Raw genomic sequence first — 56225 nt, forward strand, 5'->3', positions numbered from 1 at the left:
AGATCAGGGTGAGGATCGCCGGCGCGAGGATGGCCAGCTCGAGCGTGCTGACACCTCGCTCCGACCGTCTCCGCCGAACGCCCTTCCGCTCCGGCCGACTCAGCCGCCCCAGCCGCATGGATCTGTCCGTCAGCCCTTGTCGATGTCGGCGGTGTGCTTGTCGATGACCTTCTTCACCACGGCACCGATCGCGAGCGCGGCGACGACCAGGATCCCCGAGATGATCGCCCATTCGAGCGCGGACGCGCCCAGCTCGGTGTGGCCCTGCTTGGCACGGGCCCGCTGGGCCTGCGCCCGGGCAACTGCATAGCCGGCCATCGTGCGCCAGAACATCAACTCCGAGGTCATTCGCATGCCTTCCAGATCGTGAGGCCGAAGCAGGCCTCAGTATGCCGGGTTCGACGGACCATTCCGTCCAACGGATCCCTTGCCGCCCGCATTGTCCGGATCAACTTCCGAGGATCGCCGCGCCGGCCGGGAAGCCCAGGAACAGGAAGAACGCCGCGATCATGACGAGCTGCGCGACCAGCATCGACTGGGAGCGCTCACCCGCCTTGCCTTCCACGTCGGCCAGCTCCTTGCGCCGCAGCGACGCCGCCCGGGCGAGCAGCGAGGAGCGGATCTTCGCGCCCTCGTCACCGGCCAGGGCGAGCGCCGAGGCCAGGTCGCGCAGTTCCTCGACGCCGAGGTCCTCGCCCAGCCGGGCCATCGCGTCCCACGGCGTGATGCCGATCAGCCGCGCGTTCGCCAGGGCCTGCCGGATCCGGGCCATCGCCCAGTGTTCGCCGATCGTCGACGCGGTCATCAGCGCCTCGGGCAGACCGCGGCCGCCGGCGAGGTTCATCGCGACCAGGTCCAGGAAGCTGCCGACCACGTGCCGGAAGTCCCGGCGCCGCTTCTCCGCCTCCTGCCGCAGTGCCAGGTCGGGCAGGAAGAAGGCCAGCGCCATGAACGCCAGCGTCACGATCGCCGGCGCCGGGCCGGGCGCCGTGATCCCGATCGCGGAGAACAGGAACAGCACGATCGGGATGAAGATCATCGCGCCGAGTGCGAAGAACACCTTGGTGGCGAGCATCGCGGCGAACGGCCGGTTCATCACCGCGAGGTCGCTGCGCAGTCTGCCGAACGCCCAGCCGCGCGCGTTGGCCTCCGCCTCCAGCCGACGGCCCAGGGTCTCCCGCGCCCGGTCGACCCCGCCGAGCCGCCGCTCGCCGGCGGCGCTGGTGGTGGCACCGCTCATGTAGCCACCGCGGCCCGCGTCGATCCGCGCGATCGTGGACAGCACGTTGGCCCGTGGCTTGATGAACATCCGGACCAGCACGTACACACCGAGGCCGGCGATACCGCCGGTGATGAAGGCCCAGGTCATCCGCTCACCGTTTCCATCCGCTCGCTCCCCGGCCGGTTCGACCGGTCGTCGACGACGCCGATCAGGAACCGCTCCGGCACCTCGATCTTCGCCAGCCGCCGCAGCCACAGCAGGCCGAGCGCGTAGAGCCCGATCACCACCGTCAGCACGACCTGGCCGATGAAGCTCGTGTACGGCGCCATGTACGCCGAATTGAACAGCACCTGGCTGGCAGCCATCACCAGCGTGATCGCGACCACCACTTGGACGCTGCGCCGGGTGGACCGGCGCTCCGCCGCCACCTTCCGCCGTACGTCGAGCTCCTCGCGGGCCGAGTCCGCCAGCGCGCCGAGCACCTCCCGCAGACCGGGACCGCGCAGCCTGGCGTTCAGCACCAGGGCGGCGACGATCAGGTCGGCGGACGGGTCGTCAAGGTCGTCGGCGAACCGCATCAGGGCTGAAGGCAACGGTTCGCGGATCCGCAGCCGGTCGACGAGCAGGTTCAGGCTGGGCTTGATCGCGGGCGCCGCGTTCACCGCGGTGGCCGGGATCGCCTGTTCCAGGCCGACCGCGCCGGCGATGGTGTCGCGCAGCGCCTCGGTCCAGCTGGCGAGCGCGTCCAGGCGGTCGATCGCCCGGCGTTCCTCACCGGTGCCGCCGAAGAACCGGTCCGCCATCCCGGCCAGCAGGCCGAGGGCGACCGCGAGCACGAGCCAGCGGGTCACCACCAGCACGAGCAGGCCGACCGCGAGCGCGGCGCCGAGCCGGATCATGTTCTTGCGGTGGTCGGCGCCGCGGTTGCGGAACAGCGACGGGGTCTCGTCCTTCGGCTCGGTGCCGCGGAGCGCGACGATCAGCAGCATCACCGCGCCGCCGACCACCGCGCCGCACAACAGCGCCCCCAGAGTCCTGTCGCTCATCGGCGTCCTCGCTTCGCTCCGGGCGCCGACGAGGCACGAATCGGACTGTGCTTGATGGTGACCTCGCTCCGCTCGCTCACTGCCTCACGCCCACGTTCCGTGGACGAGCGGCTGGTACCCGAAGTGCTCGAGCTCGTCCATGCAGGCGATCGGCGCGTGCGCCGCGGCGCGGCCGTCCGGTCCCGGGGCGAACACCTCGCCGGACAGCACCCGGCCGTCCCATCCGGTGACCTCCCGGATGCTCTCGACGTACCGGCTGAGGCCGCCGCCGCGCGAGTAGTCGTTGTGCTTGCGGACGAACACGACGAAGTCGAGCGCGCCGGCGATCAGCATCTGCGTGGCGTCCATCGGCAGCCGCTCCATCGCCTGGATCGCGTACGTGCTGATCCGGTTGAACACCTCCATCGAGCTGTTCGAGTGGATCGTCGACAGCGAGCCGTCGTTGCCCTGGCTCATCGCGTTCAGCATCGTGACGATCTCGTCGCCGAGCACCTCACCGACGATGACGCGCGACGGGTTCATGCGCAGCGAGCGGCGGACCAGGTCGGCCATGCTCACCAGGCCGACGCCCTCGGAGTTCGGCAGCCGCTCCTCGAACGCGACCACGTTCGGGTGCAAGTCCTTGAACTCGCCGAGGCCGAGCTCGAGCGAGCGCTCGACGGTGATCAGCCGCTCGTGCGGCTGGATCTCGTTGGCCAGCGCGCGCAGCAGCGTCGTCTTCCCGGAGTTCGTCGCGCCGGCGATCATGATGTTCTTGCGCGCCGCGACCGCCGCGCGCAGGAACGAGCCGACGTCGTCGGTCAGCGTGCCGTTGGCGACCAGGTCCTTCAGGAACACTTTGCCGAGCCGGGCCCGCCGGATCGAGACCGCGGGCCGCGACGTCACGCCCATCACCGCCGACAGGCGGGACCCGTCCGGCAGCCGCAGGTCCAGCTGCGGGTTCGCCGAGTCGAACGGGCGGCTGGTCAGGCCGGCGTGCGCCGCCAGCACCTGGATCAGCTCGACCAGTTCGTCGTCGCTCTCGGCCACCGGCCCCGGGGTCTCCTCGCGGCCGTCGCCGTACTGCACGAAGATCTGGTCGCAGCCGTTGATGTCGATGTTCTCGACCTCGGGGTCGTCGATCAGCGGCTGCAGCCGGCCGACGCCGAACAGCGCCGAGTGGATCGCGCCGGCGATCTGCGCGTCGTCGTCCGGGGTCGGCGGCGTCCGGCCCTCGGCCAGCTCGTACCGCGCGTAGTCCTCGAGCACCTGCACGATCAGCGACCGCGCGTACTCCCGCTCGTCCTCCGCGCTCATCGGAGGTACGCCGTTCACCTGGTCGCGGCGGCGCTGCTCGTTCAGCCGCTCCGCGACCTGGACGCGCAGTTTGCGGACCAGCTCCTGATCAGCGCTCACCGGTAATCACCCGGCGGGAACGCGGCGTTGGCCATGTCGAAGTCCTGCGGCGGCGGCGCGGACACCAGCGACGCCATCTCGGCGGTGATCGCGGTCGCGGACCGGATCAGCTGGGTCTTGTCGAGCCGGCCGTGGCCGCGCCCGTCGAAGAACGCCGCACCGGCCGGGTCGTACGCCAGGTGCCAGCGGTGCCGGACCGGCAGGGACATCGCATCCAGCACGGACCAGACCTGCTTCACGCCGTCGCGCTGCTTCGGGTCGGCCACGACGACCACGCCGAGCTGTGCGTCGACGTGGTGCACCAGCGTCGACAGCCGCTCCCGCAGGTGCGCCACCGACGAGCCGGTCGCCGTACACACCAGGACGACGAGGCGGGCGGACTGGATGACCGGCAGCTGCGGCGAGGACGCACCGATCCGCCCGCAGTCGGCCAGCACGTCGCCGTGCTGCATCTGGTTGAAGGAGATGCCGAGCGGGTGCCAGAGGCCGCCCATGCCACCCACCTGCTCCGGCGAGCGCACGCCGAGCAGTACGTCGAGACCGCCGTCGAGCTGCTGGCTGTGCGCGAGGATGACCTCGTCCCCCAGGCCCTTGCGGCTCGCCGCGGCCAGACTGACCAGGCCGCGGTCGGAGTTCAGCGCGGCGCCGGCCGGGCCGGTCATCCGGATCGCCACGTCACTGCCGGCCGGGTCGCACTCGGCCAGCAGCACCTGCCGCGGCCAGAGCGCGCCGAAGACCAGACTTGCCGTGGTCACGCCGGGCGAGCCCTTTGCGCTCGCCAGTGCCACCAGTGCCATCAGTTGGCCCCGCTACGTTCGACGTCCGGCGTGGTGCCCGGCGCCAGCTTCACCAGGACCAGGGTCTTGGCGGCTGCCGCGGCCGCGACCGTCGTGATGTCGTCCGCCGGGATCATGATCGTCACGTTGAGCGAGCTGTTCGCACTCGTCTTGCTGTCGGTGATCGCACCGACCGTCGAGGTCACCTTGGCCGCGCTGACCAGCGGGACCGCGGCACCTTCCTGGTTGGCCGAAGGCACCCGGATGACCTTGACGACGTCGCCGACGAGGAGTCCGTCCGACGGCGCGCGCCCGGCCTCGAGGGTGACACCGACGAGCGCACCGCCGGCCGGGATCGGCTGCTCACCCTCCTTGGTGAGGCTGTCCGGGGTGACGAACTGGTCCTTGTACAGCCAGGTTTTGGTGTAGCGGCCGAGGTACTTGTTCGCCTCCGACCACGGGATCAGCCCGCCGGTGGCGCCGGCCAGGTCACCGCGGGAGAAGTCCTTGGACTCCAGCTTGTGGCCGGGCGGGAGCGTGTCGGCGACCGCGACGAAGTCGGAGCGGTTGCCGCTGTTCAACGCGATCAAGGCGGACCCGGCAGCGCCGAGCAGGATCAGGATCACCGCGAGCGCGGCCAGGGCGGGGCGCCGTTCCCGGCTGCCCGGGAGGCGGGTCGCCGCGCCACCCGTCGATCGGCCCGCTGCGCGGGCGCCTGGGGAAGAGGTACGCGTGGAGGACGAGAGACTCACGCGCCTACCGTAATGGCAGCGAGGTGCCATCCGCGCCAGCCGGCCACTGCCGTTACCGCGCCGCGACCCGCTCCAGCTCGTCGGGCCGGAGCAGCTGGTTGAAGGTGCCCGGCCCGCCGTACAACTGGTCTAGATAGGCATACATGGCGCGCAGGCACAGCCCGACCTGACGCTCCCAGCCCGGCCGTCCTTCCAGCCACACCACGAGGTCCCGTCCCTCGGCCAGCGTGACGGCCGCGTTGACCGGCTGGACGAGCCGGTCCGTGTCGGGGTCCGGCTCGATCCGCGGTCCGCGGGCCTCCTGGACCGCCGCGGCCAGCGCCGCTTGCTCGGCACCGGTGCGGAAGTAGTCGAACCCGTGCTTGCCGTGCAGCAGGTCGAGGTACTCGCAGAGCGCGAGGAACAGCTCGATGCCGTCGTACTCCCGGCCGTCACCGGCGTGGTGCCGCAGCTGCGCGACCGTGCTACGAGCCTGAGGGATGTTCCAATCGGAATCTCCCAGCTTCTCCCACATGGACTCGATCCTAGGCGGACCCCCCGGCGTAAATCGTTAACAGTTCGGGTGGTTCGAGTTGCTGGCGAGTAACCGTTTGTTTGCTAAATTCCGGAACCAGAGGGTCCTGGTGACAACTGGTGAGCACCAGGCCTCTCACGGGAGAGGTGATTCGGCTGACTACACCGACGTTGTCCGCCGCAGATCCGACGACTCGCGCCCAATGGGCCGTCGGAAACGCGCTCGGGATCCTGTACCCCTCGGCGGTACCGCTGCGGGACGGGCGGGTCCGGTTGACCACCCGCGACGATCTGCTGACCGCGCGCGCGATGCGCGCGATCGAGGAACTGCTCGCCCAACGGGCCGCGGACCGGATCAGCGAGGACCGGCTGCTGGCGGAGGCCGTGACAGCGGTGGGTGCCGAGGTGGCTGTGGCGCGCGGCGAACTGCCGGCGCGCGGCGCCGCCGACGCCCTCGACCGGTACCTGCAGGTCCCGGGGCTGGCCCAGTCCCGCCGCGCCGAGGCGGATGCGCTGCTGCGCGTCGCCCTCAGCGGCGCGGCACCGGACGACCCGGCGTCGGCCGCCCGGCTGGCCCGGCTGACCGCGCCGAACAGCCACGCGACGTCGACGATCGTCTCCGCCTCGGCCGCGATCAACCGCGACGCCGAACTCCTCGGCGTCGGTACGCCGTCCGTAGCGCTCCGCCGCGGACGCCGTCGCGCCCAGGTCGGCAGCCGCCACCGCAGCGCGGAAGGCCGGCGGGTCTGGACCGCGCAGATCCGCGGCACCGGTCTGGCCATCGGCAATCGTCCGAGCTCGCAGCCGCAGCTCACCGAGACGCACGCGCTGAACGTGCTCGCGGCGATGGACCGCCGGTCCCTGGCCGCATCGGTCACCGATCGGCCGGCCGTCGACCACGGCTCCGGCCAGGCCGTCCTGCAGACGACGACGTCCGACGTACCGCACCGGCTCCGGATCGAGATCGGCGACACCGTCCTGGGCGCGATGGGCCAGGGCGTCATCCGGGCCGGCACCGAGAACGACCCGAGCGTCCTGCGGATCCCGGCCGGGCTCAGCGACGAGCAGGTTCGCTACGTCTACACGCACCAACTGGCGCTGATGACCCAGGAGATCGCCGCCGCGGAGGCCGGGCCGTCCCGTGGTCTCCTGGGCAAGCTGCGGTCCGTCTTCAGCCACGAGCGCCGCGACCGCCGGTTGCACGCGGACGAGGCGGCCTTCGAGGGGCTGGTCCGGGATTGGCACGAAGCCCGCGCCGAGACCTTGGCGAACGGGCAGCCGAGCGGGCCGCGGAGCGTCGCCGATCTCCAACGCGACATCGAGGCTCTCGGCCGGACGATTCGCCGGCACGGTGGCGCCGAGCCGGCGCTTCCCTGGACCGCCGGTGTGGTCGTCACGCCCGACGCGGCCGCCGTCGGGCGGGCCGCCGCGCGGGCCGAGGCCGCGGCGAAGCCCGCCCGGAACACGCCCGCGCACCTGCGCGGTCAGGTCGTCACCCAGATCGAGACGCTCCAGGCCGCGGTCGCGGATCTCGACGCGAAGGCGCAGCGCAAACGCGGTACCTCCAGAACCGCGACCCGCGAGGCCGCGAAGAAGGAGAAGGACGCCACTGCGGAGGACAAGGCCCGCGACCGCGGTGCGCCGGAGCGCGCGCGGCAGCTGCGCAAAGACGCCGAGAAGGCGCAGAACCGGGCCGGCCGGCACACCGAGATCGCCGGGGCCTACGACCAGGCCGCCGCCGACGCCCGGGCCGCCCTGGCCGGGTACGAGGCGCTGCTCACCGAGATCGACGCGAACGGCCCGCAGGCCAGGCTCGCCGATCTGTCTGCCGCCGCGAAGCAGCAGGTGGCGGTGTACGAGCGCAGTCTCGGCCAGGCGATGCCGACCAAGGACCTGCTGATGACCGGCGTCCCGGAGGGCGACCAGCTCCGGCTCCCGGTCGACGACATCAACCGGGTGCTGGCCAGGGAAGGCATCACCGCACGGATTCCGGACCGCTCCCCGGTGCCGATGCCCGCGGCGGAGTACCGGCGGCTGATGTCGCGTGACGGGATGCAGCTCCCGATCCCCGACGACGCCGGCACGCCGGCCGCGGAGCTGGCCGAGTTCCGGGTGGTGGCGATCGCCGAGGACATCACCGAACTCGACCAGATCGACTTCCGGATGGCCGAGCAGATGTCCGGCACGCTCGGCGAGGGCGGGACCGGCTTCGGCACCACCGACACCCATTCGACGAACGTCAATGTCGGCGTCAACATCGGCCCGTTCCTGGCGATGGCCGCACCCGGTACGCCGGTGCACGCCGCCTCGCAGCTCGTGTCGCCCCGCGTCGAGGTGTCGCGCGGCCGTTCGCTCGCCGAGAGCAGCGGCGCGACGGCGCACCACCAGTCCGGCTGGGTCGATGACAACCGCGGCGAGTCGATCCTTTACGAGTGGTCCGGCAAGTTCGAGATCCAGGTACGCCGCTCCCCCACCGAGCCCTGGTCCGCGGTCGAGACCGTCGACGCCGGCCGGCAGCAGACGTGGGTGTCCAGCGCGTATACGGTGCAGGCCCCGACGGACACCGTCACGCTCGCGGGGATCGGCCACGGGAAGGACGTCACCGGCGAGTTCCCGCGGCACGCGGTCACCAGCATCACCGGACTGCACGACGTCACCGACCGCCTGTTCCGCAGGACCCAGCAGCAGTACGGCGACCTGGACCGGGCCTCGTACGACCACATCGCCGGCCTGATGGTCAACGACTCGCACCGGCTGTTGCGCGAGATGAGTCAGCCGGGCGGCATCACCCGGCGGATCCCCGCCCGCGGCGGGACGGAGTACGAACTCACCTGGGAGGTCGAACCCGTCTGGGGCAAGGCCGAACTCGTCGGTGAGTCCAGCCCGGAGATGTGGCAGGAAGAGGTCCTCGTCGACTTCGCCGGCGTCAACGCGAGCCAGACGTACACCGCGTCGGTCACCGGCACCGGCTCGGTCGGGTTCCCCGGCACGCCCTCGAAGGTGAGCCCGGTGGCCGCGGCGAGTGCGCTGAACAACGTGTTCGGCACCCCGATCAGCGTCGGGCCGAGTGTGTCGGCCGGACGCAACGTGTCCCGCTCCGGCGGCCAGGCCGTCAGCATGACCGCGATCACCCCGGTCGTGCACCGCAACCAGGGCCCGACCCAGGGCGTGCTGCTGGGTCTGAACGTCCGCGCGACGCTGCGCAAGGTCGGCGACAAGTTGGCCGAATCGATCGTCGAGACCGGCGAGGCCAAGGCGCTGGTCCGGGTCGCGGAGAACGACCTGCTCCGTGCGGGCGGTCGCGCGGACCGCAACGCCGTGCTGTGGGAGGACGACGGCAAGACGCCGAAGCTGGATCCGCAAGGGCGGGTGCTGCTCCGGGGCGACGCGGCGCCGTCGACGGCGCCGCAGAAGATGCCGCCGTGGATGGGCCGCGGCGAGAACCAGCTCCGCGGTGTCGGCAAGGCCCTGGCGCAGAACCTGCAGGGCGCCGATCAGGCACAGCTGCAGGCGCTGACGCAGCTCGCCGAGATGGGCCTGGTGGCGCGACCGGGTGAGCCGGCGACCGCGCAGCAGCTCGCCAACTACGAGCGGGTCCGGCAGAACATCAGCGCGCCGCGGATCGAGGCCGGCATCAACCAGGCCTGTCAGGGCGGCCTGATCGTGATGCTCGAGGACCACGGCGTCGCCGGTACGCCGCGCTGGCGGCCGTTCCGGCTGTCGGTCACCCAGGAGACGGACGCGAACGACCAGTTCCCGGTCGAGGGCCGCGGGACGAGCACGAACGAGAACGCCGTGATTCTCGGCATCAGCTCCCGGGCCACCGGGCGGACGTCCAGCCGGTCCCGCGGCGTGCCGCTGTCCGCCGGGGCCGGCGCCTCCGACGGCCCCGACGAAGGACGCCGTGGCTGGGCGGGGCGGCTCGGGTTCAAGTTCAGCCGGAACGCGATCGGCCGCAGCTTCAGCTGGACCGCCGGGCGACGCGTCAACCGCGTCACGCTCAGCGAGAGCACCGAGCCGATGGACCGGATCAAGCAGAACCTCCGGATCACGTTCGCGGAGATCACCGACAAGGGTGACGCCGAGCCGATCGCCGACGTCCAGGGCAGCATGGAGGTCGCGTACGACAGCGCGATGACGCGGGCCGACACCCCGGTGTACGAGAAGGACCCCGAGCCGCCGCACCACCAGGCGGTCGAGCAGGCCTTCCCGGTCGCGGTCGACGCCGGGAACGCGGCGGACGTGCTGTGCAAGGCGATCCCGGCGATCCGGTCCGATTCGACGGCGCTGGCCTCGCTGCACGAGGACCTGTCGCCGGCCAGCCTGGTCGCGAACCGCGAGTGGCTGAACGGCAAGTACCGGCTGCCGTTCACCGTGGTGCGCGCGCCCGGGAGTCCGGCGCATGCGCTCGAGGACGGGACGCTGCTGCCGCAGGAGTACGAGATCGTGATCCGGGGTGAGGCGGTCAGCCTCACGCACGTGGCGATGAGCCAGCAGAACACCCTGGACATCAACTTCACGATGACCGACGTCGGGTCCACTTCCGGCCGGTCCGCGGGCGGCGGCGTCAGCGGCGACGCCCGGCTCGGCGTGACCGAGGCCGGCGGCGCCGCGACGTCCGGTGGGCTCTCGGTCGGCCGCACCGGCGGTCGCTCGGAGTCCGTCACGACCAGCGAGACGTCCGGCGACGAGCGACTGCTGGTCAACACGGGCACACACCACGAGTTCATCGAGCGGCACAAGATGACCGCAGACATCGTCCACAACGGTCAGGTGGTTCGGTCGATCGAGCTGCCGGACGCGGTGGTGCAGAAGGCGATGGCCGAGCGGCGGGCGCTGGAGCTCTACGGCGCCGGGAAGCTGGATCTGCCGGTGTGGGTGGCCGCCGACGCCGCCGAGCGGTACCTGAACGACAAGCTGCCGATCAGCCAGCGGGTCGCGAGTCGCTTCCTCGTCCGCTACGCGAAGGAGAAGGAGGGTGTCACCACCGGTTTGGCGGCCGAGCACACCACCGAGCTCCTGACAGCCAAGCTTCGCAAGCACGGACGGGTCCGGGCTTCCCGCTCCTCGACCGAGCCCAAGCGCTTCGAGTCAACGGCGAGACGTGTCGAGGCGCAGGCGGACCAGCGCCGCGACGCGCATGCGTCCGAGGCCTACGAGGACAGCCTCGGCGCGGCCCAGATCGAGTCGATCACCGTCGAGGGCACCGACCGCCGGGTCGACCTGCGCGAGCTGGTCGAACCGCAGGTCGACGAGCTGGCCCCGGGCCTGCGGAATGCGAGCCGGCTGCTGCAGAACGCGCTGGACGTCGACCTCAGCGAGGACGGCTTCCAGGGCAATCTCGACGACATGCTCGGCGCCGGCGGGCTCGAAGCGCCGATCGAGGTTCCGATCCAGGGCCAGGAACGCCCGGACGTGTTCTTCGTCCAGACGGCGGCCTGGTACGAGGGCGGGTTCACCACCGACGGCGTACCGGTCAAGAAGGACGGCACTCCCCTGTACCCGAAGCCGGAGACCTACGGCATCGGGCAGAACTACGACTACAAGCAGCTCGACCGGTCGGCGAGCCACACCGTCACCATCTCGGCCGGTGTCGACGGCAAGACCCCCGGCGCGCTCGGGGACGGCTCACTGGGCGTCTCGACGGACCAGAGCAAGACGCAGTCGGGCGGCGGCGGCGAGCAGAACGCCACGATCGACCGGCACGGCCACGAACTGGTCGAGGTGCAGCGGACCATCGTGTTCGAGACCCGGGTCGTACGGGTCCGCAATGCCGGTGCGGCCGCGATGGCCAGCGCCCGCTGGAAGCTCGGCCGGATCGACCCGGACGACGTCACCAGCGTGTCCGAACCCCGGCAGGTGCGGGCCGTCGTGAAGATGCTGGTGCCGCGCGGCGACCTGATGGACGGCCCGCGTCCGCAGACCCAGCCGGAGCTCGAGGAACGGGCGGAGCACCGCCCGATCGAACTCCCGGAAGGCGCGGTCCCGATCCGCGCCGCGCTGCACGCCCGCGGCGGCGCCCGGCGCAACGAGCTCGCCGAGAACCTGACCGACGAATTGCGCAAGCGCTACGGGCCGAGGTTCGTCGCGGAGTACCGCCACCTGATCCGGTCGAACCTCAAGCCGACCGCGCTGAAGGCGAAGGCGGGCCGGTTGCTCGGTGGCGGGATCGCCCTGCAGCCGATGGCGGAGCCGGGCAACGGGCGTACGACGGTCAGCGTCGAGATCAACGCGACCGCGGTCGGCTGGGAGCTGCACGGGCCGGTGGTCGACGGTCAGGTGGGCCGCGTCTGGCGCCGCCAGGAGGCGTACCGCTCGGCGACCAGCAGCAATCGGCTGACCCCGCTCACGGGGTCCGGGGGTGTCGACGGCGGACTCGTGTCGGTCGGCGGTTCGATCGGTGAACAGGTCAAGGAACAGTCCTCGGACCAGAACGGCACCCGCCTGGAGACCAGCAGGTTCACCGAGGGCCAGCTGGTCACGGTCCGGATCCCGGTGGTGTACGGCGCCACGGTCCGGGAGACGACCGACAGCGGCCGTGGCGAACCCGTCGTACGGAACTCCACCAACCTGCCGAACCTGGCGCGCGGTGAGATGTTCGTCCGGATGCTCCGCCACCAGTACCTCGAGGGACTCCGGCAGATGGAGGCCGGCGCGACGCTCGACTCGGTACTGGCCAACGCACGGCTGGAGGCCCGGCCGGCGGATTTCGGACGGCCGGACATCACCGCGACCGAGTACGGGCAGGGCAAGGACGGCGCCGTCTACCAGCCGTACCGCCCGCTGCTCGCCGCCCTCGATCGGGCCCGGACCGAAGGCAGGCCCGTGGTGCTGCTGGTCCAGCAGGCCGACGGCACCGAGCGGAAGTACAAGGCCACTCCCGCCGACCCCGAACGGAACATCCCGGCGCGTCTCCTCGGCGACCGCGACGGCGGTTTCGCGTCGGCGTTCGCGACCCTGCACCCGAACCTGGCGCTGATGGCCGAGGGACGGGTCGACCTGCGCGAGCTGTACAACACGTCCGGACCGGACGGCAGCTTCAGCGCGAAGGTGGCCGGCGAACTGGAGGCCGCCGGCGTCCCGCGGGACGTGCTGAAGGCGCTCGACTACACGACGGCGGCGCGGTCGCTGCCGCCGGTCACCGGGCCGGGCGCGCGGTCCTCGGCGGTTTCGGGCCGGACGATCGCCTCTCCCGGCCAGGGACCGTCGATGTCCGGGCCGTGAGGCCGATGACGGCAACTTCGGTGTCAGTACTCCGAGAACGAGAGGGGCTTCATGGCCTTCGCGGTGGCCCGCACCTGGGACGAGGCACAGCTGTACCTCGAGCTGCATCCGTGCCCGGACTGCGGTTCGGTCGAGGCGCCCTGGGAGCAGACGCTGGTCCAGATCGACGGTGGGCCCGCCTGCAGCTACGCGGCGGTCTGCCCGGGGTGCCGCGCCGAGCGTGAGTACTTGTTCGGGCTGCCCGCGCAGGAGACCGCGGTGCAGGGCTGGCCGACGTTCGGCGGCCCGGAGCCGTCCGAGATCATCGACGCGGGCCAGTGGCTGGACGTGGCCGACACCGCGGCGGCCGCCGTCCCCACAGCTCCAGACGAGGCCGGTAGGGTGCTGGCCGTCGCGCGCGCCGCGGTCGTCGAGGTGATCAAGTTCGTCCCGGCCGGCGCGGACGCCGTACCGGAGGACGAGTTCTGGACACCGGAAGGACAGGCGGTGCGGGCGGCCGAGCCCGGGCGCTTCCGGCTGGACCGGTTGCTGGTGACTCGGGACGCGTACGGCGAACTGGCCAGTCAGATCAGGGAAACAGGAGCGAGATAACCGATGCTGACCGCGAGGACTCTGATGGAGGCCGACATCTACGTGGCCCTGACCCGCGCGCAGGAGGGAGCGGAGCCCGGCGTGGAGCTCACACCGGCGCCGGGTTTCGAGCCCGGCGTCAACCTGACCGAGGGCCCGGACGCCTGGACCTACGCGTCGCCGGTCGGCGATATCACGATCCCGTATGCCTCGGAGAAGTCGGCCACGCTGATCGGGGCGCACTGGGGCCTCGGCAGGTCGCGGCTGATCGACGCTGCGGAGTGGACCGCGGTCGGACGGCTGTACTGGGAGCGCGGCGTCGAGGCGGACATGGCCTACAACGGCGAGCCCGGTAAGGAGCGCGACCTCGTCGCGCTGAACTTCGAGCTCGCCGCGGAGGCGATCGCCGAGGCGATCAAGTTCCTGCCCGAGGGGGTGCACGAGGTTCCGGACTCGGAGATCTGGACCGCGTACGGCGCCGACATCAAGGCGGACGACCCGCACGTCGTGACCAGGGCGCGGCTCGAGGAGGACCTGGAGACCTACAGCGGCGCGCTCGCGGACTTCCGGGCTTTGTACAGCGATTCCTGATGTGACGAACCCCACCGGCGATTGTTAACCATTGTGGTGGGATTTACGGCGAGTAATCTCCCGGTCCGGGGATCCGAACGGGGAGATTGGCGTTGATGGCTGCTGCCGGCACGGAGGACAGCCCACGAGTTCGCGCGCGCCAGGCGCTCGGGCTCGCGATCGGTCTGATCGCCCCCGAGGCGATCGCTCTTCGGGACGGCACGCTGCGGTTGCGGCATTCCCGTGAGCGGCCGGCCCGCACAGCGCTGCGGCGGCTCGAACGCCGGCTGGAACGGCGCGCGGCCGCGGTCGGCGATGACCGGCTGGTCGCCGAGGCGGTGGCGTTCGTCGGGGCCGAGCTCGATCGCGCACGCGGCGGGAACCCGTCCGACGGCGCAACCGCCGCCCTGGACGCCCTCCTGGATCTCCCCGCCCTGCCCGAGCCACAGGTGCGCGAGGCCCAAGCTCTCCTGCAACACGTCCTGGACGGCAATCACCTGGAGTCGGAGTCCGACCTCCGCCGGCTGAGCAGCACACGAGCACGCCGGACGGGCCGCAACCGCCCGTTCGCAGAAGACCTGGTCGCCAACACCCGCGCCCTCGTCCGAGACGCCGAACGCCTGACAGCCCGAGCCCCAGCCCCCACCACACTGCGCGCACCCGGCCGGCCGCGCCGCCCCGTCGGCGGCGTGCACGAATCCGCCGCACCTGCGCGGGCGGTCGGGTTCTTCGGAGCGATCCGTCGGCTGGTGGGCGGAATTCGGGAGGAAGCGCGCAGTCTCCGAGCGGAGCGGGACCGGCGGGCGGAGGCGCAGTACGAGGAGTTCCGCCGGCTCGGGGTGGAGTGGCGGGAGACGCGGGACGGGCTGGGGCTTCGGCCGCTCGCCGACGTCGAGGCGGAGCTGAGGAACCTGTCGGGGGCGATCCGTCAGGGTGGGCATCCTGCTCCGAGCTTCCCATGGGCCGCTGTGCACGTCGTCGTACACGACGCGGAGCCGACGCCGGTGACGACTCCGGAGGAGCGCTTCCAAGCACGCGTAGGTCGACAGCTCGCCGGACTCGAGTCCGCGGCAGCGGATCACGCGCACCGCGCCGCGGTGCGGACCGCGAGCGCGGAAGCCGCCCGCGGGCAGGCGGCCGAACTGTTCGAGGCCGCCGGCACCGAGGCGGCCCTGCAGGACGCGTCCGCGAACGAGCGCGCCCGGCGGCTCCGCGTCCGCGGCGTCGCACGCCTCCGCGTCGCCGAACGCCACACCCAGATCGCCGCCGCCTGCACCGCCGCCGCCGACCAGGCCCGCGCCGCGGCAGAGGTGTGCCGCACGCTGGCGGCGGGCGGAGACGCCGAGGCTGCGGTCCGGGAGGTTCGGGCGTACGAGCAGGCGACTGCCGCGACCCTTCCGGACAAGGAGGTCCAGCACAACGGTCTGCCGTCGGGACGGCTCCCCCACTTGACCAAGTTGTGCGAGGAGCTGAACGCGGCGCTGCGTGAACCGGACCGCTTCACGCCGGACGTTCTGCACCGGACGCTGCGCGGTGAGAGCCGCCGGATTCTCTCGCCCGACGGCTTCGTGCTGACGATCGACGACGAAGCCGGCAGCGTCCGCCAGATCCTTCTTCAGCTCGATCCCGGCGAGCTCCACGAGGTACTTGACAGCCCGCTGACCATCGACGAGGCCCAGGTGGGGCAGGTGGTCCAGGGCGGCTTCAGCGTCGCCACCGCCGCGGCGCAGAACTCCAGTGCGACGGCCAGCGCGAGCCTCCGGTCCGTGACCGAGGCGCTGCCGGACTCGAGCAAGCTGCGCGCCGCCGCCACGTTCGTCTCCCCCGGGGTCGACCTGGCCCGGGGCCGCGGCCGGACGGTCAGCGGCGGCGCGACCGAGTTCGCCCAGACCGGCGCGGTCGAGGCGCTCCGCGGAGAGTTCCTGCGGTACCGGGCGGACCGGCCGCGCTGGATCTGGCGGATCCGCGACTCGGCGACCGCGGAATGGTCGGAGCCCGGCGTCGTCGACGCCGGCGCGGACCGCGACGCGACCACACTCGACCTCGGGTTCATCCACACCTACACCGTTCCGCCGCCGACCGAGACGACCAGTCTCGAGACGCTCGGCCTGGCCGCGGAACGCAGTCCGTCGATGCCCGAGCACATGGCCACCCGCGTCGACGGTCTCAACGACCTGTGCGATCGGACGATGGCGGAGCTCCAGCAGCACCTCGGCGCGGTCGACCGCGTCGGTCACGACCGGGTCCGCAGCCTGATCGCCGAGGACGGGACGATCCGGCTGGACGAGACCACCAGGCCCGGCGGGGTCTGGCGGCTGATCACGAACGGCGGCCGGCCGGTGGCCTGGGCCCAACTGGAGACGACTGTCGATCTGGAGTCCGCCGAGCTGACCAGCGACAGCTCGCCGGACCACAAGCTCGAACACTGGCGCGTCGGCAACACGGGCGCGTCCGGCAGCCAGGCTTTCAGCTCGTCGCGCACCGTCGGTCTGACGGCCAGTACGGCGATCTCCGACCTGGGCTCGACCACCGCAGACCTCGGTCCAGGACTGCGCGCGGGCCGGAACACCAGTCAGGAGGAGACCGCGTCGACCGCCGACCTGGGCAGCCGGTGGAGCACCCAGCGAGTGGCGCCGACCGTCGGTGTGAAGGTGCGTCTGCGGCACAAGGTCACGGTCCACCGCCTCGATCGCGCCGGATCGTTCACGGTCAACGGCAATGGCGACGCCTGCCTGCGGATCGCGGAGCGGGACGCGTTCCGCTACGGCCTCCCGGTTCCGACGGCAGCCCTGGTGCGAGACGAGAACGGCACCGTACGACGTGGTGCCGACGGCCGGCTGCTGCTGCGCGGGGACCCGGTGCCGACCGACACCGCGCTGCAGCTCCCGACCTGGCTCGGCAACGGCCCGGGGCAGTTGCGCGGCGCCGGGCCGGCGATGATCCGCGAGCTCGCCGGCGCCGATCGGGCGCTGCACGGGTTCCTCGCGCACCTGTCGCAGCAGGGCATGATCCCGCCGCTCGACGAGCATGGCCGGCCGCTGCCCGACGGCCTCGCGAACGAGGACCCCGCCGTCGTACTCAGCCGCGCGGAGAACTGGGAACGCGCGTGCCAGCAGATCGCCAAGCACCGCCTGGAGACCGGCTACGACCACGCCGCGCAGGACCGGCTGACGTTCCAGCTCACCGAGCACCGCACGGGTCGTCCGCCGCGGGTCAGGTCCTACCAGATCACCCTCGAGCAGCACTTCGACCGCGTGACGCCGATCGGTGTCGCGGACAACGACATGGTCGTCAACGTCGACATCGGCGTCAGTACGTCGGGACGCACCGGGACCCGGGCGCAGAGCCTGCCGTGGTCGGCCCGGCTGGGTCTGAGCAACGCGCCGGCCACCGGCGAGGCCGGCACCACTCCGAAAGCCGGTGCCTCGGTCGGCCGGACGTCGCAGGGCCGCTCGCTCAGTTGGACGTCCAGCAGGGGCGCGTACCGGATGACGGTGGCCGAGTCGGCCTCGCAGGTCGCGGTGTTCGACGTACCGCACACGATCACGGTCAGCGAGATCACCTCCGACGGGCCGGTAGCGGTGGCCTCGTCCGAGGGCAGTGCGCGGGTCTGGCTCGACGGCGAGTTCTGCCGCGGCTCCGAGCAGACCGCGGTCGCCGTCCGCGGCAAGGTCGAGCCCAACCTGTTGCAGACGGCAACCATTCATCACGTCGACGCCCGCGACCCGATCACCCGGCTGACCGACGCCGTACCGGCGCTCGGCCGCCCCGACAGCGCGGCCCTGCACCACCTCAGCGCGTTCCTCGCCCCACGGAACCTGATCGCCCGCCCGGAGTTGCTCACCACCGAGTACCGCACCAGCCTCGCGGTCGGTTCGCTGCCGGAGGACCCGCTCGACGCGATCCGGCAACGCGGCCTCACCCCGCGGCCGAGGACCCTCACCCTCACCACACGGATCGAGAACCTGCGGTACGTCGGTTCCGGTCAGCCCATCCTCGCCGAGTTGAACGTGACGCTCGCGACCACAGGAAGTACGGCGGGCGCCTCCACGGCCACGACTGCCGGGATCAGCGGCGGTAGCGGGGCCGTGTCGGCCGACGGGCAGTCGTACGGCGCAGCGCTCGGGCTGACCCGCACGACCAGCGTCTCGTCGAGCCGGTCCGAATCGGCCACCACCGGCGTCGAGCGCACGCTGATGCGCGACGGGCAGCACTACCAGTTCTGCGGTGATCTCGTCCTCGAGGCCCAGCTGCGGTCCGGCGGCGCCACGCCGCAGAGCATCCCGCTCGACAACGGCGCCGTACTCCTGACCCTTCCCGAGCGCGACGCTCTCCTGTCGTACGGGCGCGGCGACCTGGACCTCCCGCTGCACCAGGTGGCCGACGCGGTCGAGCGGGTGATCAACGGCAACCTCGTCCTCCCCCGCCGCACTGCGACCGCGCTGATGCGCCGCTACCGGATCGACAGGCGGGGCGCGACCGACGGCCTCGCCGTTGGGCACACCAACGAGGTGCTGGCGAAAGCGCTGCGGACGGCGGCCGGTCTCCCGGAGCAGCCCGATCAGCGCCTCGACGCCGTACTGCGCAGTGCCGAGGATCTCGCCCGGCTACGGGTCTCGGCGCCTCTCCCCCGCCACTACGCCCGGACGATGGGCGGCGCACAGGTCGCCCAGGCCTCGCTGCAGGACCAGGACGGCAACGACACCGACCCGTTCCGGGAGGTCTTCGCGGCGGTGGCGACGCACGCCGAGCGGGCGCTGGACGACCCGGTGCTGGTCAACGCACTGCGCGGCGACCTCGCGGGCACGCGCTGGCGGAGCCAGCTCGACGACATGCTCGACCCACGCGGCTTCGTCCGCGAGCTCCCGTTCCGGCACGGCGCGAGCACGCGCAACCTGCGGGTTCGTCTCCGGCTGAGGTTCGTCGGCGAGCCGACCACGGAAGTCGGCGGGACACAGGGCCAGAGCGGCACCGGCTTCGGCCTCCTGCAGCTCTGGAAGCTCAGCGACCGAAGCCGCAGCGTCACCGAGGGCACGGCGTACGGCGCCTCGCTCGACGGCTCCGGCTCCGACGAGTTGCCGGCGACCGCCGGTGTCGGTGCGGAGCTGAGCACCTCGACCACCGCGTCGACCAGCGTGGCGGGCACCGGTATCAACACCGGCCTGACGCTCGACATGGCCCGCGTCGAGCGGGACTACCAGCTCTTCGTCGAGGTCGAAGACTCGGCGGAGCCGGGCGGGACGTCCGACGTCACCACGACCCGGGTTGCGAGCGGCCGGATGAACCTCGCCGTCCCCGCGTCGGTACTCGACTCCGCTCCGCCCCAGCTCGGGCCACAGGACCACCGCTCCGTCGTACTGCCTGACCGTTACCTCCCCGAAGGCACGCTGCCGTACCTGACCGGCGAGGCTGAGGACAACACGTTGTTCGAGGTCGCCTGCGCACGTCTCGGCGGCGCGGATCTGCTGACGCCGGAGGGCGTCCGGATGCACGCGACGACGCTGGAGTCCCGGCTCGGCGCCGCGAACCGGATGGTCGAGTTCCAGGAGATGGCCGGCGCGTCGGGGCACGAACTCGTACCGCTCGCCGTCCCCGGGGAGACCGCGCGCGTCGTCACGGTCCGGGTCCGTGCCGAGGTCTCGGGCCTGGAACTGGTGTCGGATCCGGACGAGGATCTGACGTCCCAGCTCGGTGAGAACACCCGCGGGCTCAAGGTCAGCCAGTTGACCGCGCGCAGCAGCCAATTGTTGCCCGGCTCCAGGACGATCGGTGGCGGTACGCCGGGCGGCGAAGTGAGCGCGAGCGTGTCCAGCAGCGGCAGGGTCAGCCAGCAGGACACCGGCACCGTCGGGGCGCGGCATGAGACCGGGGTGTACGAGTCCGGTCAGGTCGTCACGGTGAAGGTGCGCGTCGACTACCACCTGGACTTCAAGCGCCTGCGCCTCCGCGCGGGGAAGGCGCCGAAGGTCGAGCGCTCCGACACGCTGCGGCGCGCGGCGTCCGGCGAGGCGTACCTGACCATGTACCGGCACGAGTACGACGCGATGCGGGAGCGGATGGAGGCCGGTCAGACCGCCGACGCCGGACCGGGCCGGGTCCCGACCGTCCAGGTGACCGTGGACGCCGACGAGCAGCACCCGTACCGGCCGTTGGTCGACGCCCTGGACCAGGCCCGGCGCGACGACGTCAACGTCCGGCTCGCGATCCGGGAGACCAACGGCCGGCGGACCATGTACGTCGCCCATCCCGACGGCAGCATGACCGGCCGGGGCGACGGCGGGTTCGCAGCCGCATTCGCGACGCTGCACCCGCGGCTGGCGCTGCTCGCCGAGGGCCGGGTCGACCTCAAGGCCCTGCATCAGCACGGTCCGCCGCGGCGGTTCACCAGCGCGGTCGTCGACGCACTGCAACAGTGCGGCATCCCGGCAGCGGCCCTCGCCGAGACCGACTCGCGGAAGAGCCGTTCCCGGGCCGCCGGCGCATCGATGCGCCGCAGTCACACCACCAACCCTGCGAGCGGGATGACGATCGAGTGAACGACTACGACCCGCCGTACGCGATCGCCCGGACGACCGCCGAGGCGATGCTCTACCTCGACCTCACTGCGTGCCCGGACTGCGGCTCGGACGACGCCGTCTGGCAGCGCGCGATCGACGACGGAGCGCTGCGGTACGTCGGCGCGTGTGCGAACTGCGGCGCCGAGCGGGAGTACCTGTTCTCACCGCCGTACCAAGGGCTCCTTGACGAGGTGGCGACCTTCGGTGGGCCGGAACCCTCGGAGCTTGTCGATGCCGGGCAGTGGCTGGCGATCGCGGACGCCATCGCCGGTGAGATGCCGGCCGACGACCGGTCGGCGGCGGCTCGCGCCGTGATGGCGTACGCCTGCCAGGCCGTGCAGGAAGTCCTGAAGTTCGTCCCGCGGGCCGGCGACGCCGTACCCGCGGAAGCGTTCTGGACGGACGCCGGGCGGGCCGAGCGGGAGCGTGACCCGGGACGTTTCCGGCTGGACCGGCTGCTGGCCGTCCGGGACAGCTACTCCGGCTGATCCACGTCGATGCGGATCGCGCACGCGTCGGCGCCGGCCTGCTCGAGAACCTTCTGCTTCGGATCCGGTACGCCGAGGAACGGCGGCCGCACCAGTGCGCCGAGCTCCTTCAGGCGAGGATCGTCGAGCACGGTGTCGACCGCCCGCCGGTCTCCCCCGCAGACGAGGACGTCGAGGCGCGCCGGGGCGAGGATCCGTACCGCGACCTCGGTCGCCGCCGCGAACGCCTCGCGCGCCTGGTTGTCCCGGCGGCGCGCGTACCGCTGCTGTGACCAGCCGCCCGCCTTGGTCGTCCCCTGCACGTGCCGCGACCCGACCTTCGAGTCGAGAAGCTTGCCGCCGGCAAATACTCCCGCGCCGTAGCCGCCGCGCCGCACCAGCAGTACGCCGAGCCGCCGGTCCCGCAGGACATGCGCGACGAGCCCCTCGCGGGACAACACCGCGAGGGGCTCGAAGGGTACGGCGACGACGGCAGACGCACCGTCCTCCGCGGACAACGTGACGCTCGACGGCGTCACGTCGTACCGCACCGCACCGTGGCGCTCACCGAAGCCGTCCAGCCACCTGTCCAGTCGGCCCGGCGCCACCGAGACGGTTTTCACACGTTGAAGCCGAGGGCGCGCAGCTGGTCGCGGCCGTCGTCGGTGATCTTCTCCGGGCCCCACGGCGGCATCCAGACCCAGTTGATCCGGAAGTCGTTGACGAGGCCGTCCAGCGCCATCCGGGTCTGGTCCTCGATCACGTCGGTCAGCGGGCAGGCTGCCGACGTCAGCGTCATGTCGATGGTCGCCGTACTGGTGTCGTCGACGGTGATGCCGTAGATCAGGCCGAGGTCGACGACGTTGATCCCGAGCTCGGGGTCTACGACGTCCTTCAGCGCCTCGGTGACGTCCTCGACCTTGGCCGGTGTCGTCCCTGCCGGGGCGGCGGCCGCCTCGAGGTCGACCTCGGGCAGCTCGATCTTCTCGTCGGTCTGGTCAGGCATTGCTCACTCCTTGGTCGGCTGCAAGGGCCTGCGCGGTGGCGTCCCGCCACGCGGACCAGCCCAGCAGTGCACACTTCACCCGGGCCGGGAACTGCGCGACGCCCGCGAACGCGACGCCGTCCTCCAGAACCTCTTCGTCCGGTTCGACATTCCCCCGGCCCTGCATCAGCTCGAGGAACTTCTCGTACGTCGCCATCCCCTCCGACACCGGCTTGCCGATCACCAGGTCGGTCATCACCGAGGTCGCGGCCTGGCTGATCGAGCAGCCGACGCTGTCGTGCGTGACGCCCTTGACGGTGTCGCCGTCGAGCTCGACCCGGAGCGTGACCTCGTCCCCGCAGGACGGGTTCACGTGGTGCACCTCCACGTCGTACGGGTCCGCGAGGCCCGCGTGGTGCGGGGTCCGGTAGTGGTCCAGGATGATCTCCTGGTACAGGCTGTCGAGCTGCATATCAGTCCACCTTGAAGAATTTTCGGACGAATCCGAGGCCGTCGACGAGCGCGTCGATCTCCTCGGGAGTCGTGTACAGGTAGAAAGACGCTCTGGTCGACGATTGCATTCCGAACCGCTCGTGGACCGGGCGCGCACAGTGGTGACCGGCCCGCACGGCGATCCCCCGGGTGTCCAGAACCGTCGACACGTCGTGCGGGTGCACGCCGTCCAGCTCGAAGCTGATCGCGCCGCCGTGGTCCTTGGCGTCCGTCGGGCCGAGCAGCTTCAGACCCGGAACGGTCTTCAGCCCCTCCAGCGCGTACTCGACGATCGCGTGCTCGTGCGCGGCGATCTTGTCCATACCGATCCCGGACAGGTAGTCCACGGCCGCACCCAGGCCGACCGCCTGCGCGATCGGCGGCGTCCCGGCCTCGAACCGGGCCGGCGGCGGCGCGTACGTCGAACCGGTCATCCGCACGACCTCGATCATCTCGCCGCCGCCGAGGAACGGCGGCAGCCCGGCGAGCAGCTCGTAGCGGCCCCAGAGCACGCCGATACCGGTCGGGCCGACCACCTTGTGACCGGTGAAGACCAGGAGGTCCGCGCCCAGCGTGGAGACGTCGACCGGGAACTGCGGGACGGCCTGCGAGGCGTCGACGACCACGGTCGCGCCGACCGCGTGCGCCTTGGCCGCGATCTCCGTGATCGGGTTGATCGTGCCGAGCGCGTTCGACACCCAGGTCAGCGAGACCACCTTGGTGTCCTCGGTGAGCAGCTCCTCGATGTTGCTGAGGTCGAGCCGCCCGTCCTCGGTCACGCCGAACCACTTCAGCGTCGCGCCGGTGCGCTCACACGCCAGCTGCCACGGGACGATGTTGCTGTGGTGCTCCATCTCGGAGATCACCACGACATCGCCCGGCTTCAGCGACGCACCCAGGGTGTGCGCGGCCAGGTTGAGCGCCTCGGAGGCGTTCTTGGTGAAGACGATCTCGTCCCGCGACGGCGCGCCGATGAAGGCCGCGACCTTGTCCCGGCCGCCCTCGTACGCCGCGGTCGCCTCGGCGCCGAGCTGGTGCATGGCCCGGGCGACGTTCGCGTTGTGCTTCAGGTAGTGGTCCTCGATCGCCTGTACCACCTGGCGCGGCTTCTGCGAGGAGTTCGCCGAGTCCAGGTAGACCAGCGGGAACCCGCCCGCGAGTTCGCGGGACAGGATCGGGAAGTCCGCCCGGACCGACTGCAGGTCCAAGGGACTGCTGAAAGTCCGGGCGTCGGTCACTTGGACGCGCCTGCCTTCACGAACCGCTCGTACCCGTTGGCTTCCAGCTCCTCGGCCAGCTCCGGGCCACCCTCCTCGGCGACGCGGCCGTCGACGAAGACGTGCACGAAGTCCGGCTTGATGTAGCGCAGGATGCGCGTGTAGTGGGTGATCAGCAGGATGCCCTTGTCGCCCTGGCCGGCGAACCGGTTGACGCCCTCGGAGACGATCTTCAGCGCGTCGATGTCGAGGCCGGAGTCGGTCTCGTCGAGGATCGCGATCTTCGGGTTCAGCAGCTCGAGCTGGACGATCTCGTGACGCTTCTTCTCACCGCCGGAGAAGCCCTCGTTGACGTTGCGCTGCGCGAACTCGGGGTCCATCTGCAGCTCGGCGAGCGCGGTGTTCACGTCCTTGACCCAGGTCCGCAGCTTCGGCGCCTCGCCGTCGATCGCGGTCTTCGCGGTGCGCAGGAAGTTCGCCACCGACACCCCCGGCACCTCGACCGGGTACTGCATCGCCAGGAACAGACCGGCCCGGGCGCGCTCGTCGACGGACATGCCCAGCACGTCCTCGCCGTCCAGCGTCACGGTGCCGCCGGTGATGTTGTACTTCGGGTGCCCGGCGATCGAGTACGCCAGCGTCGACTTGCCGGAGCCGTTCGGGCCCATGATCGCGTGCGTCTGACCACCGGCGATGGTCAGGTCGACGCCGCGCAGGATCTGCTTCGGGCCGGCCTCGGTGTCGACCGACACCTGCAGGTCGCGGATCTCGAGTGTCGCCATGGTTTCTTCTATCTCCGTAGGGTTTTACAGGGAAGCCTGGTTGATGGGGTTCTTCACGTCGACGAGGACGTCGTCGCCGTCGAGGCGCACCGGGTAGATCGGCACCGGGTCGTACGCGGGCAGGCTGGTCGGCTCGCCGGTGCGCAGGTCGAAGCGCGACCCGTGCAGCCAGCACTCGATCTCGCACTCGCCGACGTCGCCCTCGGACAGCTGGATCTGCGCGTGCGAGCACTCGTCCCGCACCGCGAAGTACTGTCCCTCGCTCTTCACGACCGCGACCTCGACACCGCCGACCTCGACCGGGACCACGCCCTCGTCGGGTACGTCGGCGGCGGCGCAGGCGCGCTCGAACGTGTCGCTCACTTGCCGACGACCGCCTTGGCCGACTCGCTCAGCTCGGCCGCGCGGGCGAGCTTCTCCTCGATCACGTCATGCAGGCGGTCGGAGACCTCCGGGACGCCGATCTTGCCGATGATGTCGTTGAAGAAGCCGGCCACCACGAGGCGCCGGGCGGCGTCCTCGGGGATACCGCGGGCCTGCAGGTAGAACAGCTGCTCATCGTCGAACCGGCCGGTCGCCGAGGCGTGCCCGGCGCCCTCGATCTCGCCGGTCTCGATCTCCAGGTTCGGCACCGAGTCGGCGCGGGCGCCGTCGGTGAGCACCAGGTTCCGGTTCAGCTCGAAGGTGTCGGTGCCCTCGGCCGCGGCCCGGATCAGCACGTCGCCGATCCACACCGAGCGGGCGTTGTCGCCGGCCAGCGCGCCCTTGTAGAGCACGTTGCTCTTGCAGTGCGTCGCCTCGTGGTCGACGAACAGGCGGTGCTCGTGGTGCTGGCCGGACTCGGCGAAGTACACCCCGACGAGCTCGGCGTCGCCGCCCGGTCCGGCGTACCGGACGTTGGTGCCGATCCGGACGATCTTGCCGCCGAGGGTGACCGCGACGTGGTGCAGTCGCGCGTCCCGGCCGACCAGCGCGTCGTGCTGACCGAGGTGGATCGACTCGTGGTCGGCCTGCTGGATCGAGACGATCCGCAGGTCCGCGCCGTCGCCGACCTTGATCTCGACGTTCCCGCTCAGCTCACCGGCACCGGTATGGTCGATGATCACGATCGACTTGCTGTGCCGGCCGGCCTCGACGATCAGGTGGCTGAAGCCGCGGCCGCCGAGGCTGGCGACGTTCACGTGCACGGGCTCGGTCAGCTCGGCCTCGACCGGGATCCGCACCGCCAGCACCTCGGGCGCCTGGGTCCAGGCGACGGCGGCGGAGCGGTCCTGCGGCGTACCGACCTTGACCGCGTCGGCGGCGACGGTCTCGATCACGACGCCCTCGGGACCGGAGGCGTCGATCTTCGGGGTCTCGGTGCCCGGCGCGTCCTCGAACAGCGCCTTGAGCTGCTTGACCGGGGTGAAGCGCCACTCCTCCTCGCGCCCGTTCGGCACCGCGAAGTCGGCCACGTCGTACGACGTCGGCCGCTCGCTCCGCGCCTGGAGCGGGACCGGCGACCCCGGCCCGTGGGAGTGTGCCTTGTTGCCGGTAGCAACAAGCGTTTCAGAGGTCGACATCAGCCGACGGCCCCTTCCATCTGCAGCTCGATCAGTCGGTTCAGTTCCAGCGCGTACTCCATCGGGAGCTCGCGGGCGATCGGCTCGATGAAGCCGCGGACGATCATCGCCATCGCCTCGTCCTCGGCCATCCCCCGGCTCATCAGGTAGAAGAGCTGGTCGTCGCTGACCTTGGACACGGTCGCCTCGTGCCCCATCGCCACATCGTCCTCGCGGACGTCGACGTACGGGTAGGTGTCCGAACGGCTGATGGTGTCGACCAGCAGCGCGTCACAGCGCACCGTGGACTTGCTGTGGTGCGAGCCCGGCGCCACCTCGACCAGACCGCGGTACGACGTCCGGCCGCCGCCGCGGGCCACCGACTTCGAGACGATCGAGCTGGAGGTGTACGGCGCGTTGTGCACCATCTTCGAGCCGGCGTCCTGGTGCTGGCCCTCACCCGCGAACGCGACCGACAGGGTCTCGCCCTTGGCGTGCTCGCCCATCAGGTACACGGCCGGGTACTTCATCGTCACCTTGGAGCCGATGTTGCCGTCGATCCACTCCATGGTCGCGCCCTCCTCGCAGGTGGCGCGCTTGGTGACCAGGTTGTAGACGTTGTTCGACCAGTTCTGGATCGTCGTGTAGCGGCAGCGGGCGCCCTTCTTCACGATGATCTCGACGACCGCCGAGTGCAGCGAGTCGGACTTGTAGATCGGCGCGGTGCAGCCCTCGACGTAGTGCACGTAGGCGCCCTCGTCGACGATGATCAGCGTCCGCTCGAACTGGCCCATGTTCTCGGTGTTGATCCGGAAGTAGGCCTGCAGCGGGATGTCCACCTTGACGCCCTTGGGGACGTAGATGAACGAGCCGCCGGACCAGACCGCGGTGTTCAGCGAGGCGAACTTGTTGTCGCCGACCGGGATGACCGAGCCGAAGTACTCCTTGAAGAGCTCCGGGTGCTCCTTCAGGCCGGTGTCGGTGTCCAGGAAGATGACACCCTGCTCCTCCAGGTCCTCGCGGATCTGGTGGTAGACGACCTCGGACTCGTACTGCGCGGCGACGCCGGCGACCAGGCGCTGCTTCTCCGCCTCCGGGATGCCGAGCTTGTCGTAGGTGTTCTTGATGTCCGGCGGCAGCTCCTCCCAGGAGGTGGCCTGCTTCTCGGTGGACCGGACGAAGTACTTGATGTTGTCGAAGTCGATCCCGGACAGGTCGGCGCCCCAGGACGGCATCGGCTTGCGGCCGAAGAGCTTCAGGCCCTTGAGGCGCAGGTCGAGCATCCACTCCGGCTCGTTCTTGAGGGTGGAGATGCCTCTCACCACGTCCTCGCTCAAGCCGCGCTGAGCGACCGCGCCGGCGGCGTCGGAGTCGGACCAGCCGTACTGGTAGTTGCCGAGGCCTTCCAGTTCGGGGTGAGCGGTTTGCGTCATCGCGTAGTCCTCGCAGATTCGCTGTCGGTTACAGGGGCCGCAGGGGCAGGGCCCGGGATGTGTGTCGTACACACACCGTCGCCGTGGGCGATGGTGGCCAAACGCTGTACGTGCTTGCCGAGGAGTCTCGAGAACACCTCGGTCTCGGCCTCGCACAGCTGGGGGAACTGCTCGGCCACGTGCGCGACCGGGCAGTGGTGCTGGCAGAGCTGGGCGCCGTGGCCCGCCTCCGCCGTGGAGGCGGCGTACCCGTCGGCCGTCAGGGCCTGGGCGAGCACCTCCGCCTTCTTGTTCTCGGGAGCCTGCGCGAGCAGCTCCCGGTACCGCTCCTCCACCTCGGCGACGCGGCGCCGGGCGAACTCCGTGATCGCGTCGTCACCGCCCGCTTCGGCGATGAACCGCATCGCGGTGGCCGCCAGATCGTCGTACGCCTGGTGGAAGGCGTGCCGGCCGGTGTCGGTCAGCGCGAACACCTTCGCCGGGCGGCCGCGGCCGCGCGGGCCGTAGACGCGCTCCTCGCGGGACTCCACCAGGCCCTCGTCGAGCAGGTGGTCCAGGTGCCGGCGGACCGCCGCCGGGGTGAGCTCGAGCCGCTCGGCCAGCACCGCGGCGCTGGACGGGCCGTTGGTCAGGATCGAGCGGGCGACCCGGTCCCGGGTGGACTCGTCCCGCGCGGCGCCGCTGACGGCTCCGGTGGTCGCAGGATTTTTCACAACATCAGTGTCGCGTAATTCCCCGGAGCCTTCAAATAAGGTTCACCTAACCGTTCCGCGCTCACGCGGAACTCCAGGGGTAGGCGTGAGCGAGGTCACTCCGGGGCGTTCTCTATGCTGCGTTTGTGCCAGTCGCGGTGGAGATCGACAACCTCGTCGTGCGGTACGGCGAGAAGACCGCGGTCGACGGTCTCAGTCTCACCGTAGCCGCCGGCACGGTGACGGCCGTGCTCGGCCCGAACGGTGCCGGCAAGACCACGACCGTGGAGACGTGTGAGGGCTTCCGGCGCCCGGACTCGGGCAGCGTCCGGGTGCTCGGCCTGGACCCGCTCGCCGACCACGACGAGCTGATGCCGAAGATCGGCGTGATGCTGCAGGAGGGCGGCGCCTGGTCGGGCGTCCGCGCCGTCGAGATGCTCCGGTACGTCGCGACGCTGCACACCCACCCGCTCGACATCCCCGCGCTCGTGGAGCGCCTGGACCTGGGCAGCTGCGGGCGCACGCCGTACCGGCGGCTCTCGGGCGGGCAGAAGCAGCGGCTGTCGTTCGCGCTGGCGATCGTGGGGAGGCCGGAGATCGCCTTCCTCGACGAACCGACGACCGGGCTCGACCCGCACGGCCGGCGGGAGATCTGGCAGCTGATCCGCGACCTGCGCGCCGACGGCGTCACGGTGGTGCTGACCACGCACGCGATGGACGAGGCCGAGCAGCTGTCCGACCAGGTGCACGTGGTGTCGGCCGGCCAGGTGATCGCGTCCGGCACGCCCGACGAGCTGACCCAGCACCACACGAAGTCGCTCGAGGAAGTGTTCCTCGAGCTCACCACGCCGAGGGGCAAGCAATGACGACCTACGCCCCGCAGCCCGGCAGCGCGCCGTGGACACGGAAGGTGATCGCGCACACGCGGATGGAGTTCAGGCTGCTCGTCCGCAACGGCGAGCAGTTGCTGCTCGCGCTGGTGATCCCGCTCGGCCTGCTCCTGCTGCTCGGCGGCACCGGCCTCGGTGAGCGGCTCCCCCTCGGCAGCGGCCGGCCGATCGACGAGGCCGTCCCGCGGGTGCTCGCGCTGGCCGTCCTGTCGTCCTCGTTCACGTCGCTCGCGATCGCCACCGGCTTCGAACGGCGGTACGGCGTCATCAAGCGCCTCGGCGCCTCCCCGCTGTCCCGCACGGGCCTGCTCGCGGGGAAGATCGGCGCGGTCCTGATCGTGCAGGCCATCCAGCTGGCGGTGCTGATCGGCACCGGGTTCGCGCTCGGCTGGAAGCCTGTCGGAGGATTCGCCGCGGTCTTCGGTGTGATCCTCACCGTCCTGTGCGGTACGGCGGCGTTCGCGTCACTGGGCTTGCTGATGGCCGGCCTGCTCCGGGCGGAAGCAACCCTCGCCGCGGCGAACCTGCTGTACCTCCTACTGCTCGTGGGCGGCGCGATCATGACGCCGGTCACCGAATACCCCGAGGGCATGCAGGGCATCGTCCGCCTGCTGCCGAGCGCGGCTCTGGCCAGCGGCATCGCGAACTCCACCGTCGAGGGCGTGATCCCGTGGGCCGCCGCGCTCTCGCTGGCGTTGTGGGCCGCGGTCCTCGGATACCTGGTCTCACGGACCTTCAAATGGGACTGACCTTTAGAGTGTGCCGGTGATGACGACGGAGACCCCGCCCCAAGAGACCGAGCCAGTGCGCGGATTCTGGCGACTGGTGCCCGAGCCGAGCCTGGACGTCGTCCGGCGCTGGGGCTGGGCGTCGGTGGCGGTGAACATCGGCATCGTGGTCACCGGCGGACTGGTCCGGCTGACCGGTTCGGGGCTCGGCTGCCCGACCTGGCCGTCCTGCACCGACGACTCGTACGTCCCGCACGCCGCGCTCGGCGTGCACGGCGCGATCGAGTTCACCAACCGGATGCTCGGGTTCGTCGTCGCGATCGTCGCGATCATCACCTGGCTGGTCGTCATGCGCTACCGCCCGGTCCGGCGGGACCTGCGGCGGCTCGCGACCGCGGCCGCGCTCGGGGTCCCGCTGCAGGGCGTGATCGGCGGCATCAGCGTGCTGACCGGACTGAACCCGTGGATCGTCTCGGCGCACTTCCTGGTCTCGCCGATCATCATCACGCTGACGGTCTCGATGATGCGCCGGTCACGCACCAGCCCCTACCCGCATACTCCCCCGGTGGTCCGCGCGCTCGCCACCGCCTGTGTGGTGGCGGTCTGGCTGTCCGTTGCCCTCGGCACCGTTGTCACCGGCGCCGGTCCGCACTCCGGCGACCCGGAGACCGGCCGCAACGGTTTCGACCCGGAGCTCGTCAGCCAGTTGCACGCCGACGTCGTCTTCGGCCTGTTCGGCATCTCGATCGCGCTGGTGATCGCGACCAGGGTGACGGCTACCTCGCGGACGCTCCGCAAGCTGGCTGCGTGGCTGCTGGCCGTCGAGCTGCTCCAGGGCGCCGTCGGTTTCACGCAGTACTTCACCGGCCTGCCCTGGCCCGTCGTGCTCGTCCACATGTTCCTGGCCGCTCTGCTGATCGCCCTGGTCACCGCTGTGTACGGCGAACGCGGGACACCCGCCACCTGACGGGCGCCCCGCGCGTCTCTCAGTACCTCACCTTGTAGACGGCTCCAGGACCGAAGACCGGTCCGGCGACGTACAGTCCGCCCCACCGGTTGAAGGCCGTGCCGCCCGGCAGTGTCAGCTGATCCTTCACCAGCTCACGCTTGTAGCCGGCCCGGTGGTTCTTGCCCGGGTACTGCAGGAACAGGCCGCCGTGCGTCGGCCCGCTCAGCTCGAACTTCAGCCAGCTGGCCTTGTCGAGCTCGACGACCGCGAGCACGCCCCGCGGACCGCCGGCCAGGTCGACGATCGACGTGTAGCCGTCGGCGTACCGCTGGCACTTGCCCTTGTTCGGCTTGACCGGGTCGCAGATCGCACCGACCGTGCCCGGCTTGATCCGCCAGATCTGCGACGTCCCCGGCGTTGCCGGGAAGCCGCGGAGCTCGCCGACGTACCAGTAGCCGTCGGAGCCGACGGTCACGGACGTCGCAACGGCCTCGGCGGTGATCGGCGTCCCCGCCGGTGGCAGCGGGTTGCCCTCCGGGTCGGTGGCGGGCAGACCGGACGGGACCTTCACCACCCGCGGCTTGAGCTTCGCGACCGTCTTGATGTGGCCGTTCGGCCAGACCCGGAGCAGGTCGTTGCCGGCCGCGTCCGAAACCAGGACCGTGCCGTCGTTCAGGGCCGCCACGCCGAACGGGTTCGAGTCCGTCGGGTTCTGCTCCTGGTCGTACGGGTCCGGGTCCGTCTTCTGGTACGCCCCGATGTCGGCGATCTTGACCGGCGACTTGCCGTACCGCATCCGGTACAGGGTCGTAGCGCCCGGAACCGGCGGCTGGCCCGGTTCACCGCCCGCGCCGGTCAGCGCGTACGTCGTACCCCACTTGTTGGTGTCGATCGCGGGCGCGAATCCGCCGGAGCCCGGCACCGTGCCGAGCTTCAGGGTGCGCCGCCCGTCGGTCATGTACACCGACCCGTCGGAGACGCTGTAGACGACCCAGTTCTTGTACGTCGAGACTCCGCGCGGCCCGTTCAGGCCCGTTGCGACCGGCTTCAAGCTCGAAGAGTGCTTGCCCCCGGCCTCGGCCTGCCCCGCGACCAGTACCGATCCTGCCAGCGCGAGTGCCGCGAGTGCGGCAATACGTGCTCGTACCCCCATAGATCCCCCTGCTGCAGCGCCTCCCCAGGCGTGGATCCCCCTCCACAGGCAGGACCCCATCGCAACATCAGATCACGATCAGGTCAACGGGGAAAACTCCCCGCACCCGGCATGCGACGCTCAGTGCAGCAGCGGGTCGATCGCCGCAGCGATGAACAGCAGCGCGAGGTAGATGTTCGAGAAGTGGAACAGCCGCATCGGCCGCAGGGCGGCGCCGTCCGCGCCGGTATGGGCCCGCAGCAACAACCGGCGCGCCTCGCGCAGGAACACGAAGCCGAGCACGATCGCGGCCAGCGGATACACGAAACCGGTGTCGCCGATCGGCCAGAGCGCGATCGACGTGATCACCATGACCACCGAGTACGCCATGATCTGCCGCGCGGTGGCGACCGGGGTGGCGACCACGGGCAGCATCGGCACGTCCACCGACGCGTAGTCCTCGCGGTACCGCATCGCGAGCGACCAGGTGTGCGGCGGCGTCCAGAAGAACACCACCAGGAACAGCACGACCGGGGTCCAGGCGAGCTTGCCGGTGACCGCGGTCCAGCCGATCAGGGTCGGGAAGCAGCCGGCGATCCCGCCCCAGACGATGTTCTGCACGGTGCGACGCTTCAGCACCATGGTGTAGCCGAAGACGTAGAACAGGTTCGCCGCCAGCGCCAGGCCGGACGAGAGCCAGTTCACGAAGAAGCCGAGCTCGAGGGTGGCCAGCACGCCGAGCACGACGCCGAACGTGGTCGCCGAGCGCGGGCTGACCGCGTGCCGCGGCAGCGGGCGGCGCCGGGTGCGGCGCATCTGCTCGTCGATGTCGCGGTCCAGCACGCAGTTGATGGTGTTCGCGCTGCCGGAGGCGAGGATGCCGCCGATCAGGGTGGCGACCACCACCTGCAGACCGGGCACACCGCCGGCCGCCAGGAACATCACCGGCACAGTGGTGATCAGCAGCAGCTCGATGATGCGCGGCTTGGTCAGACCGACGTACGCCTTCACCACGTCGCGCACCGACGGACGCACCGTTGCAGCTGATACAGCGGTAGCGTCCGGCAGCGGCGTCGGGTACGACGTCGCGGCGGGACGCGGGTCGACGGCCGTCACGAACACCTCGAACAATCTGGGTTGACGCCGGAACACCGGCGCTGACGAATCAGCAGTCTACGACGCCCCGTAGGAGGGTTCTGCCACCCCCCTCCGATCGCGTGTGTCTGCGGCCGAACAGGTCGGGGAACAGGCAGAGTCGGCGAACGGTTGACAAACAAGTGAGCGGTGCGCAAGGGAACGCCCCGGCCACAGTAGGCTCACCCTGAGGCGACATCGGAAGACCATCGAGAGGAGCGCCGCCGGCGTGACGGAGAAGACCAGCCCAAAGCTTGAATGGACCGAGCTCGACCAGCGCGCGGTCGACACCGTGCGGGTGCTCGCGATGGACGCGGTCGAGAAGGTGGGGAACGGACATCCCGGTACGGCGATGAGCCTGGCGCCGGCGGCGTACCTGCTGTTCCAGAAGGTCATGCGGCACAACCCGGCCGACCCCCACTGGGCCGGCCGCGACCGATTCGTGCTGTCCGCGGGGCACTCCAGCCTGACCCTCTACATCCAGCTGTACCTGGCCGGCTTCGGCCTGGAGCTGGACGACCTGAAGTCGCTGCGGACCTGGGGCAGCAAGACCCCCGGCCACCCGGAGTACCGGCACACCGCAGGTGTGGAGACCACCACCGGCCCGCTCGGCCAGGGCGTCGGCAACGCGGTCGGTATGGCGATGGCGGCCCGCCGCGAGCGCGGCCTGCTGGAGCCCGACGCCCCGAAGGGCGAGGGCCTGTTCGACCACCAGGTCTACGTGATCGCGTCCGACGGCGACATCGAGGAAGGCGTCGCGTCCGAGGCCTCGTCGCTGGCCGGCACCCAGAAGCTCGGCAACCTGACGGTCATCTACGACGCGAACAAGATCTCGATCGAGGACAACACCGACATCGCGCTGTCCGAGGACGTCGCGGCCCGCTACGCGGCGTACGGCTGGCACGTCCAGGACGTCGACTGGACCCAGGGTGGCACCGGCTACCACGAGGACGTCCAGGCGCTGTACGACGCGCTGGAGGCGGCGAAGGCGGTCACCGACAAGCCGAGCTTCATCCGGCTGCACACGATCATCGGCTGGCCGGCCCCGAACAAGCAGAACACCGGCAAGATCCACGGCTCGGCGCTCGGCGCCGACGAGGTCGCCGCGACCAAGAAGATCCTCGGCTGGGACCCGGAGCAGTCGTTCCAGGTCGCCGACGACGTGATCGCGCACACCCGCGAGGCGCTGGACCGCGGCAAGGCCGCGGAGGTCGCCTGGACCGCGAAGTTCGACGAGTGGAAGGCCGCGAACCCGGAGCGCGCCGCGCTGCTCGACCGGCTGTCGAAGCGTGAGCTGCCGGCCGGCTGGAAGGACGCGCTGCCGAGCTGGGACGCCGACGCCAAGGGCGTTGCGACCCGCGCCGCGTCCGGTGACGTGCTCACCAAGCTCGCGCCGGAGCTGCCCGAGCTGTGGGGCGGCTCGGCCGACCTGGCCGGCTCGAACAACACCACCCCGAAGGGTCAGCCGTCGTTCATCCCGGCGGAGTACTCGACCAAGGAGTTCTCCGGCGACGAGTACGGCCGGGTCCTGCACTTCGGCATCCGCGAGCACGCGATGGGCGCGGTGCTGAACGGTATCGCCCTGCACGGCCTGACCCGCCCGTACGGCGGCACGTTCCTGGTCTTCTCCGACTACATGCGCCCGTCGGTGCGGCTGGCCGCGCTGATGCAGCTCCCGGTCACGTACGTGTGGACGCACGACTCGATCGGCCTCGGCGAGGACGGCCCGACGCACCAGCCGATCGAGCACCTGTCGGCGCTGCGCGCGATCCCCGGCCTGGACGTCGTCCGGCCCGGTGACGCGAACGAGACGGCCGCCGCCTGGGCGACCATCCTCGAGCACACCGACCGCCCGGCCGGCCTGGCGCTGACCCGGCAGAACGTGCCGACCTTCCCGCGCGGCACGGACGGCTTCGCCACCACCGAGAACGTGCACAAGGGCGGCTACGTGCTGCTCGACACCGAGGGCACCCCGGACGTCGTGCTGATCGGCACCGGCTCCGAGCTGCAGATCGCGGTCGAGGCCCGCAAGGTCCTGGCCGAGGAGGGCGTCCAGGCCCGCGTGGTCTCGATGGTCTCCCGCGAGTGGTTCGACGAGCAGGACGACGCGTACCGCGAGACCGTCATCCCCGCGGACGTCCGGGCCCGGGTCTCGGTCGAGGCCGGGATCGCGCAGAGCTGGCACGACATCGTCGGCGACTCGGGCCGGAGCGTGAGCGTGGAGCACTACGGCGCCTCGGCGGCGTACCAGACGCTGTACGACGAGTTCGGCATCACCACCGACGCCGTCGTCCAGGCCGCGCGGGACAGCATCGCCGCCGCCGCGAAGATCAGCGGACCGGGTGTACCGCCCGGGCGCGCGGCCGCGGGCCCGGTCGGGCCGGCCGACACGAGCGAAGCCAACTGAAGACACCACAACAGAACATTCCGGAAGAAGGCATCGGAACCATGAACGATCGCTTGAAAGCACTCGCCGACGCGGGTGTCTCCATCTGGCTCGACGACCTGTCCCGTGTGCGGCTGACCAGCGGCAGCCTGCAAGCCATGATCGAGGACAAGCACGTCACCGGCGTGACCACCAACCCGACGATCTTCGCGAAGGCGATCTCGGATGCCGACGCGTACGCCGAGGTGATCGGCAAGCTGGCCGCGCAGGGCGTGTCCACCGACGAGGCGATCCGGGTGATCACCACCAGCGACGTCCGCGACGGCGCCGACGTGTTCAAGCCGACGTACGACGACACCGAGGGCCAGGACGGCCGGGTGTCGATCGAGGTCGAGCCGACGCTCGCGCACGACACCGCGAAGACGGTCGAGCAGGCCAAGCAGCTGTGGGACATCGTCGGCCGGGAGAACATCTTCATCAAGATCCCGGCCACCAAGGCGGGCCTGCCGGCGATCACCCAGACGCTGGCCGCCGGGATCAGCGTGAACGTGACGCTGATCTTCTCGCTCGAGCGTTACAAGGCGGTCGCGGACGCGTTCCTGACCGGCCTGGAGCAGGCCGTCGAGAACGGTCACGACGTCACCAAGATGGCCAGCGTCGCGTCGTTCTTCGTCAGCCGGGTGGACACCGAGGTCGACAAGCGGCTGGACGCGATCGGCACCGACGAGGCGAAGGCGCTGAAGGGCAAGGCGGCGATCGCCAACGCCCGGCTGGCCTTCGAGGCGTACGAGGAGATCTTCGACACCGACCGCTGGCGCGAACTGGAGACCGCCGGCGCGAAGCCGCAGCGTCCGCTGTGGGCGTCGACCGGCACCAAGGACCCGTCGTACTCCCCCACGCTGTACGTCGACAACCTGGTCACCCGCGGCGTCGTCAACACGATGCCCGAGGCAACGATCAAGGCGGTCGAGGAGCACAGCGAGATCACCGGTGACACGGTCCGCGGCGACTACGCGGCCGACCGCAAGGTGATCGACGACCTGGAGCGGCTGGGCATCTCCTACGACGAGGTCGTGCAGGTGCTCGAGGACGAGGGCGTCGCGAAGTTCGACGCGTCCTGGTCGGAGCTGCAGGACACCGTGACCGCGGCCCTGAAGGCGGCCGCCAAGTGAGCACTCCGAAGGTATCGACGCAGAACGGCGACTGGGCCGAGGTCGTCGACAAGCTGGTGGCCGCGAAGATCGCGTCCCGGATCGCCGCGAAGGACGCGACGATCTGGGGCCCGGAGGCCGAGTCCGAGGCCTCGATCCGGCTCGGCTGGGTCGACCTGCACGACACGTCGCGTCCGCTGCTCGCCGAGATCGAGGCGCTGCAGGCCGACCTGCGGTCCGAGGGCCTGGACCGGATCGTGCTGTCCGGCATGGGCGGCTCGTCGCTGGCGCCGGAGGTCATCACCCGGACGGCGGGCGTGGAGCTCGTCGTCCTCGACTCGACCGACCCGAGCGTCGTCAAGCGCGCACTGGACGGTGACCTGTCGAAGACGGTGATCGTGGTGTCCAGCAAGTCCGGCGGCACGGTCGAGACCGACAGCCACCGCCGGACCTTCGCCAAGGCGTTCACGGACGCGGGCATCGACGCGGCCTCGCGGATCGTCGTCGTGACGGACCCGGGGTCGCCGTTCGAGAAGCTGTCTGCGGACGAGGGCTACCGCAAGACGTTCCTCGCCGACCCGAACGTCGGCGGCCGGTACAGCGCGCTGACCGCGTTCGGCCTGGTGCCGTCCGGTCTGGCCGGCGCCGACATCGCCGAGCTCCTCGACCAGGCGGCCGAGGCGGCGCCGGCGTTGCAGGCCGACTCCGCCGACAACCCGGCCCTGTGGCTGGGCGCCGTGCTCGCGGCGAGCGCCGGCCGGGACAAGGCGATCATCACGGCCGACGGCTCCGACATCGTCGGGTTCCCGGACTGGGCCGAGCAGCTGATCGCGGAGAGCACCGGCAAGAACGGCACCGGCGTACTGCCCGTCGCGGTCGAGGTGACCGCGCCGGAGCTGACCAGCGAGGCCGCCGACCTCACCAACGCCCTGCTCGCGGAGAAGGCGACGAGCGGCGTACCGACGGCGCTGACCTCGGGCTCGCTGGGCGGCCAGTTCCTGCTCTGGGAGATGGCGACCGCGGTGGCCGGCTACCTGCTCGGCATCAACCCGTTCGACCAGCCTGATGTGGAGAGCGCGAAGAAGGCGGCCCGTGGCCTGCTCGACGCGCAGCCGGAGCCGGAGGCCGCGGCCTTCACCGAAGGCGCTGTCGAGGTCCGCGGTTCCGAGGGCCTGCTCGACGGTGTCGACTCGCTGCAGGGCGCGGTGGACGCGCTGCTCGGCAAGCTCGAGGACAAGGGCTACGTCGCGGTGATGGCGTACCTGGACTCCGAGCGCGATGCCGACCTGCTCGCGGTCCGGCCGGCGCTGGCGACCAGGACGGGCCGTCCGGTGACCTTCGGCTGGGGACCGCGGTTCCTGCACTCGACCGGTCAGTACCACAAGGGCGGTCACCCGGAGGGCGTGTACCTGCAGATCACCGGTGCGCACCCGACCGACGTCGAGATCCCGGACCGTCCGTTCACGTTCGGCACGCTGATCTCGGCGCAGGCCGCCGGTGACGCGAACGTCCTGGCCGAGCGCGGGCGTCCGGTGCTGCGGCTGCAGCTCACGGACGTGGCGGCCGGCGTACAGCAGCTGTTGTCCCTGTTCCAGTAAGAACGACACTCGGAGGGAAAGCGGCCCATGACCGCTGAGCTCAACGAAGAGCCGGCCGGCCCGGTGAACCCGCTGCGCGATCCGCAGGACCGGCGGCTGCCGAGGATCGCCGGGCCGTGCAGCCTGGTGATCTTCGGCGTCACCGGCGACCTGGCCCGCAAGAAGCTGATGCCGGCGGTCTACGACCTGGCGAACCGGGGGCTGCTGCCCCCGGGTTTCGCCCTGGTGGGGTTCGCCCGCCGGGACTACACCAACCAGGACTTCGCCCAGATCGTGCACGACTCGGTGAAGGAGCACGCCCGGACCCCCTTCCGTGAGGAGGTCTGGCAGCAGCTCGCCGAGGGCTTCCGGTTCGTGCCGGGCGACCTGACCGACGACGAGGCGTTCAAGCGGCTGCGGGAGACCGTCGACGAGCTCGACGTGACCCGCGGCACCGGCGGCAACCACGCGTTCTACCTGTCGATCCCACCGGGGCTGTTCCCGGAGGTGGTCCGGCAGCTGTCCGAGCACGGGCTGACCGACGAGCACCCCGGCTCGTGGCGGCGGGTGGTGATCGAGAAGCCGTTCGGTCACGACCTGACGAGTGCCCGCGAGCTGAACCGGGTGGTCGAGTCCGTGTTCCCGCCCGAGGCGGTCTTCCGGATCGACCACTACCTCGGCAAGGAGACGGTGCAGAACATCCTCGCGCTGCGGTTCGCGAACGCGATGTTCGAGCCGATCTGGAACAGCAACTACGTCGACCACGTGCAGATCACGATGGCCGAGGACATCGGCATCGGCGGCCGCGCCGGGTACTACGACGGCATCGGCGCCGCGCGCGACGTGATCCAGAACCACTTGCTCCAGCTGCTCGCGCTGGTCGCGATGGAGGAGCCGGTCAGCTTCGACGCCTGGTCGCTGCGCCAGGAGAAGAAGAAGGTGCTCAACGCCGTCCAGCTGCCCGAGCGGCTGGATCTGCACAGCGCCCGCGGGCAGTACGCCGCCGGCTGGGCCGGCGGCACGAAGGTCAAGGGCTATCTGCAGGAGGACGGCATCCCCGAGTCGTCCGCGACGGAGACGTTCGCGGCGCTGCGGGTCGACGTCGACACCCGGCGCTGGGCCGGCGTCCCGTTCTACCTGCGGACCGGCAAGCGGCTCGGCCGCCGCGTCACCGAGGTCGCGGTGATGTTCAAGCGCGCGCCGCACCTGCCGTTCACCAAGACCGAGACCGAGGAGCTCGGCCAGAACGCGCTCGTCCTGCGGATCCAGCCGGACGAGGGCATCACGGTCCGCTTCGGCGCCAAGGTGCCCGGCACGTCGATGGAGATCCGCGACGTGAACATGGACTTCGCGTACGGCGGCTCGTTCACCGAGTCCTCCCCGGAGGCGTACGAGCGGCTGATCCTCGACGTACTGCTCGGCGACCCGCCGCTGTTCCCGCAGCACACCGAGGTCGAGCTGGGCTGGAAGATCCTCGACCCGGTGCTCGACTACTGGGAGCGGCACGGCAAGCCGGAGCAGTACGCGTCCGGCGGCTGGGGCCCGGACTCGGCGCACGAGATGCTTGCCCGCGACGGACGGGCCTGGAGGCGGCCATGATCATCGACCTGACCGACACCACGTCGAGCGAGATCGCGTCGGCGCTGCTGAAGGCCCGGCGGAACGCCGGCTCGCCGGCCATGGGCATGGTCGGCACCATCGTGGTGGTCGTCGACGAGGCGTCCCACCACGACGCGATGAAGGCCGCGAACGAGGCCGGTCGCGAACACCCGTCCCGGGTTCTGGTCGCGATCCTGCGCCCCGGGCGCGGCCCGTCCGGGCTGGACGCCGAGGTGCGGGTCGGCGAGGGCATCCCCGGCGAGGCGGTGCTGCTGCGGCTGCACGGTGAGCTGGCGAAGGTGCCGGAGTCCGTGATCACGCCGCTGCTGCTGCCCGACTCCCCCGTCATCGTCTGGTGGCCGGGCGGCGGGCCGCGCGTTCCCGCGGAGGACCCGCTGGGCCGGCTCGGACGGCGCCGGGTGACCGACGCGGCGGCGACCCGCCGGGCATCGATCGACTACAGCGCCCGCGCCGAGGGCTACGCGCCGGGCGACACCGACTTCGCGTGGACGCGGCTGACGCCGTGGCGTGCGCTGATGGCCGCTGCCCTCGACCAGTACCCGACGAAGGTGACCGGGGCCGAGGTCGCGGCCGCCAAGGGCAACCCGAGCGCCGACCTGATGGCCGCGTGGCTGCAGTCCCGGCTGAAGGTGCCGGTGGAGCAGCGCAACTCGCGCGGGCCGGGTGTGACTGCCGTACGGCTGTTCACGCCGTCCGGCCCGATCGCGTTGACCCGGCCGGACGGAGCGGTCGCGACGTTCAGCGTGCCCGGTCAGCCGGACCGTCCGGTGGCGCTGAAGCGGCGGACGACGTCCGAGCTGCTGAGCGAGGAACTGCGCCGGCTCGATCCCGACGACGTGTACGCGAAGACGCTCGCGACCGTGGGCGAGCGGGACGCGCTGCCGGCCGACGCCAAGAAGGTCGGTGAGACGGCGCGGAAATCGACCGCCGCGAAGGTGACCGCGGCCGGCAAGAAGGTCGCCGCCTCGAGCGCCGGCAAGGAACCGGCGTCCGCAAAGCGGGCAGCTGCCAAGAAGACGGCGCCGAAACCGGCGGCTGCGAAGAAGACCGCAGCGAAGAAGACCGCAGCGAAGAAGACGGTTGCCAAGAAGGCGGCGAAGCGATGACGGTCGATCCGGAACTCTTGATCCATTCCGACGCCGGGGACCTGGCGTTCTCGGTGGCTTCGCGTTTCGTCACGGCGCTGGTCGATGCCCAGAGCACCGGTGCGGTCGCGCAGGTCGTGCTCACCGGCGGCCGGGTGGCCGCGGCGGTGTACCGCGCGGTCGCGGAGTCGCCGGCGCGGGTCGAGGTCGACTGGCGGCGGGTCGAGTTCTGGTGGGGCGACGAGCGGTTCCTGCCGTCCGGCGACCCCGAGCGGAACGAGACGCAGGCTCGGGACGCCTTCCTGTCGGCCCTCGACGTCGATCCGGCACGGGTGCATCCGATGCCGGCCGACACGGGACAGGGCGCCGAGGCGGCGGCTGCGGCGTACGCCGAGGATCTGGCCGCGGCGGGTTCGCCGACGTTCGACGTACTGATGCTCGGCGTCGGGCCCGACGGGCACGTGGCGTCGCTGTTCCCGGGGTATCCGCAGCTCGGCGTGACGGACGCGGCCGCGGTCGCCGTCCACGACTCGCCGAAGCCGCCGCCGACTCGGGTGTCGCTGACCCTGCCGCAGCTGAACCGGGCCCGTGAGGTCTGGTTCGTTGTCTCCGGCTCGGACAAGGCCGAGGCGGTCGCGAAGGCGCTGACCGAGGGTGACGTCCCAGCGGCCCGCCCGAAGGGCCGCAACCGCACACTGTGGCTACTCGACGAGGCCGCCGCGGAGAAGATCCCGAACACCTGATCGGTCGGCCGATGGCCCGGCCGGCGTTCTACCTGTACTGAGTTCGGCGGGCGCCGAAGCGTTCGGGTGACAGACTCGGGGCATGACTTTCCGCGAGTTGCATGCCGGTCAGTTCGTGATGCCGAACGCGTGGGACGCCGGGAGCGCGGTGCTGCTCGCCGCGGCCGGGTTCCCGGCGATCGCCACCACCAGCGCGGGGATCGCGTTCTCGCTGGCGAAGGGCGATCACACGCTGCCGGACGGCGCGCCGGCGGTGTCGCGGGAGCAGATGTTCGAGCGGGTCCGCGAGATCACGGCCGCGAGCGGCGTACCGGTGAACGGGGATCTCGAGGACGGGTACGGCGTGGAGCCGGCGCGGGTCGCGGAGACGATCGCACTGGCCCGCGAGGCGGGGCTGGCCGGCGGGAACATCGAGGACTACGACGGGCGGGAGCTGTACGACGCCGGGCTCGCGGTCGAGCGGATCGTCGCGGCGCGGGAGGCGGCCGGACCGGACTTCGTGCTGACCGCACGGACCGACGGGCAACTGCTGCGGACGCCGACGTCGCTGGCCGACTCGATCGACCGGGCGAACCGCTTCCGCGCGGCGGGTGCGGATTGCCTCTATGTGCCTGGGGTCAACGATCTCGACGCGATTCGCACGCTGGTCGCCGAGATCGACGGCCCGCTGAACGTGGTCCTCGGCCTGGGCACGTCGGCGCTGACGGTCGCCGATCTGCAGTCGGTCGGTGTCACACGGATCAGCCTCGGCGGCAGCATCGCGCGAGCCGCCCTCGGCTTCATCCGGCGCAGCGCCGAGGAACTGGCCACCCACGGCACGATCACCTTCGCCGCCGGCCAGATCCCGCAGACTGCCCTCAACGAACTCTTTGCGCGATCATCCAAGGGTGAGCGCTGAGCCGGACGCCGTACGGCCGGTGGCGCTGGCCCACGGGATCGTGGGCCTCGCCACCTGTTTGTGCCTGATCCTCTTCTACGCGGGCGCCGATGCGCTCGGGGCCGTCAACGATGTGGGCAATGCGGTGTTGGGCGTGTTGAGCGTGGCCCTGGCGTGGACTTTGCACGCCGCCCCGCGCCGCACGGCACGCGCCTTCGCCCTCCTCGGAGCCGCCGCCATCGGCGCCGTGCTGACGGTTGTCGGCACAGTCCTCGTGATGACCGACACCACCGGTTTCTACCTCGCCGGCCTGTGGTCGAGCTTCGGCTTCGCTCTGATCGGAATCTGGCTCCTCGGCACCGCATCAGGCTCGCTCCGGCGGGCGGGGTTGATCGCCGGCGCGGTGATGACGCTCGGCCTGCTCGGCGTACCCGGGATCTTGCTGGGGATCGACGACCTGGACACCGCCCCACCCTGGACCTTCGCAGCCGGCTTCAGCTGGGCCGGCACCTACCTGCTGTTCCCCACCTGGACCCTACGTCTGGCCACACGTAACACCCGCGAAGCCTAGGACTGGCTGGGTGGGACGGTGCCAAAGGCTTCAGCCAGGGCTGGGAACATCGCGCGTACGTCTCCCCCACCGACCCAGACGCCGATCGCCAGGGCTGCGGTTGCCTCCAGCAACTTCGCGTGGCGGAGGCCGCCGGCGAGGACCGGTGTGCAGCCGAGGGCCTCGACCAACTCCGCGACCTGCTCGACGCCCTCGTCGCCGCACAGCGGCACCCCGAGTCCGCGCGGCGGGTTTCGCCACACCGCGTCAGCCGCCAGGTTGAACGCCTTGACCACCCGCACCCCCGGCACAGCGTCACTGACCGCTTCCGCAACAGAGTCCTGGGCCAGCGTGAAGTCCCGGTGGTCCAGGGCATTCGTGCAATCGACCAGCGTCCTCCCGGCCGGCACCTCCCGCGCAACCGCCACCGCGACCTCCGCCGGCACGGCCAGCAGCACGATCTCGCCGTACGCCGCCGCCTCCGCCAACGACCCCGACGCCGCACCGACCCGCCCGGCCACCGCACCGGCCCGGTCCGCCGACCGCCCACCGATCATCACGTCGTGCCCCGCCGACACCCAGTGCGTGGCGAGCGCCTCGGCCATCATTCCGTTGCCCAGTGTTCCTATTCGCATGGACTCGACGGTAGGCACTTCGATCCGCACCGCCGGGTGCCTATCGACCGACGCACAATGGACGACGTGAGATTCTTCGCCGACTGCCAGGCGCGCGTCGCCGCCGACCTGATCAGCGGACGCTGGCCGATGGTCGTGCTGTACTCGCTCGCCGACGGTCCCGCTCGTCCCGGCAGGCTCCGCGAACAGATCGGCGGCATCAGCCAGAAGGTCCTCACCGAGACCCTGCGCCGCCTCGAGCACAACGGTCTCGTCGAGCGCCGCCGGTACGCCGAGGCGCCGCCGCGCGTCGAGTACTCGCTGACCACCGCCGGCACCGATCTGCTGGTACCGATCCGCGCACTCGGCGACTGGGCCGCCGTTTACGCCGACCAACTCCCGACCGAAGCTTCAGCACCCCGGCCGACCGCGTCACGATCGAGCCCGGCGTCGCCATGATGCTCGGTCACCTGGCGGCGTATTTCACCCGGTGACACCTATCCGGAGGGTCCTCCGCAACGAGGGATAGGATCGGGGGCATGACTGCTTCCGATTCCACCGACCGTCCGTACGGCGCCTTCCCCGCCCGGATCGGTCTGCAGGTCCAGCCCCAGCATGCCCAGTACGCCGACATCCGGCGGACCGTGGCGGCGGCCGAGGAGATCGGCGTCGACGTGGTGTTCAACTGGGACCACTTCTACCCGCTCAGCGGTGAGCCCGAGGGCCTGCACTTCGAGTGCTGGACGATGCTGGCCGCCTGGGCCGAGGCGACCGAGCGGGTCGAGTTCGGCGCGCTGGTGACCTGCAACTCCTACCGCAACCCCGACCTGCTCGCCGACATGGCGCGCACGGTCGACCACATCAGCGACGGCCGGCTGATCTTCGGCATCGGCTCGGGCTGGTTCGAGAAGGACTACGACGAGTACGGGTACGAGTTCGGCACCGCGGGCGGCCGGCTGGACGCCCTCGGCGAGGCGCTGCCGCGGATCGAGCAGCGCTGGGAGAAGCTGAACCCGAAGCCGACCCGGGACATCCCGGTGCTGATCGGCGGCGGCGGCGAGAAGAAGACGCTGAAGCTGGTCGCCAAGCACGCGAACATCTGGCACGGGTTCGGCGACGCCGAGACGCTCGCGCACAAGCACGCCGTGCTCGACGAGCACTGCCGCACGATCGGCCGCGACCCGGGCGAGATCGAGCGCTCCGCGGGCGTCGGCGACAAGTCGCCCGAGGACATCGGCAAGTCGCTGCTCGATGTCGGCACCCGGCTGTTCACGGTCTCGTCGTCCGGCCCCGACTACGACCTCGGCCTGCTCCGCGAGTGGGTCTCGTGGCGCGACGAAATCAACGCCAAGTAACAGGGCCACTTTGAGCACCCACCAACCATCTGGTCCACCCGGAAACGGTTGGTGGGTGCTCAAGGAGGTCGCGCGGGGCAGCGGATAGGATTTCCGGCATGTCTACGTTGCCTGGGAACGGTTCGGTGCGGCCTATCACCCGTTGGGGTGCGGACGTCATGCACCGGGTCAATCAGCCGGTCACCGACTTCGGTGACGAGCTGCAGACGCTGGTCGCCGACATGGTCGCGACGATGCGCGCCGCCGAGGGCGTCGGGCTCGCCGCGAACCAGGTCGGGGTGGACCTGCAGCTGTTCGTGTTCGACTGCCCGGACAAGGACGGCAAGCACCAGCAGGGCGTCGTGTGCAACCCGACGCTCGAGCTTCCGGAGGGCAAGGACCGCAACCTCGACGAGGGCGACGAGGGCTGCCTGTCGCTGCCGGGCGCGTTCACCAAGTGCGCCCGTCCCGACTTCGCCAGGGTCACCGGCGTCGACCAGCACAACCAGCCGGTCACGTACGAAGGCGACGGCCTGCTCGCCCGCTGTCTGCAGCACGAGACCGACCACACGCAGGGCACCGTCTTCGGCGACCGCCTGTCCCGCAAGTACCGCAAGCGCCTGTTCGCCGAAGCCGAGGAGTTCGCCCCGGAATACCCGTCGGACTGGCCCGTCTCCCCCATGGTCGACCACGACCACGAGGACACCCCCGCGACCTGAGCTACCAGCGAGCCTTCTCCAGGTCGATCGCGTCGACGCTCTCGGCCGCCGTCTGGCCGGTGGTGTCCAGCCACAGGCCCCGGCGCGGCGTCTCGTCGAGGTCGGTCTGGAGCGCCCGTACGGCGTCCTCCAGCGTGCCGCCCGGTTCCTGCCAGTCGCGGTACGAGTTGGCGCCGCCGCGGCCGATCTCGCGCTGCACGATCGACTCGACCGTCGGGACGAGCACGACGAGGTACTTCTCGACGTCGCGCAGCCGGGCGAACCAGCGCTCGACGTCCTCGCCGAAGATGATGTCGCTGCACACGAAGTCGAAGCCGTTGTCCGCGTAGTGCTGCGCCACCAGCGCGCTCGCGTCGTACCGCAGCCGGAGCTGGCGTAGCGCTTCGGCCGACGGCTCCGGCGTCATGACCTCGGCCCCGGCGACCACGCCGCGGTAGAACACATCGCCGTCGAGCGTCGCCGCCGGCGGCCCCATCCGCGCCGCCAGCAACGGGGCGATCGTCGACTTCCCGGCGGCCTGCATCCCGGTGATCAGCACTACTTTCGGCACGGGACTATGTCATCACCATGGTCAACTGCTTTTGAGAGCACGCGCGGAGTTCCAGAGCACACCGCGGTTCAGCCGGTCGGGGTAGCTCTCGAGTACGGCGTTGTAGAGGTCGAGCGCCGTGCTGGTCCCGGCCGCGGCGCGCGCGAAGGTGTTGAGGTACCGGCGGGTCTCGTCGATGTACCGCGGATCGTCGGACGCGTCGGCCTGGCGGTGCCCGGAGACAACGGCGACCGGGTCCAGGGCCTCGAGCTTGTCGAGCGCGGTCAGCCAGTGGTCGAGGCCGCCGGCAGCTGATTCCGCCAGGTAGAGGTGCACTTCGTCGTACACGGCGTCGCCCGCGACGACCAGCCCGATCGACGGGACGTACAACGCCGAACTACCGTCGGTGTCGGTGTGACCGAGATCCACCGCTGTCAGCTCCTCGCCTTCCAGCGTGAAGGCACCGTCCAAAGGCTCGGCGACGACCAGGCGCTCGGGCAGCTGGCCCGGGAACCGCACCCGCCAGAATCCGTCCAGCCACTGTGGGGTGAGCTGCTTGCGCATCCCCTCGACGACGGACGGCAGCGCGACGAGCCGGGCCTCCGGGAAGCGGTCGAGGACCGGCGCGGCGCCGAAGAAGTGGTCGCCGTGGCTGTGCGTCACGAAGATCGCGGTGAGGTTCTTCCCGGTGGCGGCGATCCAGCCGGCCAGGTCCTCGCCTTCGGCCTGTGTCATCAACGGGTCGACCAGGACGGCGTCGTGGTCGCCGGAGATCAGCGTGGCCGCGGTCGGCGACCACATCCGCTGCACCTCCCCCGGCGGCAGATCGTCGGAGACGGCCGGCTTGGACGGTGCGACGTACGTCGAGTACTTCAGGGTTGTCATACCGACAGCGTCGATCGGACTCCCGCCCCCGGGAAGGTCGCCTCTTCCTGGGTGCGCCGCACCCAGGCAGCTCAGCCCAGCCGGGCCAGTGCCTCCGCACTCCCGCTGCCCGGCTCCGCCGTACCGACGAGCAACTGCTGTCCCGGCGCGGCGCGGACGTCGAAGGTCTGGTAGGTGAGCTCGATCCGTCCGGCCTCCGGGTGGTGGAAGATCTTGTACGCGCGGCTGAATCCGCGCGCCGTCCGGTCCTCCCACAGGGCGCGGAACTCGGGCGATCGCGGGAGCAGGTCCGCCACCAGAGCCTTGATCTGCGGGTCGTCCGGATACGTCGCCGCGTTGAACCGCACGGCGTACACGGCCCGCCGTACGACCGTCTCCCAGTCGCCGAAGATCTCCCGCGCCTCGGGATGCTCGAACATCATCCGCAGCATGTTCGTCATCCCGAACGGGGCCAGCAGACCGTGCGCGACCGCGTTCGTCGCGAGGATGTCGTACGCCGGACCCAGCACGTAGGCCGCCGCGCGCGGGAAGTTGTCCAGCAACTGCAGCAGCGCCGGGTGAACCTGGTCCCGCGCGGCGCCGAGGGCCGGGGTCGGCGCCATCCCGGCGAGCCGGAACAGGTGGGCGCGCGCATCCGGGTCGAGCCGCAGCGCGTGGGCGATCCCGTTGAGCACCTGCGCGGACGGGTTGCGCTCACGTCCCTGCTCGAGCCGCGTGTAGTAGTCGGCGCTGACCACCGCCAGTACGGCGACCTCCTCGCGCCGCAACCCGGCGACGCGCCGATCCCCGCCGGCAGGCAGGCCGACGGCCGACGGCTCGACCCGGGCCCGCTCGGCACGGAGGAATGCCCCGAGCTCACCGACCGCCTTCATGGCGGTCAGCGTACGCGCTGCCTGAGGCTCCTCAGCAGCGAGTGGCGTAGAACGCCACTGCGGCAGAGGAGGCGACGTTGAGGGAGTCGACGCCGCCGGCCATCGGGATCCGGACCGTCAGGTCGGCCTGGCGCAGCACGTTCGGTTTGAGGCCGTGGCCCTCGGTGCCGAAGATCAGCGCGAGCTTGTCGTCCTTGCGGTCGGCGAGCTCGTCGAGCGTGATCGAGTCGTCGGTGAGCGCCATCGCCGCCGCGACGTACCCGTTGTCCTGCAGCTGCCGCAGGTCGCCCGGCCAGCTCTGCAGCCGGGTCCACGGGACCTGGAAGACGGTCCCCATCGACACCTTGATCGAGCGCCGGTACAGCGGGTCGGCGCAGGTCGGGGTCACCAGCACGAGGCCGACGCCGAGCGCCGCGGCGGCGCGGAACCCGGCGCCGACGTTGGTGTGGTCAACGATGTCGTCGAAGATCGCGATCCGGCGCACGTCGTCGGTCAGCAACTGGGTGAGCGGTACGGCGGCCCGCCGCTTGTACGACGCCAGCGCGCCGCGGTGCACGTGGAACCCGGTGACCTGCTCGGCCAGCTCCTCCGAGACGACGTACACCGGCTTGTCCGGCCACTGCCCGAGCACGTCCTGCAGCGAGTCCAGCCAGCGCGGCGCAAGCAGGAACGACCGCGGCTCGTACCCGGCGTCGGCCGCCCGCCGGATCACCTTGTCCCCCTCGGCGATGAACAACCCGTGCTCTTCCTCGAGCAACCGCCGCAGACTGACCTCCCGCAACCGGACATAGTCCGCCAGCCGCGCATCACCGGCATCCTCGACCGGGACGAGCGTCACGCCTGCCCCACCGTCCCGCCGGTCGCCGGCTCGGTCCGGCCCTGCGCCGCGACGTCGACCACGTTGCCGATGACAACGATTGCGGGGGCGCCGACGCCGTCGTCCGCCATCGTCTGGGCGATACCGGCCAGGTCGGACGTGACCATCCGCTGGCCCGGAAGAGTGCCGTCGGCAATCGCCGCCGCCGGCGTGTCAGCCGGCTTGCCTGCGGCGATCAGCCGTTCGGCGATGGCGGGCAGGTTCTCGACCGCCATCAGCAGGACGAGCGTCCCGTGCAGGTGGGCGAGCGCGTCCCAGTTCACCAGCGAGTCCGGGTGCGACGGCGGGATGTGCCCCGACACGACCGTGAACTCGTGCGTCACGCCGCGGTGCGTGACCGGGATCCCCGACACCGCCGGCACCGAGATCGAGCTCGTGATCCCCGGCACCACGGTCCATGGCACCCCGGCCGCCGCGCAGGCGAGCGCCTCCTCGAAGCCGCGCCCGAAGACGTACGGGTCCCCGCCCTTCAGCCGGACGACGACCTTGCCCTGCAGCCCGCGATCGACCAGGATCCGGTTGATCTCCTCCTGCTGCGCGGCCCGCCCGCGCGGCAACTTCGCCGCGTCGAACAGCTCGACGTCCGGGTGCAGCTCGTCCAGCAACTGCTGCGGCGCCAACCGGTCCGCGACCACCACGTCCGCTTCCGCCAGCAACCGCCGTCCGCGCACCGTGATCAGGTCCGGGTCGCCAGGCCCCCCGCCGACGAGGTACACCCCCGGCCGCCGGTCCACGTCCCGCGCCGCCAGCTCACCGACCCGCAGACCTTCGAGAATCGCGTCCCGTACGGCGGCCGACCGGCGGTGATCGCCGCCGCCCAGGACACCGATCGTCACGTTGTCGTGCTGCCCGGACGCGGGGGTCCACGCCGTCGCGCGGGACCGGTCGTCGGACCGCACGCAGAAGATCCGCCGCTCCTCCGCCTCCGCGGACACCTGGTCGTTGACCGAGGCGTCGTCGGTCGCGACCACGACATACCACGCCCCGTCCAGGTCCCCAGCGGCGTACCCGCGCTCGATCCAGGTCAGCGCGGGGTTGCCGAGCAGCCCCTCGATCGTCGGCGTGATCGACGGTGACACGAGGTCGATCCGCGCGCCCGCCTCGAGCAGCCGCGGCAGCCGTCGCTGAGCGACACCGCCACCGCCGACGACGACCACGCGCCGCCCTTCGAGGACGAGGCCGGACAGGTACTGGTTCGTCACGAAGTGATCCCCGCGTCCTCGAACGTGGCCATCTCGGCGAGCGCCCGCACGGCGCAGGTCAGGATCGGGTACGCGAGCACGGCGCCGGTCCCCTCGCCGAGCCGCAGGTCCAGGTCGACCAGCGGCTGCAGCCCGAGCTGCTTGAGCGCGACCGCGTGACCGGGCTCGGCCGACCGGTGTCCGGCGACGCAGTAGTCGATCACTGCCGGGTGGAACGCCTGGGCGACGAGCGCGGCCGCGCCCGCGATCACGCCGTCGAGGATGACCGGTGTGCGGTTCGCCGCCGCGCCGAGGATGTATCCGGCGAGGGCGGCGTGCTCCAGGCCGCCGTACGCCTGCAGCGCCTTGAGCGGCTCGGTCGACGGTACGGCGTGCAGCGCGAGCGCGTCCCGGACGACGGCCGTCTTGTGCGCGAGGGCCGCGTCGTCGATCCCTGTCCCGCGGCCGGTGACGGCGTCGGCGGTCGCGCCGGTGAAGGTCGCGATCAGCGCGGCGGACGCGGTGGTGTTGGCGATGCCCATGTCACCGGTCAGCAGGCAGCGGTACCCCTCCCGGACCAGCTGGTCGGCCAGATCGAAGCCGACGGCGATCGCCGCGCGCGCCTCGTCCTCGGTCAGCGCGTCCGTCTGCGCAAGGTCGCGGGTGCCGGGGCGGACCTTCGCGTGCACGATGTCGAGCTGCTCGACCGGCGTGGCGACGCCGACGTCGACGACGCGGACGTCGACGCCGTTGTTCTTGGCGAACGCGTTCACCGCGGCGCCGCCGCCGGCGAAGTTCGCCAGCATCGCGGCGGTCACTTCCTGTGGCCACGGGGAGACGTTCTGCGCATGGACGCCGTGGTCGGCGGCGAACACCGTGACGACGGCCGGGGCCGGCACGGCGTACGTAGCGGTCATGCCGGCGACCTTCACGGACAGGTCCTCGAGGACGCCGAGGGAGCCGGCCGGTTTGGTCAGCCGCGCGTGCCGCTCCGCGGCCGCGCGCATCGCCGCCTGATCAGCCGGAGCGATCCGCTCCAGGTACTCGTCCACCAGGTCCTCCATCCGTTCGGCGGGTGCGCCGGTCCCGATCTTCGCATCTCCGAGTGTGTGCCCCGGGACGGACCGGCAGGATGTGGACAGTAGTGTCGGAATCACCACACATCGCGAGCTGCCGGAGGGTTTACAGATGTCGCTTGATCGCCCCGTCGCACCGGACCCGTACAAACTCCTGCCGGAGGTCGGGTCGTTCACCGTCACCAGCACCGACGTCGCCGACGGCAAGCTGCTGTCCGACGACCAGGCGTTCGCAGGTGGGAACACGTCGCCGCAGCTCAGCTGGTCCGGGTTCCCGGCGGAGACCAAGGCGTTCGTGGTGTCCTGCTTCGACCCTGACGCCCCGATCGTGTCCGGCTTCTGGCACTGGACCCTGGTCAACCTCCCGGTCACCGTCACCGAACTGCCCACCGGCGCCGGCACCACCGAACGCCTCGACAACGGCGCCTTCCACGTCCGCAACGACTTCGGCACCAAGAACTTCGGCGGCGCGGCCCCGCCGCCCGGCGACCAGATCCACCGCTACTACTTCGTCGTCCACGCCATCGACGTAGAAGCCCTCGACGTAGACCCGGACGCCACCCCCGCCGTCGTCGCCTTCAACCTCGCCTTCCACACCCTCGCCCGAGCCACCCTCACCCCGACGTACCAGATCCCGGCGTAGCGCTCAGAGCGCCGCGACGTACACCCATTCGCCGGCTTCGCGGGTGAAGGTGCTGTTTTCCTGTTGGGTGCCGGGGTGGCCGTTTCTGGTGTAGTGGGCGCGGAACTGGACGGTGCCTTCGGTGTGGAAGGGGCTGCCGCCGGTTGCGTTCACGATCTCCAGGCCGGTCCACTTCTGGCCGGGGGTGAAGTCGATGCGGGCCGGGCGGGTGGTGAGGGACCAGGTCTTGCGCAGGTACGCCGCGTCGTGCATCACGAAGGCGGCGTACCTGGACCGCATCAGCTCCTCCGCGGTGCGCGCCGTCGCCTCGCCGCGATGGAGGCGGCCGCAGCAGGCGGCGTACGGCAGGTCTTGTCCGCAGGGGCAGGTGGGAACGGGCATGTGCCGATTGTTGCCGATCGGTCAACCGTCAGCGTGATTCACTGCGGGGATGGTGACCGACGCGGCACGCTGGCGACGGCAGGTGGTGCGGCCGCTCCTCGACTGGTACGCCGCTCTGGACGGCGTCGACGCGGTGATGCTGGGCGGGTCGACCGCCCGCGGTGACGCGGATCGCTGGTCGGACGTCGAGGTCGGGGTGTTCTGGGAACGCCCGCCCACGGCGGCCCAACGTCGAGCGGTACCGGCTGAGGTCCGGCTGCTCAACGTCGACGGGCCGCCTCCGTGGGACGACCAGGTGCACCTCGACGGCCTGATGCTCGAGGTCGCGCACACCCTGTCGGAGTCGGTCGACAACGCCTTGAACGACCTGCTGGCCGGCCGGCCCGACGGCGCGACCCTGCAGCTGGCGCAGGGCTTCGTCGACAGCACCGACGTGACCGGCCGCCGCCCCGAACTCGTGGCCCGGTGGCAGGAACGCGTGGCGACGTACCCGCGCGACCTCGCGATCTCCGTCGTACGACACGACGGCAACATCGAGAAGTTTTGGCGCCTGCAGATGCTGATCGAACGCGAGAACCCGCTGCTGATCTCCCGCGAGTTCGTCCGCATCACGGGCCAGTTCCTGACCGTGCTGCACGCCCTCAACGGCCGGTACTGCGGTCACATCCTCGCCTTCAAACGCCTCGACACCATGGAACGCGACCTCCCCCTGGCCCCACCGTCACTCGCCGCCCGCGTCCGCGCGGTCTTCACCTCGCCCGCCCCGACCGGCGCCCAGACCCTCCACGACCTCGTCGAGGAGACGTACGACCTCGTCGAACACCACCTCCCCGAGGTCGACGTCAACCGCCTCCGCGCCACGTTCCGCACCGCCCGCAAGCCCCTCGACTCAGCGGACTGAGAGCCGCAGATCCGGCAGCGGCAGGCCCTCCACCTCCGCACACAAGTCGCCGTACTGCGACCTGCTGAGCTCCTCCGTCAGCACCACGTCGACACGGCCGCCCTTCCGGCCCCACGCACCGACAATCCGCCCGTCCACGAGCAAACCGTTCGGGTGGAAGGAATCGGCGGCGCTTGTCAGCACCCGCAGACCGGGCGCGATGAACCTGCCGTCACGATCCCGGCCGAACAGTCTCAGCTCGGGCACCACCAGCAGCCGTACGCCGCGCGGCGCCTCGGCCGACCACACGCGGTCCGCGTCCGCCCGCAACACCCAGCCCGGTACGCCGTCGAAGTCGATCTCGAGCAGTTCGTCGGCCAGTTGGTCCCACACCGTCCGCGCGTCGGCCGGTGGCAGGCCGGACCACCACGCGAAGGCCTTCGCCGAGGTGGGGCCGAAGTACCGAACGTGCCGGCGGCACAGCTCCCGCCGTGCCTCGGCGACGTCGATCTCCGGTCGTGGGACCTCCCGGGCCCAGAGCGACGACGTGTCCCAGCGGACCGCGATCCGTCCGCTCGCACACGCCTCACGCAATCCTTCGATGCCGGCGCCGCGCCGCTCCTGCCCGCCTAACGTCCGGCACACCTGTTCGGCGAGTCGGTCGATCCGTCGCGAATCCAGCGGGAGTCGCCCGAGCGTGAAGACGCCGAAGTCCCGCGCGGGCAGCACATACACCGCCGCGCGCGGGCTGTACGTCTGGATCAGCGACGGGTGCTCCCAATCCGTCGGCACACATCCCGCCATCCGTGCGTACAGTCCGAGCAACGCGTCCCGCGGCGCGGTGTCCTGCAGGCCGACGTACGCCGCCTCCGCGTGGGACTCGGCCGGCAACCGATCGACGAGGTGATTGACGTGCAGCCGGTACGCGATGGCCTGCTCGCGCGTCACAATCCGCATAGCCCTGACCGTAGACACAAAACACGCCAGCTGATGACCTACTTCTCGGGAGCGCCATGCTGAAGACGGCCCGACTCGACCTGGTGGCGCTCGACGTCGAGCGTGACCTCGGCGCGTTGCACGCGATGTTCTCGGATCCAGCCTGGGCGCGCGGTGGGTACATGACGCCGACCGCGTCGATGGACGAATCGCGAGAGCGGCTCGCGGGAGAGTTCGGGGACAACGGCGGGTGGACGTGGGTACTGCGGGTGCGCCCGGCGGACGACGCGGCCGGCGTGATCGGGGTGTTCTCGGATCAGGGCAGCTCGATCCGGGGCATGAGCTGGTACCTGCGACGCGAGCGCTGGGGCGCGGGCCTGATGAGCGAGGCGGCGCGGGCCGTGGTCGACCATCTACTGCAGCGTCGATCATCGGCGTCGAGGCGTGGATCGACTCACGCAACGTACGGTCGATCGCCGTCGCGCGGCACGCGGGCCTGGACCTCGTCGGCCGGCTGCCGCGCACGTACTACGGCGAGATCGCGCAGTCGGTCGTGATGGCGCACGCCGCCGAGCCGACGGATCCGGTGACGTTCGGCATGTCACCGGTGCTGTTCGTGAACGACGTTCCTGGCACGGCTCGGCTTCTGTGCGAGCTGCTCGGATTGCACGTCCGGTTCGAGCTCGATGATTTCGTGCAGCTCGGATTCACCGAGTGGAACGGTCAGGGCGGCATGGAACTACGGCGTGCGAGCGGCGATGTCGCCCCCGCCACAGTGACCCTCGACGTCGGCGTGCTGGTCGATCCGATCCACGACGCCGCCCGGGCCGCGGGCCTTGTCGATTCCACGCCGCCCGAGGACACACCGTGGTACCGCCGCACCTTCACCCTCGTCCTGTCCGAGGGCCACCGGCTGACGATCTCGGGACCGGTTCGGCCCTAACGACAGGAGGTGTGGCTGGTTCGGCGCCCCGTGCCGCGCTGTTTGAGCGTGGCCGGTGGGTCTACTACAGGTATACGTCCTGTCGTTAGGGCCCCTCGTGGAGTGGGAAGGCGCGGATGATGACCGCGGTCGGGGATCCGGTGGTGGGTTCGGCGGTGGTGAAGTCGCGGAGGACGCGGTGCAGGCGGGCGCGGAGTTCGGCGAGTTCGCCGTCCGCCAGGGTGACGACCGCGCTGAACGCGAAGTCCTCGTCGTCGGAGGTCTTCGCGGCCAGCCAGCTCGCGTACGCGGTGTCCTCGAGCTCGCGGTTCAGCGCCGCCTGCTCGGTGCGCACCCGGCGCCACGGCTTCACCCGGCCCGCCGCGCCCGGCTCCGGCTCGATCACCCCGAGGGCCTCCAGCCGGCGCAGGTGGAACGAGCACGACCCGGTGCTCTCCCCCAGTTCGCGCGCGGCGATCGTCGAGGTCGTCGTACCGTCCCGGTCGATCAGCGCCAGCAGCGCCTCCCGCAGCGGATGCGCGCGGACGACGGCACGGCGGTTCGGCGTACTGGGCTCCATGGCGGCATCCTAGCCCTGGCTTTGCAAAGCTAGAACTTTGCAGAGTACGGTCTTTGCATGCCGACGTACATCCTGGGCCGCCCGAGCCGTCGCCTGCCCGAGCTGACCGACGAGGTACGGCGAGGCGCTCCGCTGCGTGTCACGGAGTACGGCGAAGAGATCCTGCATCGCCCGTGCCGGCCGGTGACCGAGTACGGCGCCGCGCGGTGGAGCGGGCTGATCGACGACATGTTCACGACGATGTGGATCGCCGAGGGATGCGGCCTCGCCGCGAACCAGGTCGACGTCGACGCGCAACTGTTCGTCTACGACCTCACCGACGAGTACGGCGACCGCCACGTCGGGCACGCGTTCAACCCGCGCATCGAAACCGCGACCGCCTTGGTCGGCACCCAGTCCGGCACCGAAGGCTGCCTCTCCGTCCCCGGCGCCAACGCCGCCCTCGACCGCCCGGCCCGCGCGACGCTGCACGCGCACGACGTCGAGGGCCGCCCGTTCACGATCGAGTCCTCCGGCTACTTCGCCCGCTGCCTGATCCACGAGACCCAGCACCTCGCCGGCACGGTCTACGTCGACCACCTCTCCCCCGGCCCGCGCACCCAAACCCTGGCCGACTCCGCCGCCAACCGCTCTGCAACCCTGGCCCAACGCTCCACCCGCCAAGCCCTGCTCGAGAAGTAGCTTGGTCGGGTGGAGGACCCGAAAAAGATTGTGCGGCGCGGGTACGACGTGCTGTCACA

At 70.9% G+C, this 56225-nt stretch carries 54 protein-coding genes (2 of these 54 only partly in view); 25 read left to right on the plus strand and 29 right to left on the minus strand.

Annotated elements, in window-relative coordinates; all coding sequences use genetic code 11:
- The 8 genes from AB0I12_RS14575 to AB0I12_RS14610 form a co-directional block, all read right to left on the minus strand.
- A protein-coding gene (locus tag AB0I12_RS14575; RefSeq protein ID WP_359929232.1) for a TadE/TadG family type IV pilus assembly protein crosses the window boundary here: on the minus strand, positions 1 to 118 show its 5' portion. 332 nt of this gene lie to the left of the window's left edge; only the first 118 of its 450 coding nucleotides appear in the window; it begins with the start codon at positions 116 to 118; the stop codon falls past the left edge of the window.
- Between the two features lie 11 nt (positions 119 to 129).
- The gene (locus AB0I12_RS14580) at positions 130 to 354 is read right to left on the minus strand and encodes a hypothetical protein (protein ID WP_359929234.1); all 225 of its coding nucleotides are present in this window, start codon (positions 352 to 354) and stop codon (positions 130 to 132) included.
- Positions 355 to 448: 94 nt separating this feature from the next.
- On the minus strand, positions 449 to 1369 hold the full coding sequence (locus tag AB0I12_RS14585; protein WP_359929236.1) for a type II secretion system F family protein: 921 nt from the start codon (positions 1367 to 1369) through the stop codon (positions 449 to 451).
- Positions 1366 to 2268 (minus strand): type II secretion system F family protein, encoded by a 903-nt coding sequence (locus tag AB0I12_RS14590; RefSeq protein WP_359929238.1) that lies wholly within the window; start codon positions 2266 to 2268, stop codon positions 1366 to 1368. Before AB0I12_RS14590 ends, AB0I12_RS14585 begins: the two co-directional genes overlap by 4 nt.
- A gap of 84 nt (positions 2269 to 2352) precedes the next feature.
- Positions 2353 to 3663 carry an ATPase, T2SS/T4P/T4SS family gene (locus AB0I12_RS14595; protein WP_359929239.1) on the minus strand — a complete coding sequence of 437 codons (1311 nt, stop codon included), beginning with the start codon at positions 3661 to 3663 and terminating at the stop codon, positions 2353 to 2355.
- Complete coding sequence (locus tag AB0I12_RS14600; protein WP_359929241.1) at positions 3660 to 4460, minus strand: hypothetical protein; 801 nt, start codon at positions 4458 to 4460, stop codon at positions 3660 to 3662. Before AB0I12_RS14600 ends, AB0I12_RS14595 begins: the two co-directional genes overlap by 4 nt.
- Positions 4460 to 5191, minus strand: coding sequence for a hypothetical protein (locus tag AB0I12_RS14605; protein WP_359929242.1), 732 nt, complete (start codon positions 5189 to 5191; stop codon positions 4460 to 4462). Before AB0I12_RS14605 ends, AB0I12_RS14600 begins: the two co-directional genes overlap by 1 nt.
- A 52-nt stretch (positions 5192 to 5243) precedes the next feature.
- Positions 5244 to 5705 (minus strand): hypothetical protein, encoded by a 462-nt coding sequence (locus AB0I12_RS14610; RefSeq protein WP_359929244.1) that lies wholly within the window; start codon positions 5703 to 5705, stop codon positions 5244 to 5246.
- A gap of 146 nt (positions 5706 to 5851) precedes the next feature.
- Here AB0I12_RS14610 and AB0I12_RS14615 point away from each other — a divergent pair, with 146 nt between their 5' ends.
- From AB0I12_RS14615 to AB0I12_RS14635, 5 genes are all read left to right on the plus strand, one after another.
- Positions 5852 to 12928, plus strand: a complete 7077-nt coding sequence (locus tag AB0I12_RS14615; protein ID WP_359929245.1) for a hypothetical protein — start codon at positions 5852 to 5854, stop codon at positions 12926 to 12928.
- Between the two features lie 51 nt (positions 12929 to 12979).
- A complete protein-coding gene (locus AB0I12_RS14620) occupies positions 12980 to 13519 on the plus strand; it encodes a hypothetical protein (protein ID WP_359929247.1) in 540 nt (179 codons plus the stop codon).
- A 3-nt stretch (positions 13520 to 13522) separates the two neighbouring features.
- Positions 13523 to 14089, plus strand: coding sequence for a hypothetical protein (locus tag AB0I12_RS14625; RefSeq protein WP_359929248.1), 567 nt, complete (start codon positions 13523 to 13525; stop codon positions 14087 to 14089).
- Positions 14090 to 14184: 95 nt separating this feature from the next.
- Entirely contained in the window at positions 14185 to 20604 is a 6420-nt protein-coding gene (locus AB0I12_RS14630; protein ID WP_359929249.1) for a hypothetical protein, read from the plus strand.
- Positions 20601 to 21113 (plus strand): hypothetical protein, encoded by a 513-nt coding sequence (locus AB0I12_RS14635; protein ID WP_359929251.1) that lies wholly within the window; start codon positions 20601 to 20603, stop codon positions 21111 to 21113. The genes AB0I12_RS14630 and AB0I12_RS14635 overlap by 4 nt, the downstream gene beginning before the upstream one ends.
- Here AB0I12_RS14635 and AB0I12_RS14640 read toward each other — a convergent pair.
- From AB0I12_RS14640 to AB0I12_RS14680, 9 genes are read right to left on the minus strand one after another with little or no spacing between them, the layout of a single operon-like run.
- On the minus strand, positions 21101 to 21715 hold the full coding sequence (locus AB0I12_RS14640) for an acVLRF1 family peptidyl-tRNA hydrolase (protein WP_359929253.1): 615 nt from the start codon (positions 21713 to 21715) through the stop codon (positions 21101 to 21103). The two genes, AB0I12_RS14635 and AB0I12_RS14640, sit on opposite strands and share 13 nt — an antisense overlap.
- The gene (locus AB0I12_RS14645; protein ID WP_359929254.1) at positions 21712 to 22098 is read right to left on the minus strand and encodes a metal-sulfur cluster assembly factor; all 387 of its coding nucleotides are present in this window, start codon (positions 22096 to 22098) and stop codon (positions 21712 to 21714) included. The genes AB0I12_RS14640 and AB0I12_RS14645 overlap by 4 nt, the downstream gene beginning before the upstream one ends.
- Positions 22091 to 22549 carry a Fe-S cluster assembly sulfur transfer protein SufU gene (gene sufU / locus AB0I12_RS14650; protein WP_359929255.1) on the minus strand — a complete coding sequence of 153 codons (459 nt, stop codon included), beginning with the start codon at positions 22547 to 22549 and terminating at the stop codon, positions 22091 to 22093. The genes AB0I12_RS14645 and sufU overlap by 8 nt, the downstream gene beginning before the upstream one ends.
- Before the next feature lies 1 nt (position 22550).
- Entirely contained in the window at positions 22551 to 23807 is a 1257-nt protein-coding gene (locus tag AB0I12_RS14655; protein WP_359929257.1) for a cysteine desulfurase, read from the minus strand.
- Entirely contained in the window at positions 23804 to 24568 is a 765-nt protein-coding gene (gene sufC / locus AB0I12_RS14660; protein WP_359929259.1) for a Fe-S cluster assembly ATPase SufC, read from the minus strand. Before sufC ends, AB0I12_RS14655 begins: the two co-directional genes overlap by 4 nt.
- A gap of 24 nt (positions 24569 to 24592) precedes the next feature.
- Positions 24593 to 24931: a non-heme iron oxygenase ferredoxin subunit gene (locus tag AB0I12_RS14665; protein ID WP_359929260.1), complete on the minus strand. Its 339-nt coding sequence runs from the start codon at positions 24929 to 24931 to the stop codon at positions 24593 to 24595.
- A complete protein-coding gene (sufD, locus tag AB0I12_RS14670; RefSeq protein ID WP_359929262.1) occupies positions 24928 to 26130 on the minus strand; it encodes a Fe-S cluster assembly protein SufD in 1203 nt (400 codons plus the stop codon). The genes AB0I12_RS14665 and sufD overlap by 4 nt, the downstream gene beginning before the upstream one ends.
- Positions 26130 to 27542, minus strand: a complete 1413-nt coding sequence (sufB, locus tag AB0I12_RS14675) for a Fe-S cluster assembly protein SufB (RefSeq protein WP_359929264.1) — start codon at positions 27540 to 27542, stop codon at positions 26130 to 26132. The genes sufD and sufB overlap by 1 nt, the downstream gene beginning before the upstream one ends.
- Positions 27539 to 28255: a metalloregulator ArsR/SmtB family transcription factor gene (locus AB0I12_RS14680; RefSeq protein WP_359929265.1), complete on the minus strand. Its 717-nt coding sequence runs from the start codon at positions 28253 to 28255 to the stop codon at positions 27539 to 27541. Before AB0I12_RS14680 ends, sufB begins: the two co-directional genes overlap by 4 nt.
- Positions 28256 to 28380: 125 nt before the next feature.
- On the opposite strand from AB0I12_RS14680, the gene AB0I12_RS14685 reads away from it, so the two are divergent.
- Genes AB0I12_RS14685 through AB0I12_RS14695 form a run of 3 tightly spaced genes read left to right on the plus strand, consistent with a single transcriptional unit; the run spans position 28381 to position 30819 of the window.
- Positions 28381 to 29100 (plus strand): ABC transporter ATP-binding protein, encoded by a 720-nt coding sequence (locus AB0I12_RS14685; RefSeq protein WP_359929267.1) that lies wholly within the window; start codon positions 28381 to 28383, stop codon positions 29098 to 29100.
- Positions 29097 to 29873 carry an ABC transporter permease gene (locus tag AB0I12_RS14690; RefSeq protein ID WP_359929269.1) on the plus strand — a complete coding sequence of 259 codons (777 nt, stop codon included), beginning with the start codon at positions 29097 to 29099 and terminating at the stop codon, positions 29871 to 29873. The genes AB0I12_RS14685 and AB0I12_RS14690 overlap by 4 nt, the downstream gene beginning before the upstream one ends.
- 19 nt (positions 29874 to 29892) lie before the next feature.
- A complete protein-coding gene (locus AB0I12_RS14695) occupies positions 29893 to 30819 on the plus strand; it encodes a COX15/CtaA family protein (protein WP_359929271.1) in 927 nt (308 codons plus the stop codon).
- 19 nt (positions 30820 to 30838) lie between these two features.
- Here AB0I12_RS14695 and AB0I12_RS14700 read toward each other — a convergent pair whose 3' ends face one another.
- Complete coding sequence (locus tag AB0I12_RS14700; protein WP_359929273.1) at positions 30839 to 31954, minus strand: ScyD/ScyE family protein; 1116 nt, start codon at positions 31952 to 31954, stop codon at positions 30839 to 30841.
- 120 nt (positions 31955 to 32074) lie between these two features.
- The gene (locus AB0I12_RS14705; RefSeq protein WP_359929764.1) at positions 32075 to 33001 is read right to left on the minus strand and encodes a heme o synthase; all 927 of its coding nucleotides are present in this window, start codon (positions 32999 to 33001) and stop codon (positions 32075 to 32077) included.
- 295 nt (positions 33002 to 33296) lie between these two features.
- Here AB0I12_RS14705 and tkt point away from each other — a divergent pair, with 295 nt between their 5' ends.
- From tkt to AB0I12_RS14745, 8 genes are all read left to right on the plus strand, one after another.
- Positions 33297 to 35474: a transketolase gene (tkt, locus tag AB0I12_RS14710; protein WP_359929275.1), complete on the plus strand. Its 2178-nt coding sequence runs from the start codon at positions 33297 to 33299 to the stop codon at positions 35472 to 35474.
- A gap of 41 nt (positions 35475 to 35515) precedes the next feature.
- On the plus strand, positions 35516 to 36625 hold the full coding sequence (gene tal / locus AB0I12_RS14715) for a transaldolase (protein ID WP_359929276.1): 1110 nt from the start codon (positions 35516 to 35518) through the stop codon (positions 36623 to 36625).
- The gene (locus AB0I12_RS14720; protein ID WP_359929278.1) at positions 36622 to 38202 is read left to right on the plus strand and encodes a glucose-6-phosphate isomerase; all 1581 of its coding nucleotides are present in this window, start codon (positions 36622 to 36624) and stop codon (positions 38200 to 38202) included. Before tal ends, AB0I12_RS14720 begins: the two co-directional genes overlap by 4 nt.
- A 27-nt stretch (positions 38203 to 38229) precedes the next feature.
- Entirely contained in the window at positions 38230 to 39780 is a 1551-nt protein-coding gene (gene zwf / locus AB0I12_RS14725; RefSeq protein WP_355690669.1) for a glucose-6-phosphate dehydrogenase, read from the plus strand.
- Positions 39777 to 40907 (plus strand): glucose-6-phosphate dehydrogenase assembly protein OpcA, encoded by a 1131-nt coding sequence (locus tag AB0I12_RS14730; protein ID WP_359929280.1) that lies wholly within the window; start codon positions 39777 to 39779, stop codon positions 40905 to 40907. Before zwf ends, AB0I12_RS14730 begins: the two co-directional genes overlap by 4 nt.
- Positions 40904 to 41629, plus strand: coding sequence for a 6-phosphogluconolactonase (gene pgl, locus AB0I12_RS14735; protein ID WP_359929281.1), 726 nt, complete (start codon positions 40904 to 40906; stop codon positions 41627 to 41629). Before AB0I12_RS14730 ends, pgl begins: the two co-directional genes overlap by 4 nt.
- 82 nt (positions 41630 to 41711) lie before the next feature.
- Positions 41712 to 42527, plus strand: coding sequence for an isocitrate lyase/phosphoenolpyruvate mutase family protein (locus AB0I12_RS14740; protein ID WP_359929283.1), 816 nt, complete (start codon positions 41712 to 41714; stop codon positions 42525 to 42527).
- Complete coding sequence (locus tag AB0I12_RS14745) at positions 42517 to 43077, plus strand: hypothetical protein (protein WP_359929285.1); 561 nt, start codon at positions 42517 to 42519, stop codon at positions 43075 to 43077. Before AB0I12_RS14740 ends, AB0I12_RS14745 begins: the two co-directional genes overlap by 11 nt.
- Here AB0I12_RS14745 and AB0I12_RS14750 read toward each other — a convergent pair.
- Positions 43074 to 43691 carry an NAD(P)-binding domain-containing protein gene (locus AB0I12_RS14750; RefSeq protein WP_359929287.1) on the minus strand — a complete coding sequence of 206 codons (618 nt, stop codon included), beginning with the start codon at positions 43689 to 43691 and terminating at the stop codon, positions 43074 to 43076. The genes AB0I12_RS14745 and AB0I12_RS14750 overlap by 4 nt on opposite strands.
- A gap of 66 nt (positions 43692 to 43757) precedes the next feature.
- Here AB0I12_RS14750 and AB0I12_RS14755 point away from each other — a divergent pair, with 66 nt between their 5' ends.
- The 3 genes from AB0I12_RS14755 to def (AB0I12_RS14765) all read left to right on the plus strand — a co-directional run bounded on the left by AB0I12_RS14755 (position 43758) and on the right by def (AB0I12_RS14765) (position 45723).
- Positions 43758 to 44129: a helix-turn-helix domain-containing protein gene (locus AB0I12_RS14755; protein WP_359929288.1), complete on the plus strand. Its 372-nt coding sequence runs from the start codon at positions 43758 to 43760 to the stop codon at positions 44127 to 44129.
- 80 nt (positions 44130 to 44209) lie between these two features.
- On the plus strand, positions 44210 to 45025 hold the full coding sequence (locus AB0I12_RS14760) for an LLM class F420-dependent oxidoreductase (RefSeq protein ID WP_359929290.1): 816 nt from the start codon (positions 44210 to 44212) through the stop codon (positions 45023 to 45025).
- A gap of 98 nt (positions 45026 to 45123) precedes the next feature.
- Positions 45124 to 45723, plus strand: coding sequence for a peptide deformylase (gene def / locus AB0I12_RS14765; RefSeq protein WP_359929292.1), 600 nt, complete (start codon positions 45124 to 45126; stop codon positions 45721 to 45723).
- 1 nt (position 45724) lies between these two features.
- Here the strand turns inward: def (AB0I12_RS14765) and AB0I12_RS14770 are convergent, their stop codons facing one another.
- From AB0I12_RS14770 to cobT, 6 genes are all read right to left on the minus strand, one after another.
- On the minus strand, positions 45725 to 46273 hold the full coding sequence (locus AB0I12_RS14770; protein WP_359929294.1) for an adenylyl-sulfate kinase: 549 nt from the start codon (positions 46271 to 46273) through the stop codon (positions 45725 to 45727).
- Between the two features lie 21 nt (positions 46274 to 46294).
- The gene (locus AB0I12_RS14775; protein WP_359929296.1) at positions 46295 to 47137 is read right to left on the minus strand and encodes an MBL fold metallo-hydrolase; all 843 of its coding nucleotides are present in this window, start codon (positions 47135 to 47137) and stop codon (positions 46295 to 46297) included.
- A gap of 71 nt (positions 47138 to 47208) precedes the next feature.
- The gene (locus AB0I12_RS14780; RefSeq protein WP_359929298.1) at positions 47209 to 48009 is read right to left on the minus strand and encodes a helix-turn-helix transcriptional regulator; all 801 of its coding nucleotides are present in this window, start codon (positions 48007 to 48009) and stop codon (positions 47209 to 47211) included.
- A gap of 31 nt (positions 48010 to 48040) precedes the next feature.
- Entirely contained in the window at positions 48041 to 48847 is an 807-nt protein-coding gene (locus AB0I12_RS14785; protein WP_359929300.1) for an RNA methyltransferase, read from the minus strand.
- Positions 48844 to 50088, minus strand: a complete 1245-nt coding sequence (gene cobA / locus AB0I12_RS14790) for a uroporphyrinogen-III C-methyltransferase (protein WP_359929302.1) — start codon at positions 50086 to 50088, stop codon at positions 48844 to 48846. Before cobA ends, AB0I12_RS14785 begins: the two co-directional genes overlap by 4 nt.
- Positions 50085 to 51119 (minus strand): nicotinate-nucleotide--dimethylbenzimidazole phosphoribosyltransferase, encoded by a 1035-nt coding sequence (cobT, locus tag AB0I12_RS14795; protein ID WP_359929304.1) that lies wholly within the window; start codon positions 51117 to 51119, stop codon positions 50085 to 50087. Before cobT ends, cobA begins: the two co-directional genes overlap by 4 nt.
- A gap of 136 nt (positions 51120 to 51255) precedes the next feature.
- On the opposite strand from cobT, the gene AB0I12_RS14800 reads away from it, so the two are divergent.
- The gene (locus AB0I12_RS14800) at positions 51256 to 51786 is read left to right on the plus strand and encodes a YbhB/YbcL family Raf kinase inhibitor-like protein (protein WP_359929306.1); all 531 of its coding nucleotides are present in this window, start codon (positions 51256 to 51258) and stop codon (positions 51784 to 51786) included.
- Between the two features lie 3 nt (positions 51787 to 51789).
- On the opposite strand, the gene AB0I12_RS14805 is transcribed toward AB0I12_RS14800, so the two are convergent.
- Entirely contained in the window at positions 51790 to 52167 is a 378-nt protein-coding gene (locus AB0I12_RS14805) for a YchJ family metal-binding protein (protein WP_355690643.1), read from the minus strand.
- A gap of 49 nt (positions 52168 to 52216) precedes the next feature.
- Here AB0I12_RS14805 and AB0I12_RS14810 point away from each other — a divergent pair, with 49 nt between their 5' ends.
- The gene (locus AB0I12_RS14810; RefSeq protein ID WP_359929308.1) at positions 52217 to 53068 is read left to right on the plus strand and encodes a nucleotidyltransferase domain-containing protein; all 852 of its coding nucleotides are present in this window, start codon (positions 52217 to 52219) and stop codon (positions 53066 to 53068) included.
- Here AB0I12_RS14810 and AB0I12_RS14815 read toward each other — a convergent pair.
- Entirely contained in the window at positions 53057 to 54004 is a 948-nt protein-coding gene (locus tag AB0I12_RS14815) for a crosslink repair DNA glycosylase YcaQ family protein (RefSeq protein ID WP_359929310.1), read from the minus strand. The two genes, AB0I12_RS14810 and AB0I12_RS14815, sit on opposite strands and share 12 nt — an antisense overlap.
- Before the next feature lie 56 nt (positions 54005 to 54060).
- Between AB0I12_RS14815 and AB0I12_RS14820 the strand changes: the two genes are divergently transcribed.
- Both AB0I12_RS14820 and AB0I12_RS14825 read left to right on the plus strand, forming a co-directional pair.
- A complete protein-coding gene (locus AB0I12_RS14820; RefSeq protein ID WP_359929312.1) occupies positions 54061 to 54540 on the plus strand; it encodes a GNAT family N-acetyltransferase in 480 nt (159 codons plus the stop codon).
- Positions 54537 to 54926 carry a hypothetical protein gene (locus AB0I12_RS14825; RefSeq protein WP_359929314.1) on the plus strand — a complete coding sequence of 130 codons (390 nt, stop codon included), beginning with the start codon at positions 54537 to 54539 and terminating at the stop codon, positions 54924 to 54926. The genes AB0I12_RS14820 and AB0I12_RS14825 overlap by 4 nt, the downstream gene beginning before the upstream one ends.
- 85 nt (positions 54927 to 55011) lie before the next feature.
- Here AB0I12_RS14825 and AB0I12_RS14830 read toward each other — a convergent pair whose 3' ends face one another.
- Positions 55012 to 55485: a winged helix-turn-helix domain-containing protein gene (locus AB0I12_RS14830; protein WP_359929316.1), complete on the minus strand. Its 474-nt coding sequence runs from the start codon at positions 55483 to 55485 to the stop codon at positions 55012 to 55014.
- A 57-nt stretch (positions 55486 to 55542) separates the two neighbouring features.
- On the opposite strand from AB0I12_RS14830, the gene def (AB0I12_RS14835) reads away from it, so the two are divergent.
- On the plus strand, positions 55543 to 56166 hold the full coding sequence (gene def / locus AB0I12_RS14835) for a peptide deformylase (RefSeq protein WP_359929318.1): 624 nt from the start codon (positions 55543 to 55545) through the stop codon (positions 56164 to 56166).
- A 9-nt stretch (positions 56167 to 56175) separates the two neighbouring features.
- Positions 56176 to 56225: the 5' end (the start) of a class I SAM-dependent methyltransferase gene (locus AB0I12_RS14840; protein ID WP_359929320.1), read on the plus strand. Its footprint extends 577 nt past the window's final position; 50 of the gene's 627 nt are visible here — the first part of the coding sequence; it begins with the start codon at positions 56176 to 56178; the stop codon falls past the right edge of the window.

The sequence above is a fragment of the Kribbella sp. NPDC050459 genome, from assembly GCF_040655315.1.
In the GTDB taxonomy this organism is placed as follows: domain Bacteria; phylum Actinomycetota; class Actinomycetes; order Propionibacteriales; family Kribbellaceae; genus Kribbella.

Excerpts from the sequence above, each read along its gene's own strand:
- AB0I12_RS14810 (WP_359929308.1), top strand. The coding sequence starts at position 52,217 with ATGGTGACCGACGCGGCACGCTGGCGACGGCAGGTGGTGCGGCCGCTC.
- AB0I12_RS14590 (WP_359929238.1), bottom strand. The coding sequence starts at position 2,268 with ATGAGCGACAGGACTCTGGGGGCGCTGTTGTGCGGCGCGGTGGTCGGC.
- AB0I12_RS14760 (WP_359929290.1), top strand. The coding sequence starts at position 44,210 with ATGACTGCTTCCGATTCCACCGACCGTCCGTACGGCGCCTTCCCCGCC.
- sufC (WP_359929259.1), bottom strand. The coding sequence starts at position 24,568 with ATGGCGACACTCGAGATCCGCGACCTGCAGGTGTCGGTCGACACCGAG.
- AB0I12_RS14600 (WP_359929241.1), bottom strand. The coding sequence starts at position 4,460 with ATGGCACTGGTGGCACTGGCGAGCGCAAAGGGCTCGCCCGGCGTGACC.
- AB0I12_RS14730 (WP_359929280.1), top strand. The coding sequence starts at position 39,777 with ATGATCATCGACCTGACCGACACCACGTCGAGCGAGATCGCGTCGGCG.
- def (WP_359929292.1), top strand. The coding sequence starts at position 45,124 with ATGTCTACGTTGCCTGGGAACGGTTCGGTGCGGCCTATCACCCGTTGG.
- AB0I12_RS14820 (WP_359929312.1), top strand. The coding sequence starts at position 54,061 with ATGCTGAAGACGGCCCGACTCGACCTGGTGGCGCTCGACGTCGAGCGT.
- AB0I12_RS14630 (WP_359929249.1), top strand. The coding sequence starts at position 14,185 with ATGGCTGCTGCCGGCACGGAGGACAGCCCACGAGTTCGCGCGCGCCAG.
- AB0I12_RS14830 (WP_359929316.1), bottom strand. The coding sequence starts at position 55,485 with ATGGAGCCCAGTACGCCGAACCGCCGTGCCGTCGTCCGCGCGCATCCG.
- AB0I12_RS14585 (WP_359929236.1), bottom strand. The coding sequence starts at position 1,369 with ATGACCTGGGCCTTCATCACCGGCGGTATCGCCGGCCTCGGTGTGTAC.
- sufB (WP_359929264.1), bottom strand. The coding sequence starts at position 27,542 with ATGACGCAAACCGCTCACCCCGAACTGGAAGGCCTCGGCAACTACCAG.
- AB0I12_RS14625 (WP_359929248.1), top strand. The coding sequence starts at position 13,523 with ATGCTGACCGCGAGGACTCTGATGGAGGCCGACATCTACGTGGCCCTG.
- AB0I12_RS14780 (WP_359929298.1), bottom strand. The coding sequence starts at position 48,009 with ATGAAGGCGGTCGGTGAGCTCGGGGCATTCCTCCGTGCCGAGCGGGCC.
- sufU (WP_359929255.1), bottom strand. The coding sequence starts at position 22,549 with ATGCAGCTCGACAGCCTGTACCAGGAGATCATCCTGGACCACTACCGG.
- AB0I12_RS14750 (WP_359929287.1), bottom strand. The coding sequence starts at position 43,691 with ATGCGAATAGGAACACTGGGCAACGGAATGATGGCCGAGGCGCTCGCC.
- AB0I12_RS14800 (WP_359929306.1), top strand. The coding sequence starts at position 51,256 with ATGTCGCTTGATCGCCCCGTCGCACCGGACCCGTACAAACTCCTGCCG.
- AB0I12_RS14775 (WP_359929296.1), bottom strand. The coding sequence starts at position 47,137 with ATGACAACCCTGAAGTACTCGACGTACGTCGCACCGTCCAAGCCGGCC.
- AB0I12_RS14580 (WP_359929234.1), bottom strand. The coding sequence starts at position 354 with ATGCGAATGACCTCGGAGTTGATGTTCTGGCGCACGATGGCCGGCTAT.
- AB0I12_RS14645 (WP_359929254.1), bottom strand. The coding sequence starts at position 22,098 with ATGCCTGACCAGACCGACGAGAAGATCGAGCTGCCCGAGGTCGACCTC.
- tal (WP_359929276.1), top strand. The coding sequence starts at position 35,516 with ATGAACGATCGCTTGAAAGCACTCGCCGACGCGGGTGTCTCCATCTGG.
- AB0I12_RS14695 (WP_359929271.1), top strand. The coding sequence starts at position 29,893 with ATGACGACGGAGACCCCGCCCCAAGAGACCGAGCCAGTGCGCGGATTC.
- def (WP_359929318.1), top strand. The coding sequence starts at position 55,543 with ATGCCGACGTACATCCTGGGCCGCCCGAGCCGTCGCCTGCCCGAGCTG.
- pgl (WP_359929281.1), top strand. The coding sequence starts at position 40,904 with ATGACGGTCGATCCGGAACTCTTGATCCATTCCGACGCCGGGGACCTG.
- AB0I12_RS14690 (WP_359929269.1), top strand. The coding sequence starts at position 29,097 with ATGACGACCTACGCCCCGCAGCCCGGCAGCGCGCCGTGGACACGGAAG.
- zwf (WP_355690669.1), top strand. The coding sequence starts at position 38,230 with ATGACCGCTGAGCTCAACGAAGAGCCGGCCGGCCCGGTGAACCCGCTG.
- AB0I12_RS14805 (WP_355690643.1), bottom strand. The coding sequence starts at position 52,167 with ATGCCCGTTCCCACCTGCCCCTGCGGACAAGACCTGCCGTACGCCGCC.
- AB0I12_RS14815 (WP_359929310.1), bottom strand. The coding sequence starts at position 54,004 with ATGCGGATTGTGACGCGCGAGCAGGCCATCGCGTACCGGCTGCACGTC.
- AB0I12_RS14740 (WP_359929283.1), top strand. The coding sequence starts at position 41,712 with ATGACTTTCCGCGAGTTGCATGCCGGTCAGTTCGTGATGCCGAACGCG.
- AB0I12_RS14620 (WP_359929247.1), top strand. The coding sequence starts at position 12,980 with ATGGCCTTCGCGGTGGCCCGCACCTGGGACGAGGCACAGCTGTACCTC.
- sufD (WP_359929262.1), bottom strand. The coding sequence starts at position 26,130 with ATGTCGACCTCTGAAACGCTTGTTGCTACCGGCAACAAGGCACACTCC.
- AB0I12_RS14700 (WP_359929273.1), bottom strand. The coding sequence starts at position 31,954 with ATGGGGGTACGAGCACGTATTGCCGCACTCGCGGCACTCGCGCTGGCA.
- AB0I12_RS14610 (WP_359929244.1), bottom strand. The coding sequence starts at position 5,705 with ATGTGGGAGAAGCTGGGAGATTCCGATTGGAACATCCCTCAGGCTCGT.